General features: G+C 46.8%; 59 protein-coding genes (2 of these 59 cut by a window edge). 42 read left to right on the top strand and 17 right to left on the bottom strand.

The annotated features are described in order from the left end of the window. On the top strand, positions 1 to 645 hold the 3' end of the coding sequence (locus AC58VC_RS01475) for an ABC-F family ATP-binding cassette domain-containing protein (protein ID WP_497367109.1). Its footprint begins 1,314 nt before the window's first position; 645 of the gene's 1,959 nt are visible here — the last part of the coding sequence; the start codon falls outside the window, past its left edge; its stop codon occupies positions 643 to 645. 37 nt (positions 646 to 682) lie between these two features. Beyond that, the gene (locus AC58VC_RS01470; protein ID WP_497367108.1) at positions 683 to 2,296 is read left to right on the top strand and encodes an ABC-F family ATP-binding cassette domain-containing protein; all 1,614 of its coding nucleotides are present in this window, start codon (positions 683 to 685) and stop codon (positions 2,294 to 2,296) included. A gap of 57 nt (positions 2,297 to 2,353) precedes the next feature. Here AC58VC_RS01470 and AC58VC_RS01465 read toward each other — a convergent pair whose 3' ends face one another. After that, complete coding sequence (locus AC58VC_RS01465; protein ID WP_497367107.1) at positions 2,354 to 2,566, bottom strand: hypothetical protein; 213 nt, start codon at positions 2,564 to 2,566, stop codon at positions 2,354 to 2,356. A 73-nt stretch (positions 2,567 to 2,639) separates the two neighbouring features. On the opposite strand from AC58VC_RS01465, the gene AC58VC_RS01460 reads away from it, so the two are divergent. From AC58VC_RS01460 to kapB, 3 genes are read left to right on the top strand one after another with little or no spacing between them, the layout of a single operon-like run. Further along, positions 2,640 to 3,158: a hypothetical protein gene (locus tag AC58VC_RS01460; protein ID WP_477500704.1), complete on the top strand. Its 519-nt coding sequence runs from the start codon at positions 2,640 to 2,642 to the stop codon at positions 3,156 to 3,158. A gap of 1 nt (position 3,159) precedes the next feature. Further along, the gene (locus AC58VC_RS01455; RefSeq protein ID WP_497367106.1) at positions 3,160 to 3,477 is read left to right on the top strand and encodes a thioredoxin family protein; all 318 of its coding nucleotides are present in this window, start codon (positions 3,160 to 3,162) and stop codon (positions 3,475 to 3,477) included. Positions 3,478 to 3,496: 19 nt separating this feature from the next. Beyond that, positions 3,497 to 3,886 (top strand): kinase-associated lipoprotein KapB, encoded by a 390-nt coding sequence (kapB, locus tag AC58VC_RS01450; protein WP_497367105.1) that lies wholly within the window; start codon positions 3,497 to 3,499, stop codon positions 3,884 to 3,886. Here the strand turns inward: kapB and AC58VC_RS01445 are convergent. Further along, a complete protein-coding gene (locus tag AC58VC_RS01445) occupies positions 3,883 to 4,104 on the bottom strand; it encodes a hypothetical protein (protein ID WP_127451768.1) in 222 nt (73 codons plus the stop codon). The genes kapB and AC58VC_RS01445 overlap by 4 nt on opposite strands. 290 nt (positions 4,105 to 4,394) lie before the next feature. On the opposite strand from AC58VC_RS01445, the gene AC58VC_RS01440 reads away from it, so the two are divergent. The 12 genes from AC58VC_RS01440 (at position 4,395) to AC58VC_RS01385 (ending at position 14,090) form a co-directional block, all read left to right on the top strand. After that, entirely contained in the window at positions 4,395 to 5,471 is a 1,077-nt protein-coding gene (locus tag AC58VC_RS01440; RefSeq protein ID WP_497367104.1) for a Gfo/Idh/MocA family protein, read from the top strand. A 16-nt stretch (positions 5,472 to 5,487) separates the two neighbouring features. Then, positions 5,488 to 6,123, top strand: a complete 636-nt coding sequence (locus AC58VC_RS01435; protein WP_145655003.1) for a trimeric intracellular cation channel family protein — start codon at positions 5,488 to 5,490, stop codon at positions 6,121 to 6,123. Positions 6,124 to 6,184: 61 nt separating this feature from the next. Further along, a complete protein-coding gene (locus AC58VC_RS01430; protein ID WP_497367103.1) occupies positions 6,185 to 6,670 on the top strand; it encodes a hypothetical protein in 486 nt (161 codons plus the stop codon). 150 nt (positions 6,671 to 6,820) lie between these two features. Continuing rightward, complete coding sequence (locus AC58VC_RS01425) at positions 6,821 to 6,976, top strand: hypothetical protein (RefSeq protein WP_497367102.1); 156 nt, start codon at positions 6,821 to 6,823, stop codon at positions 6,974 to 6,976. A gap of 21 nt (positions 6,977 to 6,997) precedes the next feature. Then, positions 6,998 to 7,705, top strand: coding sequence for a hypothetical protein (locus AC58VC_RS01420; protein WP_497367101.1), 708 nt, complete (start codon positions 6,998 to 7,000; stop codon positions 7,703 to 7,705). Positions 7,706 to 7,859: 154 nt separating this feature from the next. Then, positions 7,860 to 8,072: a hypothetical protein gene (locus AC58VC_RS01415; RefSeq protein WP_497367100.1), complete on the top strand. Its 213-nt coding sequence runs from the start codon at positions 7,860 to 7,862 to the stop codon at positions 8,070 to 8,072. A 73-nt stretch (positions 8,073 to 8,145) separates the two neighbouring features. Continuing rightward, a complete protein-coding gene (locus AC58VC_RS01410; protein ID WP_497367099.1) occupies positions 8,146 to 9,027 on the top strand; it encodes an ATP-binding protein in 882 nt (293 codons plus the stop codon). A 4-nt stretch (positions 9,028 to 9,031) separates the two neighbouring features. Then, positions 9,032 to 10,948, top strand: a complete 1,917-nt coding sequence (locus AC58VC_RS01405; protein ID WP_497367098.1) for a nitric oxide reductase activation protein NorD — start codon at positions 9,032 to 9,034, stop codon at positions 10,946 to 10,948. A 154-nt stretch (positions 10,949 to 11,102) separates the two neighbouring features. Continuing rightward, on the top strand, positions 11,103 to 12,281 hold the full coding sequence (gene purT, locus AC58VC_RS01400) for a formate-dependent phosphoribosylglycinamide formyltransferase (protein ID WP_497367097.1): 1,179 nt from the start codon (positions 11,103 to 11,105) through the stop codon (positions 12,279 to 12,281). 46 nt (positions 12,282 to 12,327) lie between these two features. Next, positions 12,328 to 12,810 (top strand): acyl-CoA thioesterase, encoded by a 483-nt coding sequence (locus AC58VC_RS01395; RefSeq protein WP_477501249.1) that lies wholly within the window; start codon positions 12,328 to 12,330, stop codon positions 12,808 to 12,810. Positions 12,811 to 12,942: 132 nt separating this feature from the next. Then, positions 12,943 to 13,218 carry a hypothetical protein gene (locus AC58VC_RS01390; RefSeq protein ID WP_497367096.1) on the top strand — a complete coding sequence of 92 codons (276 nt, stop codon included), beginning with the start codon at positions 12,943 to 12,945 and terminating at the stop codon, positions 13,216 to 13,218. Positions 13,219 to 13,295: 77 nt separating this feature from the next. After that, the gene (locus tag AC58VC_RS01385) at positions 13,296 to 14,090 is read left to right on the top strand and encodes a TIGR00266 family protein (protein ID WP_497367095.1); all 795 of its coding nucleotides are present in this window, start codon (positions 13,296 to 13,298) and stop codon (positions 14,088 to 14,090) included. 72 nt (positions 14,091 to 14,162) lie between these two features. On the opposite strand, the gene AC58VC_RS01380 is transcribed toward AC58VC_RS01385, so the two are convergent. Genes AC58VC_RS01380 through cysT form a run of 4 tightly spaced genes read right to left on the bottom strand, consistent with a single transcriptional unit; the run spans position 14,163 to position 18,012 of the window. Continuing rightward, complete coding sequence (locus AC58VC_RS01380) at positions 14,163 to 15,269, bottom strand: sulfate ABC transporter substrate-binding protein (protein ID WP_497367094.1); 1,107 nt, start codon at positions 15,267 to 15,269, stop codon at positions 14,163 to 14,165. Positions 15,270 to 15,303: 34 nt separating this feature from the next. Continuing rightward, on the bottom strand, positions 15,304 to 16,389 hold the full coding sequence (locus AC58VC_RS01375) for a sulfate/molybdate ABC transporter ATP-binding protein (RefSeq protein ID WP_497367093.1): 1,086 nt from the start codon (positions 16,387 to 16,389) through the stop codon (positions 15,304 to 15,306). Positions 16,390 to 16,402: 13 nt separating this feature from the next. Next, positions 16,403 to 17,209 carry a sulfate ABC transporter permease subunit gene (locus tag AC58VC_RS01370; protein ID WP_497367092.1) on the bottom strand — a complete coding sequence of 269 codons (807 nt, stop codon included), beginning with the start codon at positions 17,207 to 17,209 and terminating at the stop codon, positions 16,403 to 16,405. Further along, a complete protein-coding gene (gene cysT / locus AC58VC_RS01365; protein WP_497367091.1) occupies positions 17,206 to 18,012 on the bottom strand; it encodes a sulfate ABC transporter permease subunit CysT in 807 nt (268 codons plus the stop codon). The genes AC58VC_RS01370 and cysT overlap by 4 nt, the downstream gene beginning before the upstream one ends. A gap of 485 nt (positions 18,013 to 18,497) precedes the next feature. Between cysT and AC58VC_RS01360 the strand changes: the two genes are divergently transcribed. The 4 genes from AC58VC_RS01360 to AC58VC_RS01345 all read left to right on the top strand — a co-directional run bounded on the left by AC58VC_RS01360 (position 18,498) and on the right by AC58VC_RS01345 (position 21,247). Then, a complete protein-coding gene (locus AC58VC_RS01360; protein WP_497367090.1) occupies positions 18,498 to 18,917 on the top strand; it encodes a DUF4395 domain-containing protein in 420 nt (139 codons plus the stop codon). A gap of 183 nt (positions 18,918 to 19,100) precedes the next feature. After that, the gene (locus tag AC58VC_RS01355) at positions 19,101 to 19,931 is read left to right on the top strand and encodes an alpha/beta hydrolase family protein (protein ID WP_497367089.1); all 831 of its coding nucleotides are present in this window, start codon (positions 19,101 to 19,103) and stop codon (positions 19,929 to 19,931) included. Between the two features lie 22 nt (positions 19,932 to 19,953). Next, positions 19,954 to 20,163, top strand: coding sequence for a YezD family protein (locus AC58VC_RS01350; protein ID WP_145654988.1), 210 nt, complete (start codon positions 19,954 to 19,956; stop codon positions 20,161 to 20,163). 118 nt (positions 20,164 to 20,281) lie between these two features. Continuing rightward, positions 20,282 to 21,247 (top strand): alpha/beta fold hydrolase, encoded by a 966-nt coding sequence (locus tag AC58VC_RS01345; RefSeq protein ID WP_497367088.1) that lies wholly within the window; start codon positions 20,282 to 20,284, stop codon positions 21,245 to 21,247. 97 nt (positions 21,248 to 21,344) lie between these two features. Here AC58VC_RS01345 and AC58VC_RS01340 read toward each other — a convergent pair whose 3' ends face one another. From AC58VC_RS01340 to fadR, 4 genes are all read right to left on the bottom strand, one after another. Further along, the gene (locus AC58VC_RS01340) at positions 21,345 to 21,761 is read right to left on the bottom strand and encodes an ester cyclase (protein ID WP_497367878.1); all 417 of its coding nucleotides are present in this window, start codon (positions 21,759 to 21,761) and stop codon (positions 21,345 to 21,347) included. A 195-nt stretch (positions 21,762 to 21,956) separates the two neighbouring features. Beyond that, positions 21,957 to 22,940, bottom strand: coding sequence for an electron transfer flavoprotein subunit alpha/FixB family protein (locus AC58VC_RS01335; RefSeq protein WP_497367087.1), 984 nt, complete (start codon positions 22,938 to 22,940; stop codon positions 21,957 to 21,959). A gap of 19 nt (positions 22,941 to 22,959) precedes the next feature. Next, positions 22,960 to 23,724, bottom strand: a complete 765-nt coding sequence (locus tag AC58VC_RS01330; RefSeq protein WP_497367086.1) for an electron transfer flavoprotein subunit beta/FixA family protein — start codon at positions 23,722 to 23,724, stop codon at positions 22,960 to 22,962. A gap of 39 nt (positions 23,725 to 23,763) precedes the next feature. Next, a complete protein-coding gene (gene fadR, locus AC58VC_RS01325; RefSeq protein ID WP_145654979.1) occupies positions 23,764 to 24,351 on the bottom strand; it encodes a fatty acid metabolism transcriptional regulator FadR in 588 nt (195 codons plus the stop codon). A 246-nt stretch (positions 24,352 to 24,597) separates the two neighbouring features. On the opposite strand from fadR, the gene AC58VC_RS01320 reads away from it, so the two are divergent. The 7 genes from AC58VC_RS01320 to AC58VC_RS01290 all read left to right on the top strand — a co-directional run bounded on the left by AC58VC_RS01320 (position 24,598) and on the right by AC58VC_RS01290 (position 36,440). Then, positions 24,598 to 26,631: a (Fe-S)-binding protein gene (locus tag AC58VC_RS01320; protein WP_497367085.1), complete on the top strand. Its 2,034-nt coding sequence runs from the start codon at positions 24,598 to 24,600 to the stop codon at positions 26,629 to 26,631. A gap of 37 nt (positions 26,632 to 26,668) precedes the next feature. Further along, positions 26,669 to 29,062, top strand: a complete 2,394-nt coding sequence (locus tag AC58VC_RS01315; protein WP_497367084.1) for a 3-hydroxyacyl-CoA dehydrogenase/enoyl-CoA hydratase family protein — start codon at positions 26,669 to 26,671, stop codon at positions 29,060 to 29,062. Between the two features lie 142 nt (positions 29,063 to 29,204). Then, on the top strand, positions 29,205 to 30,386 hold the full coding sequence (locus tag AC58VC_RS01310) for an acetyl-CoA C-acyltransferase (protein WP_497367083.1): 1,182 nt from the start codon (positions 29,205 to 29,207) through the stop codon (positions 30,384 to 30,386). A gap of 288 nt (positions 30,387 to 30,674) precedes the next feature. Next, complete coding sequence (locus AC58VC_RS01305; protein ID WP_497367082.1) at positions 30,675 to 32,447, top strand: acyl-CoA dehydrogenase FadE; 1,773 nt, start codon at positions 30,675 to 30,677, stop codon at positions 32,445 to 32,447. A gap of 36 nt (positions 32,448 to 32,483) precedes the next feature. Then, positions 32,484 to 34,154 carry a long-chain-fatty-acid--CoA ligase gene (locus tag AC58VC_RS01300; RefSeq protein ID WP_497367081.1) on the top strand — a complete coding sequence of 557 codons (1,671 nt, stop codon included), beginning with the start codon at positions 32,484 to 32,486 and terminating at the stop codon, positions 34,152 to 34,154. A 63-nt stretch (positions 34,155 to 34,217) separates the two neighbouring features. Then, entirely contained in the window at positions 34,218 to 34,634 is a 417-nt protein-coding gene (locus AC58VC_RS01295; protein ID WP_497367080.1) for a PaaI family thioesterase, read from the top strand. 207 nt (positions 34,635 to 34,841) lie between these two features. Continuing rightward, entirely contained in the window at positions 34,842 to 36,440 is a 1,599-nt protein-coding gene (locus AC58VC_RS01290) for a PucR family transcriptional regulator (RefSeq protein WP_497367079.1), read from the top strand. A gap of 30 nt (positions 36,441 to 36,470) precedes the next feature. On the opposite strand, the gene AC58VC_RS01285 is transcribed toward AC58VC_RS01290, so the two are convergent. Continuing rightward, positions 36,471 to 37,025 carry a metallophosphoesterase gene (locus AC58VC_RS01285; protein WP_497367877.1) on the bottom strand — a complete coding sequence of 185 codons (555 nt, stop codon included), beginning with the start codon at positions 37,023 to 37,025 and terminating at the stop codon, positions 36,471 to 36,473. Positions 37,026 to 37,054: 29 nt separating this feature from the next. Next, a complete protein-coding gene (locus AC58VC_RS01280) occupies positions 37,055 to 37,339 on the bottom strand; it encodes a twin-arginine translocation signal domain-containing protein (RefSeq protein ID WP_497367078.1) in 285 nt (94 codons plus the stop codon). 149 nt (positions 37,340 to 37,488) lie between these two features. On the opposite strand from AC58VC_RS01280, the gene ytxJ reads away from it, so the two are divergent. From ytxJ to AC58VC_RS01265, 3 genes are all read left to right on the top strand, one after another. Next, positions 37,489 to 37,830: a bacillithiol system redox-active protein YtxJ gene (gene ytxJ, locus AC58VC_RS01275; RefSeq protein ID WP_497367077.1), complete on the top strand. Its 342-nt coding sequence runs from the start codon at positions 37,489 to 37,491 to the stop codon at positions 37,828 to 37,830. Positions 37,831 to 38,023: 193 nt separating this feature from the next. Further along, entirely contained in the window at positions 38,024 to 38,905 is an 882-nt protein-coding gene (locus AC58VC_RS01270; RefSeq protein ID WP_497367076.1) for a DMT family transporter, read from the top strand. A gap of 73 nt (positions 38,906 to 38,978) precedes the next feature. Continuing rightward, positions 38,979 to 40,301, top strand: coding sequence for an MFS transporter (locus AC58VC_RS01265; RefSeq protein WP_497367075.1), 1,323 nt, complete (start codon positions 38,979 to 38,981; stop codon positions 40,299 to 40,301). Between the two features lie 295 nt (positions 40,302 to 40,596). Here the strand turns inward: AC58VC_RS01265 and AC58VC_RS01260 are convergent, their stop codons facing one another. After that, entirely contained in the window at positions 40,597 to 41,763 is a 1,167-nt protein-coding gene (locus AC58VC_RS01260) for a M20 family metallopeptidase (RefSeq protein ID WP_497367074.1), read from the bottom strand. Between the two features lie 156 nt (positions 41,764 to 41,919). Here AC58VC_RS01260 and AC58VC_RS01255 point away from each other — a divergent pair, with 156 nt between their 5' ends. Next, positions 41,920 to 42,204 carry a hypothetical protein gene (locus tag AC58VC_RS01255; protein WP_497367073.1) on the top strand — a complete coding sequence of 95 codons (285 nt, stop codon included), beginning with the start codon at positions 41,920 to 41,922 and terminating at the stop codon, positions 42,202 to 42,204. A 93-nt stretch (positions 42,205 to 42,297) separates the two neighbouring features. Further along, positions 42,298 to 42,951, top strand: coding sequence for a GDSL-type esterase/lipase family protein (locus AC58VC_RS01250; RefSeq protein ID WP_497367072.1), 654 nt, complete (start codon positions 42,298 to 42,300; stop codon positions 42,949 to 42,951). Here the strand turns inward: AC58VC_RS01250 and trhA are convergent, their stop codons facing one another. Beyond that, positions 42,952 to 43,584: a PAQR family membrane homeostasis protein TrhA gene (gene trhA, locus AC58VC_RS01245; protein ID WP_497367071.1), complete on the bottom strand. Its 633-nt coding sequence runs from the start codon at positions 43,582 to 43,584 to the stop codon at positions 42,952 to 42,954. Positions 43,585 to 43,644: 60 nt separating this feature from the next. On the opposite strand from trhA, the gene AC58VC_RS01240 reads away from it, so the two are divergent. The 3 genes from AC58VC_RS01240 to AC58VC_RS01230 all read left to right on the top strand — a co-directional run bounded on the left by AC58VC_RS01240 (position 43,645) and on the right by AC58VC_RS01230 (position 46,261). Then, on the top strand, positions 43,645 to 44,415 hold the full coding sequence (locus tag AC58VC_RS01240; protein WP_497367070.1) for an SDR family NAD(P)-dependent oxidoreductase: 771 nt from the start codon (positions 43,645 to 43,647) through the stop codon (positions 44,413 to 44,415). Between the two features lie 133 nt (positions 44,416 to 44,548). Continuing rightward, positions 44,549 to 45,397 carry a DegV family protein gene (locus AC58VC_RS01235; protein ID WP_497367069.1) on the top strand — a complete coding sequence of 283 codons (849 nt, stop codon included), beginning with the start codon at positions 44,549 to 44,551 and terminating at the stop codon, positions 45,395 to 45,397. Between the two features lie 18 nt (positions 45,398 to 45,415). Further along, on the top strand, positions 45,416 to 46,261 hold the full coding sequence (locus AC58VC_RS01230) for a DegV family protein (RefSeq protein ID WP_497367068.1): 846 nt from the start codon (positions 45,416 to 45,418) through the stop codon (positions 46,259 to 46,261). 65 nt (positions 46,262 to 46,326) lie between these two features. Here AC58VC_RS01230 and AC58VC_RS01225 read toward each other — a convergent pair whose 3' ends face one another. Beyond that, positions 46,327 to 48,489: a HelD family protein gene (locus AC58VC_RS01225; RefSeq protein WP_497367067.1), complete on the bottom strand. Its 2,163-nt coding sequence runs from the start codon at positions 48,487 to 48,489 to the stop codon at positions 46,327 to 46,329. Positions 48,490 to 48,668: 179 nt separating this feature from the next. On the opposite strand from AC58VC_RS01225, the gene AC58VC_RS01220 reads away from it, so the two are divergent. The 5 genes from AC58VC_RS01220 to AC58VC_RS01200 all read left to right on the top strand — a co-directional run bounded on the left by AC58VC_RS01220 (position 48,669) and on the right by AC58VC_RS01200 (position 51,428). Then, entirely contained in the window at positions 48,669 to 49,148 is a 480-nt protein-coding gene (locus AC58VC_RS01220) for a glutathione peroxidase (protein WP_497367066.1), read from the top strand. 263 nt (positions 49,149 to 49,411) lie between these two features. Continuing rightward, positions 49,412 to 49,780 (top strand): hypothetical protein, encoded by a 369-nt coding sequence (locus tag AC58VC_RS01215; protein WP_497367065.1) that lies wholly within the window; start codon positions 49,412 to 49,414, stop codon positions 49,778 to 49,780. Positions 49,781 to 49,803: 23 nt separating this feature from the next. Next, the gene (locus AC58VC_RS01210) at positions 49,804 to 50,481 is read left to right on the top strand and encodes a PIG-L deacetylase family protein (protein ID WP_497367064.1); all 678 of its coding nucleotides are present in this window, start codon (positions 49,804 to 49,806) and stop codon (positions 50,479 to 50,481) included. 93 nt (positions 50,482 to 50,574) lie between these two features. Continuing rightward, the gene (locus AC58VC_RS01205) at positions 50,575 to 51,111 is read left to right on the top strand and encodes an MOSC domain-containing protein (RefSeq protein ID WP_497367063.1); all 537 of its coding nucleotides are present in this window, start codon (positions 50,575 to 50,577) and stop codon (positions 51,109 to 51,111) included. Positions 51,112 to 51,218: 107 nt separating this feature from the next. Further along, complete coding sequence (locus AC58VC_RS01200) at positions 51,219 to 51,428, top strand: hypothetical protein (protein ID WP_497367062.1); 210 nt, start codon at positions 51,219 to 51,221, stop codon at positions 51,426 to 51,428. 1,550 nt (positions 51,429 to 52,978) lie between these two features. Here the strand turns inward: AC58VC_RS01200 and AC58VC_RS01195 are convergent. After that, entirely contained in the window at positions 52,979 to 54,688 is a 1,710-nt protein-coding gene (locus AC58VC_RS01195; RefSeq protein WP_497367061.1) for a vWA domain-containing protein, read from the bottom strand. Between the two features lie 11 nt (positions 54,689 to 54,699). Then, complete coding sequence (locus tag AC58VC_RS01190) at positions 54,700 to 56,001, bottom strand: AAA family ATPase (protein WP_497367060.1); 1,302 nt, start codon at positions 55,999 to 56,001, stop codon at positions 54,700 to 54,702. A gap of 184 nt (positions 56,002 to 56,185) precedes the next feature. On the opposite strand from AC58VC_RS01190, the gene AC58VC_RS01185 reads away from it, so the two are divergent. Continuing rightward, positions 56,186 to 56,404: the 5' portion of a metallophosphoesterase family protein gene (locus AC58VC_RS01185; RefSeq protein WP_497367059.1), read on the top strand. The gene runs 279 nt beyond the window's last position; only the first 219 of its 498 coding nucleotides appear in the window; the start codon lies at positions 56,186 to 56,188; its stop codon lies beyond the right edge, outside the window.

Below are 56,404 nucleotides of genomic sequence, written 5' to 3'. Positions count from 1 at the left end.
ATCGGGAAACTGTCAGGCGGAGAACGCCGCAGACTATATTTGCTGCGTACACTTATGGGAGAACCGAATGTGCTGCTGCTCGATGAGCCGACGAACGATTTAGACATCCAAACGTTGACCATACTGGAAGATTATCTGGATAGTTTCCCAGGAGCCGTTATTACCGTGTCCCATGATCGATACTTTTTGGATCGCACGGTTACGCATCTGTTTGCTTTTGATGGCCAAGGAGGAATCGAGCCTTACATTGGCAATTACTCTGATTATTTGGAGGAGAAGCAAGAGCAAGAAGAGGCAGAGCAAGCACGTAAAGAATTGGCCCGTCAAGTAAGCAGCAATGCTGGCAATAGCAAAGCAGCAGCCAATAATTCCGCAGCTTCAAGCGGCTCAACGAATTCAAACCGTCCTAAGAAGTTAACGTTCAAAGAACAGAAGGAATGGGATGAAATCGAGGGAACGATTGCTGCTTTGGAAGACAAGGCGGCAAGCTTGAAACAGCAGATTGAAACGGCTGGCAGCGATTTTGATCGCGTACGCGAATTGTATGAGCAGGAGCAGCAAACAACAGCCGATTTGGAAGCAGCAATGGAAAGATGGACTTATTTATCCGAGTTGGTAGAAGAAATAGAGCGAAATAAGTTATGATAGAAGAAACTACAATAAAGGCAGGTATGTATTCCACATGATTAATGTTAATAACGTAACGCTTCGTTACGGCAAAAGAGCGCTTTTTGAAGACGCTAATATTAAATTTACGCCAGGTAACTGTTATGGTCTGATCGGTGCGAACGGTGCAGGGAAATCTACATTTCTAAAAATTCTTTCCGGTGAAATTGAGCCGAACACAGGTGAAGTGTCTATCACTCCTGGTGAAAGAATGGCCGTACTCAAACAAAACCATTACGAGTTTGACGACATTGAAGTTTTGAAAACCGTTGTAATGGGTCATTCTCGTTTGTTCAAAATCATGGAAGAGAAGGATGCGCTGTACGCAAAAGCAGATTTCTCTGAAGAAGATGGCATGAGAGCTGCAGAACTCGAAGGCGAGTTCCAGGATCTTGATGGCTGGCAGGCAGAGTCCGATGCGGCAGAGCTATTGATTGGTCTAGGCATTCCAACTTCCCTGCATGATACGAAGATGAAAGACCTCGACGGCAACGAGAAAGTTCGTGTTCTCTTGGCGCAAGCGTTGTTCGGCAATCCGAACATTTTACTGCTCGATGAGCCTACCAACCATTTGAACTTGGAGTCGATTCGCTGGCTGGAGAACTTCCTTGCTCGTTTCGAAGGCACAGTTATCGTTGTATCCCATGATCGTCACTTCCTGAACCAAGTGTGTACACACATTGCGGATATTGATTTTGGTAAAATTCAAATGTACGTGGGTAACTATGATTGGTGGTATGAATCTAGCCAATTGGCTCTAAGACTTACAAGAGATGCTAACAAGAAAACAGAAGAAAAACGTAAAGAGTTGGAAGCCTTTATCGCTCGATTTAGTGCGAATGCGTCCAAATCCAAGCAAGCAACTTCCCGTAAAAAACAACTCGAGAAGCTTACTCTTGAAGATATTCGCCCTTCTAGCCGTAAATATCCGTTCATTCACTTCAAAGGTGAGCGTGAAGCTGGTAAACAGCTGCTAGCTGTTGAGAGTATCTCCAAAACGATTGATGGCGTTAAAGTATTGGATAATATTACTTTCACGCTTAACAAAGGGGATAAAGTCGCGTTCGTTGGTCCGGACGGTATTGCCAAAACGACGCTTTTCAAAATCCTTATGGGTGAGATGGAAGCAGACTCGGGCACGTTCACATGGGGGGTTACGACTTCGCAAGCGTATTTCCCAAAAGATAGTCAAGACTATTTCAATTCCGAGTTAAACTTGGTGGATTGGCTTCGCCAGTATTCCAAAGACCCAGATGAATCATTCCTTCGTGGTTTCTTAGGACGTATGTTGTTCTCTGGTGAAGAGGCTTTGAAAAAAGCTAACGTGCTATCCGGAGGAGAAAAAGTACGCTGCATGTTCTCCAAAATGATGCTAAGTGGTGCCAATGTTCTCATTCTTGATGAACCTACCAACCACTTGGATCTGGAATCCATCACCGCGCTTAATAACGGACTTGTTGATTTTGACGGTACGATGTTATTCGTTTCCCATGACCATCAGTTCATTCAAACGATTGCTAATCGCGTTATGGAAATTACACCAAAAGGGTTCATCGACAAAATGCTTACGTATGATGAATACCTGGAAAACGAAGATGTAAAAAAATTGCGCGAAGCTCAATACGCGTAAGACCAAATGAAAAGCGCCCTGATGTTTGACTCTCAGGGCGCTTTTGCCTACATAGCTCTAGCTTCCGCCAGTACGACGGCGTTGATTATTCACTTTTTTGGTCATTTGACTTTTGGCACTTTGGTTGGCATTGCCTGCTTGTTTAGGGTTTGCACGTGCTGCGGCTTGATCCGCTTTCTTCTGAGCTAACTTTTGTTTGATCGCATCCGCTAGGCTTACTTTCTTAGGACCTTGTTGTTCGTCCAGCTGATCTTGTGGCTTGTCTGACATAGAAACACCTTCTTTACCGTGATATGTTAATAGTATAATCGAATCAAACAAAAGATGAAAGAAGGTGTGAACGATGTTTGACCCAACGATCTACGACAACATTAAGGTAGTTCTAGAAGGAGCCGTCTACGATTTGGATTTGGATGGCAAAATCTTAATTACACGCAGGGAAGATCTTGTAGATCTTTCTTCGATGTCACGAACGTATGCGATTGAATTTGCAAGAAAAATCGATAAGCCGAGCAAAGCTGAAATTAATTTGCATGTTCATCTAAGCGATTTGGCTGCTGAAATTTTAGAAAACCCTACAGCTAAACCAGGCTGTACGCTTACGATTAAGCTTTTCACGAAAGTTAAGAATCCAGAAATAGAATGCAAGCATATCGAAGAGCAGTTAGGCCGTATTTGGGAGCATCGTCCGCAAATCACACAACTTCTTTCTTACAAATACGGAATTTTCCCGATGATGTATCATAATCAAATTACGCTTTCTTTTGGCAGAAAAGTCGATGAGAGTCATTTGGATGATTTCCCTCATCTTATCGGCTATGCGGCCGACAGTTTGACTTGGTTAGATGAACGAGGAGGTTAGCATGAAGGAGCTGTCTCAACAGGAATTGTTTGAGATCGTTAACAGGCAGGAGGAGTCCTTTGCTGTATTTCTGTACACGCCACTTTGTGGGACATGCAAAGTGACAGAACGTATGTTAGAGATTATTTTGACAATGCAGCCTGCTTTGCCGCTGTATAAGAGCAACATTAATTTTCTTCCGCAAATTAGCCGAGAATGGCAAGTTACCAGCGTGCCATGCATCGCTATATTTGAACAAGGTCATGACAAACAATTGATTTACCGCATGCAATCTGTGGATGAGCTATATCGCAAACTGCTGCCCCTGAGCAGCAAGTAACTAATAGGAGATGATACGAATGAGCAATTTTCAAATAGGAGATCACGTCATTGCTGAGTATAAAACTGGGGTTTATTATGGGGAAGTGGTGGAAATGTCGAGTACGATGAAAGCAGCAGTCCGTATTCTGGCTGTGAAAGAACATCCAACACAAGGGGATTTGCATAATCCGATGGATCCAAGTGTAGCCTTTTTTCATCAAAGACGGGCATTATCGTTTCAGGAGATCGCTTTAATGCCGATTTCAACGATACGTTCCTATGCAGGTGCTATTCCTGAATATCAGGTATCACTGGAGAGAGCGCTTATGGCTCAAATCTCTAAGTTGTCGGAAATGGAAGCATGGGCTAAACGCTCTCTTCAGGAGCTTAGTCAACTGCAGAAGGAATATTTCCCGAAGTCGACTTAAGAAACTTCCAAATACAATTTTGTGCCGTCGTTATATTTAAAAATAGCGACATCACCAATGATCTCGATGAGCGAGATCATTTTTAATTTGCGGCGGAATTCAAAATGAAGTTCAAACTCCTTAAGCTTACTGGACAACAATTCCATATGTGAACTGCGATGTGTGAAATTAAGCACGGGAATGGATTTGTTTTTGAATTTAATGGTAACTGCTTGCATGCTAAGTCCTCCTTCATGTCTTCCATCTGGCAAATGTACCAGCTGGTCTACCTATTTAGGATACAATTCAAATGTTAGTTATGTTTGAGACAAACTATTAAAAAAGTTTTAGTATCTTATTATATGTAAAGAATAGCGAGAGAGGGCTAGTTCCTCGAATAACTTTTTAAATTAATCGGGATACCCGTCTACAAATGGTGGGTCTGAGCGATAGATTGGCGGTTGCGGGGAAAGATAAGCACATTTATAATAAGAAAGATTGTAATCAAACATGTTTTGGGGGGATTCAAATGACAGAAAGAAAACCAATCCGCATCGGTATTATCGGTTCCGGAAACATCGGAAATGTCCATATGGAAGTGCTGAAAAAAGTGCCGGAAGCAGAAATTGCCGCGGTAACAGATGTGTACTTACCACTTGCAGAGGCTAGAGCCAAACAGTATAACATTGAGCGGGTATATGAGAGTACGGACAAGCTGCTTGCTGATCCAAGCATCGATGCGGTTGTTATTGCTGTATCCAATGAATGGCATGCGCCTATTGCCATCCAAGCGTTAGAAGCAGGTAAACATGTCATGCTGGAGAAACCTATGGCACTCAATCTCGAATCGGCTAGACAAATTGTAGAAGCAGAGCGTAAGGCTGGTAAAGTGTTGATGATTCCGCACCAACTGCGTTGGGAGGTCCTTTCACAGGCTGTCAAACAACAGGTTGACAAAGGTGCGTTAGGCCATATTTATCATGCCAAAGCAGGATGGATGAGACGCAAAGGAATTCCTGGTTGGGGAACTTGGTTTACACAGATGGGTAAATCCGGCGGCGGCCCCTTAATTGATTTAGGAGTACATATGTTAGATTTATCCCTCTATTTGATGGGGAATCCGAAACCGGTTTCGGTTTATGGGGCAACCTATGCAGAGTTTGGTCCGCGTAAAAAAGGGATCGGCTCCTGGGGGACACCGAACTGGGATGGGCAATACGATGTAGAAGATTTGGCTACAGCGTTAATTAAGCTTGATAATGGTGCAACCCTATCACTCGATGTAAGCTGGGCTGCACTCATTGAAACAGATAGTCAGCCTTATGTTCAGCTGCTTGGTTCCGAAGGAGGCGCCTCGATTCGTGGAAATAAAGGGAAGCTTCTGGCGGAAATGTTTGACCGCGAAGCTGATGTGGATCTGACGATACCTGAGCTGGATGAAGGGCCTCGTGTACGTATGATGAGACACTTCCTATCTTGTATCGAAAGCGGTCAACAACCAATTACCTCAGTCATGACAGGCTATACGAATAATTTAATTTTAGATGCGATTTACCAATCCTCACAAACCGGCAATGAAGTTAAATTGAACTGGGACATCGAGTAGACAGGGGCTGCAGCAAGTGAATTGGGAGTTGTTTAGTATCATCGGAACAATCGCCTTCGCAGTAAGTGGAGCGATTGTTGCGATGGAGGAAGATTATGATATTCTAGGAGTCTACGTTCTTGGACTCGTAACAGCATTCGGTGGTGGTGTCATTCGAAATTTGTTGATTGGCAAACCGGTCGTCTTGTTGTGGGAGCAAGGACTATATTTTCAAATCGCCTTATTTGCTATGACCTTGGTCTTCCTGATGCCGGTCAAATATATTCGGGTGTGGAAGACGTGGGAAGCTTTCTTTGATGCTATCGGCTTAGCAGCCTTCTCAATTCAAGGTGCTTTCTATGCAACAAATATGGGGCATCCGCTAAGTGCTGTAATTGTGGCTGCTGTTTTGACAGGGATTGGCGGCGGCATGGTCCGAGATGTGCTGGCTGGTCGTAAGCCACTTGTGCTGAAGGACGAAATTTATGCGGTATGGGGCATGTTGGCTGGTGCGTTGGTTGGTTTGGGCTGGTCGCAAGGAGCGTGGCAGATTTCCGTGCTTTTTGCACTTATCGTCATTTTGAGGATGTTATCCGTGTTTTATAAATGGAAGCTGCCTAAACGTTCTTTGCGTAATGCGATCATGGAATCAACTCGTAGATCAGACTCATAACCTAATGTTAGGCAGCTAAACAAATTGCAAGATAGTCGGGTAAGGAAAGAGGTGAGTTTAAATGGAACATGAAGCATCTTTCATTCATCATCAAAAGATTTCCGCTGAAACAATTGCCTCACGGATTGTTCCTGTCAAAGAATTGCTTCAAACGGAACTGGATCTGTACGAGGTTTCCAAAGATGCAGAGACAGGCGAGCATTATCTTCATTATGCTTATATGCACCGTGATTTTACAAATACCGGGGAACCGGAGTCGTTTCATTATTTGCTGCCGATTGACAGTGATGATGTGCTTGGCATGATATTTGGAGAACAAGGTTATGCGTATCCGGAGTTTTGGCGTAAAGCCTTCTTGCGCAACGGGCCGGAAGGTTTCTACATCTGGTTTGATCCCGCTCATGAAGCGGAGCAGTCAGAGGATGAAGCTATCGCAGCAGATTTGCTAAATAAGCTAAGAGCTTTTAAAGAAAACGGGTCAGCCGATCCGGATGCGGTTCGCAAATTGCTTGAAGAATTGGATAAAACGCGTAAGAAAGACGACTAGGAATTTGAAAAGCCTGCTTGCCAATGAATGAATTGGCGGCGGGCTTTTTTTATGCTGAAGTTATAACTTGCTCTTTTATTATTTAGTAAAAATGGGGATAAATGACCATATTAAAGCTAATCGTTATTTTTCAGGAAGGAGGATGAAATCATGAGCATAAATGCTTATCAATTCGCAAATTTAGGGGCGCACGAGGATCTGCTGGAAGATCTCCGCAAGCTAGAATCCCGTATGAGGGAACAATTAGGTTATGAAGTCTCCTTGATTGCTTACACACCAGAAGCGCAGGAAAATGGCAAGAAGTAAAGAAAAAGGGGGAGCTTTTTTATGAAAAAAACGTTGATCCAACTTACACTTTCAATTGTACTAGTAAGCACAGCAGTGGGCTGCTCAGCTGCAAGTCCGAATAATCATGCAGGAGCAAGTTCGTCTAATCCGAATGCTGGCGCATGGGATACGAGTCTCAGGAACAATGAAAATTCTTCACTTGGTGCTAAAAGTGTCAATCAATCACCGCTGCCATCCATGCAACCGACTACGCTTGATACCGTTAAAGCCCATACGAATACGCATCTGACGATGAACCGGGATTTAGCAGATGGCGTCATTCAGGAGGCTCACCTAGGGAACACGGCTGTCGCGATTACAGATAACAATATTTATGTGGCTGTAGATATGGGCGGGATGCAAGCAATGGGTGCCGGTGACGAAGGTATGAAAATGCTTAGTAAAACCAACGACCCGGAAAACGGGGCTGGATTATTTGGTTCAGGAGCGGGAGCTCAGATGGATTGGCTCTCCGCCAAACCCTTGCCTGCAGAAAGCGCGAACGCCATAAGGAATCTTCTGACTCGGATATATCCGGAAGCGAATATTTTCATTTCTACGAATCCGCATTTCGTGAATCGCATGATGTATTACGATGGTCAGCAGCAAAACAATAAACACATGGATACGTATCTCAACGAATTTAACACAATGATCCAGTATGCTTTCCCAAGCTATTCCACAGGCCAAAGAAACATGCTGCCTTAAGAGAAGACGCAAGCGGGCAAGGTACACATATCTCCCTCAGCCTCCTGCTGGGGGTTTTGTCTTAGTTTTTGGATGATCTTATTAGAAAAAAGGAGTATGACGATGTTTCAACTAAAGGCAGCGATCTACAGGCATGACACGTCAAAGCACAAAAATGAGCAATAAATTTAAAGTCCGAGCCTATTGCAGTTCACGCCAATGTGATTTCGTGCATCCGGATGATGTCATTCAAGCGATAAATAGCGAAACCTCCTATGCGCTAGCACAGTTGTACAACGAATCGTCTTCCAAGCCAAGCTGCCCCAAATGTGGAGAAGCGATGGCTTTCTATTCACATTCGGTTATTGAAGAACCTTGGCTGCCTTGAAAGGCTTGACAACGTTAGCTTTCCTGATAAATAGTTAAAGAACAAAGGAATCAGGAGAGGAACATCAAAAGATATGCTAACTGAAGCCGTACCGCAAGAGATTAGAAAGCAATTGGAACTAAAGAGAGCACAAACGAACTCGAACACAGAGGATGCTAAACTAATAGGGGCAGCTGCTTTTGAGGCACCTCGTGAAGATATTTTGGTCGATACCATTATTGCGTTATTTTTGGGTAAAAATGTCCTGCTCGAAGGCCCGACTGGTTCTGGAAAAACGAAGCTTGCCGAGCATGTTTCGGCGATTTTTAATCAACCGATGCATGCCGTGAATTGTTCAACCGATTTGGATGCCGAAGCATTGCTTGGGTTCAAAACTTTGTCCCACGACGAACAGGGGAAATCACAGATTGTTTTTATTCCTGGACCGATCATGAAAGCGATGACGAAGGGACATTTTCTATACATAGACGAAATTAATATGGCGAAACCAGAGACGTTGTCACTCATCAACGGTGTACTGGATTATCGAAGATCGATTACGAATCCATTTACCGGGGAAGTCATCACCGCTCATCCTGATTTCAGAGTCGTAGCTGCGATTAATGAAGGATATATGGGAACTGTGCCTTTGAACGAAGCATTGAAAAATAGGTTTGTGACCGTTGATATTCCTTATTTGCAAGGGGACGCTTTGTACAAGCTTTTGAAAAGCAAGTCTGTTTTGCGTGATGACAAGCAGTTGAGAACTTATGTGCAGCTGTCAGCTGATCTGTTAACCCTGATCGAGATGGGGCAACTGCCTGATGAAGCGGGGTCGATAAGAGCGCTGCTCGATGCTTGTGATCTTACAGCATATATTCCTCCGATGCGAGCCGTAGCCCGAGCGATTGCGGACAAACTGGAGGATGAAAGGGAACGTGCAGCCGTGATCAACGCGGCAGAAACGTTATTCTAAGCCAATGTTTGTAGGAAAAATCGGTATGCTTGAAGATAAAATCGACGCAATGCTGCAGATGCAGTTAGTGGATTTGGGTCGGATGTTCACGAAACGCAAGGAGCTCGAGGTCGAAGCCGCATTTCACGCTGATTATGAAGAAAGCACAGCGCGTATGACCGTTAGCCAGTTTTGGTGGGATTATCCGCCACTGGATAAAGCTTCAGGGATGAAAAGCGATGTCTACCTCCGAGGCATTGGAACAGCATGGTTTACCAGCGCAGACGCTGTGAAGTCCTACCTCAAAGGAAGTCAGCAATCGTCGCTTCCTAAGCTGGCGAACTCGCTGTTTGCCTTGTGTGAAGATATGCGGCTGGAACGTATTTGCCGTGCCCGCAGGCCTGGAACTGCGCGTGTTTTCTCGGAGCGGCACCGCATTTATGGGGCTTATTTCGGACATAAACTGCGAACGCATCTGAGCAAAGGTGAACTAGCTGATGCCTTAATTTTATTGATTTATGGCTGGTTTACCGGTGCGGAGTGGAGCGCGGCTGAAAGTGTGGGTTTGACAGCGCGGCTAACGCCGTTATACCCGATTCTAGAGGGTATCGAGGAAGCAGAGCATACGGCGCAGGTAGCCGCCAGCTGCGAGGAAATGGTGGACGCGCTGGCTTATTGGCTGGACAGAGATGCGAGTTCCGCTTATTTCTGGATGCAGCCAGGGGGCGGCGTAGCAGAGCCGCTGCCCGCGGGGTATAAAGGCGAGCTCAAGCGCGCTAAGCGGCTCGCCAATGACGATGTGCTCCCCGAGAAGGAAGGGAAGCGTCAATTGCCGGGCCAGGAGCGCCTGCCGACCTGGCACCGCGAAAGCAGCGACCGCAGCCCGGGGCTGCTGCGGTTCGAGCTGGAGCGCGGCTCGCGCACAGCCGCGCTCGGATCTGCGCCCCGCGAGGGCGACGCTGCCGATCAGGCGCTCGCCATCGTCCAGGGGCACTCGCTGCGCGCCCAGCGCACCGGCGCCGCCTCCGGCGAGCGGCGCCTCAAGGCCGCCGTGCCCGCTGCCGCGGGGCACGGGGAGGGCGATGTCGCCGCGTACGCGACGGCGACATGGCTTGCGCCTGGGCGGCCAACTGCTGCGCAGGAGGCCGCCTTCAGGCGCCTGAGCGAGCGCGCAGCGCCGCTCGCGAAGCCTTTGCAGCGTGCGATTAGGCGCACGCTGGAGCAGAAGCGGATCGCCCCGCGCGGCGATCGCCTGTTTGGGCGGCTCGATAAGCGGCTGACACGAGCCTTCACGCAAGAGATGCCGCGCCTCTTCTATAAGAAGCGCGCGCCGGTCCCGCAGCTCGACGCAGCATTCGCGCTGCTCGTCGACTGCTCCGCGTCCATGTACGACAAAATGGACGAAACCAAGCTGGGTCTCGTGTTATTTCACGAGACCCTCCAGTCCTTGCGAATCCCCCACGAAATCGTGGGATTCTGGGAGGACGCGGACCGCGTAACGGAGCGCGAAGCACCTAACCTGTTCCAGGTTGCTGTGGACTTCGGCTCCTCGCTCGCTTCTGGAAGCGGCGCGGCTCTGATGCAGCTGGAGCCGCAGCAGGATAACCGCGATGGCTTCGCGATTCGCTGCATGACAGACCGCTTGCTGCGGCGTGCTGAGCGGCAGCGCATCCTCTTGGTTTTCTCGGATGGGGAGCCGTCCGCAGCGAATTATAACGACGTAGGTATCCTGGATACCTACGAAGCCGTCATGAGAGCACGTAGGCTTGGCATCGAGGTCATTTCAATCTTTTTAGCTAGTGGAGGAACCGTACATGAAACAGAACGGGCAGCGATGCGCAATATGTATGGTCGAAGCAGCATTGTTGTGCCACGTGTGGAGGAATTAACCGAGCAGCTCGTGCCGATTTTACGCAAACTTTTGCTGAAATCTATCTTTTAATGTCGAAATCCTTTACAATAGATCAGGGTATTTGCGCAGGATTGCTGGCTAATTACCCTGTTTATGCCATTCTTGTTATGTTTATTTACATACATATCCATTTGCTGTTATAAGTTTACTTCCGTTTGGAAAACATTAAGGGGGAAATCATTTCATGTACGGAGCACCATTATCAAACAAAGCGAAGAAAATCATGCTGCTGGGATCAGGAGAACTTGGGAAAGAAGTCGTCATCGAAGCACAGCGTCTAGGGATTGAGACTATTGCCGTGGATCGTTACGCGAATGCTCCAGCTATGCAAGTAGCGCATCGCAGCCATGTGATCAATATGCTAGATGGGGAGCAGCTTAGAGCGTTGATCGAGCAAGAGCGGCCAGATCTAATCGTACCTGAAATTGAAGCCATTGCTACTCCAGTTCTTGTAGAACTTGAGAAAGAAGGCTACCGTGTAATTCCAACAGCAACAGCTTCTCGATTAACGATGGACCGGGAGGGTATTCGCCGCCTTGCCTCTGAAACACTTGAGCTGAGAACAGCCAAGTATGCTTTTGCAAACAGTCTTGAAGAGCTGCATGCGGCTGTTGCTGAAATCGGTACGCCTTGTGTTATTAAGCCAATCATGAGCTCCTCGGGCAAAGGTCAAAGTGTGTGCCGGACGCCTGAGAATGTGGAACAATCATGGAACATCGCAATGGAGGGCGGACGTGCCAAAAACGCTCGAGTCATTGTTGAAGAATTCATTCATTTTGAGTCTGAAATAACGCTGTTGACGGTTCGTTCCGTTTCCGGTACAACGTATTGTGAGCCAATCGGCCACATTCAAAAAGACGGGGATTACATCGAATCCTGGCAACCGCACGCAATGACGTCGCAGCAAATTCTTGATGCACAGCATATGGCCAAAACGATTACAGACGCGCTTGGCGGCTATGGCATCTATGGCGTTGAGCTATTTTTGACCAAAGATGGCGTATACTTCAGTGAAGTTTCGCCTCGTCCTCATGATACAGGCATGGTCACTATGGCGACGCAGGATTTGAGCGAATTTGCTCTGCACGCAAGAGCGATTCTTGGATTGCCGATCACGGGTATTCGCCTTTTAACACCCGGCGCAAGCTACACGCTCAAAGCAGACCGCGAACAAGTAGAATATACAATCAGCGGGCTTGAAGAAGCGTTATCCGTTCCGAATACGCAAGTTCGCGTGTTTGGCAAGCCGGAGACGAAAGTCGGCCGCCGTATGGCGGTTGCACTCAGCAGCGGAGAAACTGTTGAGGAAGCACGCAGTTTGGCAAAGCAAGCCGCAGGCAAACTTCAGCTAAACTACGAATAAGAAATAATTTACTTACAGCCTATCGTCATCATCAGGAGGAAACGACATGGAAGCTAAACCAGCAAGACTCTCCCGAACCGTGTTGACCGAAATTATTTTGCCTGCTGACACGAATTATCACAATACCGTGTTTGGCGGACGTGTCATGCAGTACATCGACAAGGTTGCAACGATTGCTTCCATGCGCCATTCGCGCAGGGGGGTTGTCACCGCTTCAAGCGACAGCTTGGACTTTTATGCGCCTGTTAAGCTTGGTGAAGCTATTCAACTGGAGGCGTTCGTCACCTGGACGCACCGAAGTTCAATGGAAGTATTCGTGAAAATTGAATCGGAGAACCTGTTGACCGGCGAGAAGAAACGCACAGCCAATTCCTATCTAACTTTCGTCGCTCTAGACGAATACGGCCAGCCTTGTGAGGTTCCGGGCATTATCCCTGAGACGGAAGAGGAGAAACGACTTTTCGAAACGGCTGAGATGCGATTTGCCGCACGCAAGCTTCGGAAAGAAGAACGAAATTTACATTTGTAATCAAGATCGAGCGGATCCCTTGTGGGTCTGCTTTTTTTGTTTCAATCCCCCATTATTTGCAAACTGGAGAATTCGCGTAAAAAGGGTTATTATGGAAAATATAAGTAAATTCAGACTCGGAAGGAGCTCTTAATGCGAAAAAGGATATTTCGATCTTTGATCTTCGCAATTACTTTGGTTATTGTGTACTATGCCTTTCAAATGTTCATGGGCTTCTATACCACCTTGAAATACGTGCCGGACATCCGTGACTCGTATGCTGCAATTAACTTCGGAAGCCATAAAGTTGCGTTCGGCATTAAGGCTGCACCTTTTGAAGTGGTGATTGAGATTTTGACCATAATGGTTATCGGTGTTCTTACATATTTGTCAGGTAGCTATGTTACGAAGAAAATAAGAAACCCTTGAAACCTAACAGAACAAACATCGTATTGAAATAAAATCGGATTTATTTTCAACTTAAACTATTCGGAGGTAATACCACAATGAATGCACATGAAATTGATTATCGTATTTTAGGCAATGAAATGCAGTATGTAGAAATTGAGTTGGACCCGGGAGAAAGCGTCGTGGCGGAAGCCGGAAGCATGATGATGATGGATCAGAACATCCAGATGGAGACGGTTTTCGGGGATGGCAGCAGTGATAACAAAGGGTTCATGGGTAAACTTCTAGGAGCGGGCAAACGTTTATTAACCGGCGAGAGCTTGTTTATGACGGTATTCACCAACCAAAGCGGCAGCGGGAAAGAGCAAGTTAATTTCGCAGCGCCTTATCCCGGTAAGATTATCCCGATGGACTTGTCGATGCTTGGAGGAAGACTGATTTGTCAAAAAGATTCCTTCCTTTGTGCAGCGAAAGGTGTTTCCGTTGGCATTGCGTTTCAGCGGAAATTAGGTGCTGGTTTCTTCGGCGGCGAAGGCTTTATTATGCAGAAAATTGAAGGTGATGGCCTGGCCTTCGTGCACGCAGGCGGTTCGATTTGCGAGCGTGTGCTTCGTCCAGGTGAAGTCATTCGTGTAGATACAGGCTGCTTGGTTGCAATGACGCAGGACGTGGATTATGACATCGAGATGGTGAAAGGTGTGAAAACAGCGCTGTTTGGCGGTGAAGGCTTATTCTTCGCAACGCTACGCGGTCCAGGGCGTGTGTGGATTCAATCCTTGCCATTCAGCAGGCTGGCAGATCGTATGGCATCGGCTTCAAGAGCAGGCGGCAGGAAAGAAGAGGGAAGCATCTTAGGCGGTTTAGGTAATTTACTCGATGGGGACGGAAGATAAGTTCATTCGTGAGCAAAAAAAGAAAGCCCGGCAGCGAATATCACATTCGCTCCGGGCTTTTTTTGGGCAGTCTTATTTGGATCCGCCTTCTGCGAGGATGGTCTCCCAGATTGCGCCTTTACCATACAGTTCTTTATTGACTTTATCCCAACCGCCAAGATATTCGATGTTGAATATGCCGGCAGGTGTTGTGTAGTTTTTCTCGTATTGCTTAGCAACTTCCGGAAGTACGGAGCGGAAGCCTTTGTCTGCGAATACTTTCTGAGCATCAGGGCTCCACAGGTATTCAAGGAATGCCTGAACCGCTTCGCGATTTCCATGTTTATCTACGTTTTTATCAATGAGTGCAACTGGGTTTTCGATAGTAGTCGTGTATTGCGGGATAACTTCCACATATTTTTTGCCTGATTGAATCCGGGAAATGAGCTCATTTTCATAAGTGACGATAGCATCGCCTACACCTTTATCGAAGGTCGCAAGGGAATCGGCGCCGCTTTTATCAAGTACTTTGATGTTTTTGTAGACTTTAGCCAAATAATCTTTGGCAAAGGCAGGATCTTTTTTGCCGGCAGCTTCAGAAGTTTTGAGTCCAGCGCCATAAATCGCGTTAATGTCCCATTTGGCTCCGCCGGAGGTGCTTGGGTTCGGGATCAACACTTCAACGCCTGGTTTTGTTAAGTCAGTCCAGTCTTTAATGCCTTTAGGATTGCCTTCACGAACACCGATTGCCGCAATGGAAGCGGTAATGTTGCCTTTATAAGGGTTGTTTTTCCAGTCGTGTGTGATCAAGCCTTTTTCTACGATTTTTTGGATATCTCCTTCTAGGGAAAGAGGGGCAATATCTGCTTCAAAGCCTTGGATAATCGCGGTAGCTTGGGAACCGGATGCTACATAGGATTCTTGGAATTCTACGGTTTGACCGGTTTTCTTTTTCCACTCTTCTTTAAATTTAGGCAAAATGACATCAAAAGAGTCTTTAAGAATGGAATATGCGCCAATCGTGATCGTTACTTTTTCAGCTTTAGGAGCAGAACTTGCCGCTGTGGTAGCTGCAGCTGTTGCCGCCGCGGATGGAGCAGGTGTGCTCGCTGATTTTGTACCTGTTCCGCAAGCCGTAAGTGTGATACTTGCCGTGAATAATGCAGCAGTGATAAGGCCTAGTGATTTAATTTTTTTCATGGTTTACAACTCCCCTTCATTCGTAAGCTTATTTTTATATAAAAACAGGCAGCGGATCTTGTTTAGCCTGATTTTCAATGACGATATTCTCGGTTTTCGTAAAGACGGAAATCTGATGGATTAAAATATTCACTTCATCACCGGGGCGATAAATTTTTTCTTTTACGGATTGATAAGCGAATAACTTTATTGAACCTGTATCGATTTCTAGATACCAGGAGTCCCCGCGGAAATGGACATGCGTCACTTTTCCTTTCTCACCAGCTGTCGCCAGATGGCTTACGTCATGCGGGCGAACCTCAATGGATTCTGGTCGAATCAACACGTTCACATCCAGCAGCCATTTGCCGTCCTGTTGAAGCTCATTTAAGTAAGGGAACCCAACTAGCGGCGTATATTGTGAGATCACATTAGACTCGCCAATGAAAGAAGCCACGAATGAAGATGCCGGCTTCGTATAAATTTCCCAAGGACTGCCTTGCTGTTCGATTTTCCCGCCTTGTACGAGAATGATTTCATCTGCAACTTCGATGGCTTCATCTTGGTCATGGGTGACGAAGAGGGTCGTGACCTTAAATTCATCGATCAGGTTGCGCAGCCAAAGGCGCAGTTCTTTACGAATCTTGGCATCGATTGCTGCAAATGGTTCATCGAGCAGCAACAATTGTGGCTCGGGAGCCAATGCTCTAGCGAAAGCAACCCGTTGACGCTGTCCACCCGAAAGCTGGTGCGGATATTTGCGTTCATTGCCCGCAAGTCCCATTAAGTTCAGCAGATAAGTGACTCGGTCATGGATGACTTCCTTCGGTTTTTTGAGAACTTTGAGTCCGTAAGCGACATTGTCAAAAACGGTCATATGTTTAAACAGGGCATAGCTTTGAAAAACGAAGCCAATTCCTCTTTCTTGAACAGGCAGGTGTGTAGCAAGCTTCCCATCGAAATAAATGTCACCTGTCGTCGGACTTTCGAGGCCAGACAACATGCGTAGAATGGACGTTTTACCGCCGCCGCTGGGACCGATTAAACCAACAAGATGCCCTTTCGTAATACTGAAATTAACATCTTTGATGGCATGAAAAGCTCCGAAATTTTTATTAAGATTTTTAACTTCGATATGCATACAGGGTTCCTCCTTAATGACTGCTTAATTTTTCGCTTCTTCTTTTCAACCACTCAAGTGTTAACAAAATCGTAATTGAGATGAGTCCGAGCACAAATGCGACACTGTTCGCTGCAACGAGCTGGAACTGCTCAGCATCTTGATACACGAGTGTTGTAGCCGTCTGCGTTTGGTTGATGATATTGCCTGAGACAACTAAGATAGAGCCGAATTCACCAAGCGATCTTGCGATGGTTAAAATGAGACCGTAAACGACGCCCCAACGAATACCTGGCCATGTGATTTGAAAGAAGGTGCGCCATGGACCAGCGCCAAGTGTAGCCGAAGCTTCTTCGGATTGGGTACCGATTTCTTCGAGCAATGGAACGACCTCACGAACCATAAGAGGAAATGTAATGAACATCGTAGCAAGAACCATACCAGGAATGGCGTAAACGATTTTCATATTATGATCTTCAAAGAATGCGCCAAGCGCTGTATTGGGTCCGAAGATCAAAATGACCATTAAACCGACGATGACCGGTGATACGGCAAAAGGCAAATCAATCAAAGCATTGATCACTGGTTTCAACCAGCGAGAGATCCAGGAACCTCTAACGATTTCAAGTGAAATGTAAACACCAACGATTGTATTAAGTAAAGTAACAATAAGGACGATAATAAATGAGATCTTCAAGGCATGCAGCGCTTCGGGTCTTACAAGAGCATCGATAAAGGCTTGCGGACCTTCTTCAAAAGCGCCAAAGGTAATGCCTAGGAACGGCAGCATAATTAATAGAAAAATGACGAGAAACGAAATGCTAATTAAAATTTTTCTCATGCGAGGCGCCCCTTTCCGCGTGTCAATACATTGATGATCCATAAAATAAGGAGTGACAATGTAAGGAGCACAAGAGAAATAGCGGCCGCGCCTTCGGGATTATAGTTCTGCGTCTCACCGTATATATAGACCGAAGCAACCATCGTTTTTCCTGGTAAATTACCGGAGATCAGTGAGATGGCGCCAAACTCGGCTAGCGATCGGGAAAAGGCAAGCATGCTGCCGGCAAGAATACCGGGGAAAATGGCGGGAAAAACAATTCGGCAGAACGTATAGAATCTGCTCGCGCCTAGTGTGAAGCTGGCTTGTTCTTCCGCGGGATCAATTTGTTCAAGCAGTGGTTGAACGGTTCGAATCACGAATGGGAAAGTAACGAATACCAAGCCGATGACAATTGCTGTTTGATTGTAGAGCAACTTAATACCAGCGTGATCGAGCCATGCGCCTAGTGGACTAGACGGTCCAAGCAAGGTTAGGAACATAAGTCCTGCCACAGAGGTTGGCAGTGAGAAGGGAAGGTCGACCATACTGTTCAGAATGCTCTTGCCTCGGAATGTATATCTTACAAGAACATAAGCGATGATGGTGCCTACAATGGCTTGAATAATTGTCGATACAATACTGAGTTTGACTGTAAGTAAAATGGACTTCCAGGCTAGTGGTCCTGTTACTTCTTGCCAAAAGGGCTCCCAGCCTAAGGAAAAACCTTTGAAATAGATGGAGCCAATCGGGATGAGTAGCAGCACAATCAGATAGCCGATAAGCACAGATCGAACCGTAGCTTTAAACACCTTGTTAATCACATTACACCACCCATTAAAATTAATCATAGTGCTTTACTCGGAATATTAAATTGACTATAACAGTGCGTGGTCGAATTTGTCAATATACCTATTTCCGATATTTATGAATTTATTCAAAAATTTTTATTAATGTGACGAAGGCACGATGATTTGAGTTTGACATTAGATGAAAGGATACAAGGAATAAGGTTCAACACATGGACTAGCTCGTGAAAAAAGCGTTGACGAAGCTAAAAGGCGATGGTAATATAGGCATCAATCAATACCCGAGTAAAACAGTGTGAATTATATGTTTGACAAAAGTCGACCGGATGACTGGAGACTCCCGTCCTTGCTTCGTATATTACAAGCAGGGGCTGGGAGTCTTTGCTCGAGCTGATGGACTTAAATTGATCGAAGAAACGAAGAAAATTTTTGGTCCAACAAGGTTTAGCTAAGAAAGGTTATGCGATTAAGGATTGGTTGACAAATTAGGAGTGACGCTGATGAGAGAAGTCCCGCTATCCCTTGTGAAGGCGAATCAAGCAGGAATTGTTGTCTTTGTTTTACTAGCAATAGGGTTTCAATGGCCTTGGTTAATTGCTATTCTGTGGGCTATACAGGTGCTCGGATTAGCTGGAGGGGCGAAGTGGAATTTGTTCGTAACGGTCTTAAAGAGGTTTTTTTCGAGAAATAGGACAGAAACACAAGCGCTTGAGTTGACCAGGTTTAACAATGCTTTGGCAGTCATATTTCTTTCCATATCGTTATTAGCCTTTGCCGTGGGATGGTCTTGGGTAGGTTATCTCTTTGAGGTAGGTTTGCTTTTGGCAGCTGGAGCAGCACTGTTTGGCTATTGTGTTGGCTGTACGATTTATTTCCAGTACAAACAATTTGTGAGCAGACAACGAATTAAGCGCGGTTAATGAAAGCCAAATATGGAAAGACTCTCACTGGGGGATAACTTTAACGAGGGTCTTTTCCAATCAACTTATTTTTACGAAAATATGTTAAAAACAGGATTGACACCCTCGTACGCGGATGCTAATATTGGTATATACTTAATTCATACTAATCTTATCGGAATTATACGAAAGGGAGTAAACATCATGGAGCATGCCATCACTATACAAAGCGACGACATCGAATTGTCCGCTACGCTGCATTACCCAACGAATCAAACAGGAGCTGCACAGGTTGATTGTCAGCGCTGGCCGCTGATTATCATCTGTCATGGTTTCATCGGCAGCCGGATCGGGGTAGATCGGTTGTTTGTGAAGGCAGCGCGTGAGTTTAGCTCGAAAGGCTATTTGGTCTTGCGATTTGATTATGGCGGTTGCGGCGATAGCACCGGGGATTATGGTGCAGGCGGGCTAGATACTCTCATTGAACAGACACGCAGAGTGATTGATTATGCGTTGACCATTGATTGCGTAGATTTGAGCCGAGTGATATTGGTCGGACATAGTTTGGGGGGAGCTACAGCGGTTCTGACAGCAGCCAAAGATTCCCGTGTTAAAACACTCGTGCTATGGTCAGCAGTAGCCCACCCACATAATGATATCGTTCGAATTGTTGGCAGAAATGAATACGAGAAATTGCCACTTGGTGGCGCCATCGACCATCATGGTTATTCACTAACCAGCCATTTTTTTGATACGTTGGCACAGCATCAGCCTTTTGAACAACTACGTAAATTTAATGGGGATGTTCTCGTCATTCACGGAACGGCGGACGAAATTATCCCAGTTGATTATGCCCCATTATATCAAAAGATGTTCTGGTTGCGAAATGAAGGACAGTGTGATTTGGATCTGATTTATCAAGCTGATCACACCTACTCATCTTCAGGAACGACCAAAGAATTATTAGAGAAAACAAGCAATTGGCTATCCTTCATTCAAAAACAGAAAAATGATTGGAATGATTGGACGATCTGATCAAGAAGCGGAGGAAAATGAGATGGCGAAACCATTAGAGTTAGATGACGTTTGGGTGGACCGAATTAAGCAGATGTTGAATGGGTTGGAATATGGATCGGTACAGATTGTGGTACACGATGGGAAAATTGCGCAAATTGATAAAACAGAGAGAAAACGATTTGACACGGCTTCGCAATCACAGTCTCAGCTGCAAGCAGTAAAATCAGTCAAACAAACGAGCAAAGTTTAGCTATTATACGTATATTGCCGATCAGCCGCTTTCTTCGGAAAGGGGCTGTTTTCATGTGGAAAGAGCAGTATACTGAAGAGAATACAAGCAGATACAGTATAAGGGGGCATAGAAACTTATGCTAAAAAAGCATTTTATTTGGCGTGACGATCAGACTGTCAATCATTATGTCTATGAATGGCTTCCTGAGGAAGCGATTACAATTAAAGGGCTTGTACAGATAGCACACGGTATGGCTGAAACTGCTGGAAGATATGAGAGACTAGCCGAGGTGTTGACGAGAAGAGGTTATGCCGTTTACGCGAACGATCATTTGGGTCATGGTCGAACAGCTGGATCGCCGGATGCCGTTGGCAAGTTTGGAAAGAATAGCTTCCAGCGTATGGTGGAAACTATGGGCCAAATTACAGGGCAAATTAAGAAGCGGTATCAGGAGAAGCTGCCCTTGTTCGTGATAGGACATAGCATGGGCTCCTTTTTGACGCAATCTTACATGGGTACCTACCTCAGTCAATTTCCTAACCAAGTACAGGGGATCATATTGTCTGGATCGAATGGGAGTGAGGGCGCTGCTCTCCATGCAGGAATCGCGCTAGCGGCTGCTGAAGCTGCCATTCGAGGAGACCATCACCGGAGTTCGCTGCTGACGTCGTTGTCCTTTGGTGCGTATAATAAAAAATTCACACCTAATCGAACGTCCTTCGACTGGTTAAGCACAGATCCAGCGGAAGTGGATAAATATGTGGCTGATCCTTACTGTGGCGTGGTGTTTACGTCAGGGTTTTTCAAGGATTTCTTCAAGGGGCTTAGGGATATTCATCGCCCAGACCATGTTCAGCGGATTCCGAAGGAGATACCACTCTATATTTTTTCTGGTGAAGAAGATCCTGTTGGCGGACACGGGAAAGGTGTGCGGAAGCTCATACAAATGTATGAGGAGCTTGGGCTTCAGAACGTTAGCAGCAAGCTTTACCCAGGCGGCCGGCATGAAATGTTGAACGAAGTGAACCGTGAAGAGGTCATGGCTGATTTGGCAGCATGGCTGGATGAGCAGGTTGGAAAAGGGCGTGGGCTTAAGGGGTGAGATTAGGAGATTAGGAGATTAGGAGTTCAGCAGTTAGCAGTCCCCCGGATTTACGCAAACACAGTGTGTGTTTTGCGTAAATAGGGTCTTGCTTGATCTAAGCGTTTCGCTGAAGCTGTAAACGGATGCCTTCGCGATCGATTTGAATCCAGTACTCGACGATTCGTTCGTTTTCGATGCGATAAACAGCGCTTGCAATCTCGACGATCGGCTTTCCTGTAGGAGCAAATCCGTCCACCTCGCCGATATGTGTTCCGGTTTGTTTCCAACGGACGTAGACACGATCGTTCTGCGCGATCATTTCTTGAATGACTAGTTGAAAATCACCATAGGCGGCAATCATTTCTCTAACGTGGTCAGCATAATTGGCAGGTGTGCGGTGAACGGTAGTTTCGTTCTCTCCCGTCATTTGATGGGCCAGCACGTGTTCAGCCATGTAATCATGAGCAGCATCAGGTTGTAAGCCAGTACGAGCTTTAGCGAAAAATTGTTGTACAACTTCAGTTGGTGTCATTGACATAAAGAGGACTCCTAACATGTGAAATGTAAATGTACGATGAGTTTACTGGAATAGCGTGAGGATTTCAAGAGCGAAATGCAAGATCTAGGGAACTGCGGCGCACAGTTCCCTAAGATCAACACATCGGCTGTTTCTGCCGCTATTAACGGCCCCTAGTTCCCACATGGGTGAGACGTTGTGATAAAGCGACTACTTCAGCAGCTGCCGGAACTCCTCGGTGAGCAATGGCACAACCTCGAACAGATCGCCGACAATCCCATAGTCGGCTACTTTAAAGATCGGCGCCTCCGCATCCTTGTTAATCGCGATGATGACGCGCGAGGAGCTCATCCCCGCAAGGTGCTGGATGGCGCCGCTAATGCCGCACGCGATGTAGATCTCCGGCGTCACCACCTTGCCGGTTTGGCCGATTTGCATCGCGTATTCGCAGTAGCCCGCGTCGCAGGCTCCGCGGGAGGCCCCAACAGCGCCGCCCAAGACGGCAGCCAGCTCTTCGAGCGGCTGGAAGCCTTCGGCGCTGCGCACCCCACGTCCGCCGGAGACAACGATCTTGGCTTCTGCCAAGTCGATGGTGCCGGACGTTTTCTTAACCACCTCCCGAATGATGCTGCGCAGGGAGGGGGCAGGGTAGGCAACATCGATGACCGAAGCCTGACGCGAGGCGTCTGGCGCTTGCGGGGCGATGTTGTTCGGTCTAATCGTAACGACCCATGTGCCATCCGGGTCGGTAAACGCTTTCTTCTCAACGGCTTTGCCAGCGTAAAGCGGCCGAGTGAATACCACACGATCGTCGCTGCGCGAGATCGCCGTCACGTCTGACAGCTGGCCGGCGCCAAGCTTCGCTGCGGCCAGCGGTGCCAGATCTCGGCCAGCAGCCGTGTGGCCGAGATACAATGCGCTCGGCTTCACATCGCCAGTTACTGCTAGTAATGCGCTCAAATAGGCTTCCGAATTGTAGTTATCAAGACCAGTATCCTCAACAACATAGATGGATTCTGCGCCGTAAGCAGCCAGTTCACTCGCAAGAGCTTTGATGCTGCTCCCGCCAATGAGTACAGCGTGAATGCTATCACCTTCCGCAGCAGATAACTGAGCAGCGCGTAGAGCTTCAAAGGATACTTGACGCAGCTTGCCACCGCGAGCTTCGGCGACAACGAGAAATGTTTTAGCCATGATCGTAGCCTCCCTTTCGTTAAATCACTTTGGATTCGTTGCGCAGTGCTTGGACAAGCTCAGATACCTGCTGAGCGATTTCGCCTTTGAGAATACGGCCAGCTTGGCGTTCAGGCGGCAGCGTTAGTTCAATACGAGTGGTTTTGGCAGAAACGGCGCTCAAGCCCTCAATATCATCAAGTGTTAGGTGCTGGAAGGGCTTTTTCTTCGCTTTCATAATACCTGGCAGGGAAGGATAACGAGGCTCATTCAAACCTTGCTGGGCGGTGAAGAGAGCAGGGAGTGGAACCTCGATGACTTCAATGTCGCCTTCCGCATCTCGGTGAGCAACCGCCCCGCCACTGGTGATTTCAAGTTTTGTAATGGATGCAGCATGTGGGATATCAAGAAGAGCGGCTAAGCGAATGGCTACTTGCCCAGCTCCATTGTCTACAGAGAAGTTACCGCCTAACACGAGATCGAAAGACTGACTACGCAGGAATTGGGCTAAGATTTCAGCAACCTCGCATTCATCGCCTTGAATCCGCTCATCGGTGATGAGAATAGCCTCATCTGCGCCCATAGCCAGAGCAGTGCGCAGTGCTTCGGCTGTCCTGTCTGGTCCTACGGAGAGCAAAGTGACTTTGCCCCCAAATTCATCTCGCAGCTGAATGGCTTGCTCCACGGCATATTCATCATAAGGATTTATGACGAATTTGGCGCCATCCTCTTGAACACTTCCCGCTTGCAGAACAATTTTCTCCTCTGTATCAAACGTTTGCTTCAATAATACAAAAATGTCCATAGCCAAGCTCCTTCCTGAATATACATGTTATACAGACCCTTAAGCCTCGATGCCTTTCATGAAAAAGTTAACCGTAGGGCCGACTTGAGCGGTTAAAGAATACTTTTGCCCGGAGATGAGCCAAGAGGTCACAACTTCATCCATCCCTCCAAAGATGAGAAGACGTACGAGTTTTACATCAAAGTCAGCGTGGAAGCTCCCGTCTTGTTTGCCTCTTTCTAATATATTTTCAATCAGGATAATATATCTCTTGAGGGCAAGGCCAATCTCTTTGCGAAGCTCCAAATCGCTTTGTCTTAGTTCAATTTGGGTGAGAAAAGCAAGATTGACATTCCCTTCAAGCTCGCTGAAATGAATTTCACATACTTTATATAACGCTTGCTTCGCTGTCATTTGTTCGTTGACACCCGTGTTGAACTTCTCCACAAGCTCGCCTAGTTTCTCTTGAAACAAACTGGTCAAAATATCCTCCTTCTTTTTGAAATATAAATAGATGGTTCCGTCCGCTACACCGGCTTCCTTGGCAATTCGGGATACTTGGGATTTGTGAAAGCCATTCTCTGCGAATACTTTCAGAGCGCCTTCGAGAATTGCGTAATACTTGTCTGGTTTTTTGCTACTTGTCAAGGAGATCACCTCGGTGTTAAGATACAATTATCGGTGAATGAATACTCATTCATTTTTGTAATCTCATCATAAAATACGTAGTACGCCTTGTCAACGACTTATTCAGCTTAAGAAGCAAGTAAGAAAGTTAGCCGGCTTACACAAGCAAACAAGCATTTTTCAACTCTGGAAATAGGGTCATATGGAACTTGCTTTTTTACGATCCTTCAATGTAAGCGCTATCTTTTTCATGTAAGGAGGTCCTCCATGATTGGTTCACTCATTCAGTTTGTACTGTTTCTAGCGGTTACCGGATATGCGTTGTTCTTATTTAGCCGAATTGTCTACCACCGGTATTTGTACATCCAGTTAGGAAAGTCAGTGAATTTGAAGAAAGAAGCTAAGGCTCGGTTAAAGGAGTTTGCCATTCAAGTATTTGGCCAGACGAAGCTGCTGAAGGATAAGAAAAGCGGCATTATGCACATCGTCATCTTCTATGGCTTTCTAATTTTACAGTTAGGAGCGCTGGATCTAATTTTAAAAGGATTAATTGGCCGTGGGTTACCGATTCCCGGTTACGATTATTTTACCTTCATTCAAGAAGTGACGGTTGCGCTTATTCTGCTGGCTATGGGTTATGCGACGTATCGCCGTTATATCGAAAAGCTTAGACGTCTCAAGCGGGGCTGGAAGCCAAGTATTGTTGTGTTCTTCATCTTTTTCCTCATGTTATCCGTCGTTGTCAGCGGAGGTTTTGAAAGGGTGCGAGAGGGACTTGGAGCTTCAGGTTATGCGCCTATTTCATCCGTCTTTGCTGGGATGTTTAGCGGTCTTTCGCATACAGGAGCGACAATAGGGTTTTATGCCAGCTGGTGGATGCATTTGCTGATCTTGCTGTCTTTCCTCATCTATGTACCACAATCGAAGCATTTTCATATTATTACTGCTCCTATCAATATCTTGCTCCGACGCACGGAGCCAACTGGCAAGCTGGCTTCGCTTGATTTGGAGGATGAGGAGGCGGAATCGTTCGGTGTCGGTAAAATTGAGGATTTTACACAAAAGCAGATGCTCGATTTCTACTCCTGTGTAGAGTGTGGGCGCTGTACGAATGTTTGCCCTGCGAATACGACAGGCAAGCTGCTCTCACCGATGCATCTCATTACGAAGCTGCGTGATCATTTGACTGAAAAGGGCGCTGCCATCACGTCCAAATCGCCGTGGGTTCCGGCGGCGGCATTCGCTACACATAGCGGGCATAACCCGCTAGAGGTTGAACTTATCGGCGGCGTCATCACGGAGGAGGAACTCTGGGCTTGCACCACCTGCCGAAATTGCGAGGATCAATGTCCAGTCGGTAATGAGCATGTAGACAAAATTATAGATCTGCGCAGACATTTGGTCTTGACGCAAGGCAGCATGCCGCATGATGGTCAGCGTGCGCTGCAGAACATTGAGCGTCAAGGAAATCCGTGGGGAATCAGTCGGAATGATCGTGTGAAGTGGGTGAAAGAAGTAGATCCGAGTAATGAGCTGAACGTTCGTACGGTGAAGGAAAATCCCGATTTTGAGTATTTATTCTTCCTAGGTTCAATGGGGGCTTATGATAACCGCAGCCGTAAAATTACGCATGCTTTTGTGAAGCTGATGAACGAAGCTGGTATCCCCTTTGCCATTTTGGGGAATGAGGAGAAAAATTCCGGTGATACCCCCCGCCGTATGGGGAATGAGTTTCTTTTCCAACAGCTGTGTGCCGACAATATTGCGACTTTTCAAAAGTATAAGGTTCGAAAAATCGTAACGACCTGCCCGCACACGTATCATATATTCAAAAATGAGTACCCCGAATTTGGCCTGGAGGCCGACGTTTTCCATCACACAGAACTGCTCAATCAATGGGTGAAAGAAGGGCGCTTGAAACCGCAATACGAGGTGCAAGAACGCATCACGTATCACGATTCCTGTTACCTAGGCCGGTACAACGAAGTGTATGAGGAACCACGCAGCATATTGCGTGCGATTCCAGGGGCTGTCTTGGTGGAGCAACCGCGTTCCCGTGAAAACAGTATGTGCTGCGGTGCCGGAGGCGGCATGATGTGGATGGAAGAAACCGCTGGTACACGCGTTAATGTAGCGCGCACGGAACAGTTATTGAGTGTGAATCCGACGGTGATCTCTTCGGCCTGTCCTTATTGTTTAACGATGGTGGAGGATGGAACCAAGCTAAAGGAGGTTGAGGAACGAGTCAAAGCACGAGATATCGCTGAAATTCTAGCTATGTCTGTATTTGGAACTGCTTAAGACAGACTGAAAATTTCATGTAGGAGGATATTTCCATATGACAAAGATTCGTACTGCTGCCGTCATCGGCTCCGGTGTGATGGGCTCCGGCATAGCTGCCCATTTAGCAAATGTAGGTATTCCTGTCTTATTGCTCGACATGGTGCCAGCCCAATTGCTGCCGCAAGAAGAAACCGCAGGATTAACGCTGGAGCATCCTAAAGTACGGAACCGTCTAGCGGTTAACGCGATGGATAAGCTCAAAAAGACGAACCCAGCACCCCTTTACAGTGAAGCTTTCATCGATCGAATTACCCCTGGTAACTTGGAAGATGATTTGGCAAAGCTCGGCCATGTGGATTGGATCATTGAAGTCATCGTGGAAAATTTACAGGTGAAGCAGCAGTTATTTAGCCGTATTGAAAAAGTTTGGAAGCCGGGAACGATCGTTTCTTCTAACACGTCCGGTATATCGATTCATGCGATGATCGAGAACACAAACGATGAATTCAAAAAACATTTCTTAGGCACTCATTTCTTTAATCCGCCTCGCTATATGAAGCTTCTCGAAGTCATTCCAAGCAAACACACAGACCCGGCGATTATTTCTTTGATGACCGAGTTTTGTGAGAAGAAACTTGGGAAGGGTGTCGTGCAAGCAAAGGATACGCCGAATTTTATTGCCAATCGGATTGGCACGTATGGGCTTCTTGTTACACTGCGCGAAATGCTCGCGAACGGGTATTCCGTTGAAGAAGTCGATGCAGTGACAGGTCCTGCTATGGGGCGCCCGAAAAGCGCGACGTTCCGAACGCTGGATTTGGTTGGTCTGGACACTTTTGTACATGTCGCGAATAACGTGTTTGGACTTGTGGATGATCCGAGTGAGAAGGCTGTTTTCGACACGCCAGCTATTTTACAGACCATGGTGGAAAAGGGCTGGATCGGGGAAAAGACAGGTCAAGGGTTTTATAAAAAAGTAAAAAGTGATGCTGGAAAAGAAATCCAGTCGTTAGATTTAAACAGCATGACGTATGCGGCAAGCCGGAAAATTAGCGCCGCCTCCCTGGAAGCTGCCAAGCAAGCCAAAGGCACAAGCGGAAAGCTTAAGGCGTTGCTAGGCACCAATGATCGATACTCCGAGCTCGCGTGGAATATTTTGAAACCAGTGCTGCTATACTCCGCGGCAAAGTTGGATGAAATTGCAGACTCCGTTGTCGAGATCGATAATGCGCTCAAATGGGGATTTAACTGGGATTTGGGACCTTTTGAGACGTGGGATGCCATTGGACTTAAGCGTTCTGTGGAGCGAATGGAGGCTGAAGGCAGCGAGGTGCCTGAGTGGGTTAAAGCTTGGATTGCTGCGGGTAACGATAGCTTCTATACAAGTAAGGAAGGTCACAGCTTTTATTATTTGAAAAATGAGTACCAAAGCGTTGAAACAAAACCCGAGCTTATCTCTCTGGCAGCATTAAAGCAGCAAAATAAAGTCATTCGTTCGAATAGCGGCGCAAAATTGATTGATATTGGCGACGGCGTTGCCTGTCTGGAGTTCCAATCTCCAAACAATGCGATAGGCGGAGATATTCTCACCATGATCCAGCAGAGTGTAGACGAAGTTCGCAGTAATTACCGCGGGCTTGTCGTTGCAAATGAGGGGAAAAACTTCTGCGTTGGCGCCAACTTAATGCTGCTGCTCATGGAGGCGCAAGACGGCGAGTGGGATGAAGTGGACGGTATTATTCGTTTATTTCAAAATTCCATGATGAAGCTCAAAAGCCTGGATAAACCTGTGGTTGCTGCACCTCATAAAATGACGCTCGGCGGCGGTGTTGAAGCTTGTATGCCGGCTGATCAAATTATTTTCTCATCGGAGACGTATTATGGACTCGTTGAGGTTGGCGTGGGCTTAATTCCTGCCGGAGGCGGCTGTAAGGAACTGGCGCTTAGGGCGAGCTCGCTGGTGCGTGATCCTGAAGTAGACCTACAGCCTTGGATTAATGCAAGCTTTGAGACAGTAGCGATGGCCAAGGTGTCAACGAGTGGGCATGATACGAAACGGCTCGGCTATATGCGGCCTCAGGATACGGTCGTCATTCATCCGGATCATCGGATTTATGAGGCCAAACAAGCTGTGCTGCGCATGGATGCGGCAGGTTATACCCCAACTGTACAAGAGAAGATCCGCGTTGTCGGTGAAAATGGCAAAGCCGTTATGCAGGTTGGCGCATATTCCATGAAGCAAGGCGGCTATATCAGCGACCATGATGTGCTTATCGCTAACAAGTTAGCGCATGTGCTTGCAGGCGGGAATGTCCCCGCTGGTACTCTGGTTACTGAGCAATATTTGCTCGATTTGGAAAGAGAAGCTTTCCTTAGCCTGTGTGGGGAATTGAAAACGCAGCAGCGTATGCAATATATGCTTTCTAAAGGGAAAGCGCTGCGGAACTAACTGTGGACGAGAATGGAAATGAGAATAAGAATGAAATTATGAATGAAAATGCGAATTGAAATATGAACGAAAGCTTGAAGGCAAGTACGAACGGAAAAGCGTGAAAATGCACTCCTTACTACTCTAATCGAGGTGAGAAATGATGAAGGAAGCAGTTATTGTATCGATTACGCGCACCGCAGTCGGGCGCGCGAAGAAAGGCAGCTTCGCTCAAACGAGAGCGGAGGATCTAGGCAAAACCGTCTTGGAGGAGGCTGTGAGGAGGGCTCCAGGCCTGGGCAAAGGCGACGTTGACGATATCATCATCGGCTGCGCCATGCCAGAAGGCGAGCAAGGGCTCAACTTCGCCCGCACGATGGCGCTTTATGCGGGCTTCCCGGTGACCGTGCCGGCGATCACAGTCAATCGCTTTTGTTCCTCCGGGCTGCAGGCCATCGCTTATGCGGCGGATCGCATTATGTTGGGCCACGCGGAGGTAATCATCGCTGGAGGCGTAGAGAGCATGAGCCACGTCCCGATGACGGGCTTCAAGCTCTCGCCGCATCCGCGGCTTGTTGAGACCATGCCTGAGGTGTACATGGGCATGGGGCATACGGCCGAAGCTGTGGCGCAGCGCTTCGGCATTTCGCGCGAAGCGCAGGATGGCTTCGCGACGCGGAGCCATCGCCTGGCGGCTGCGGCGATTGCAGCCGGCAAGTTCGTGGATGAGATCGTGCCGGTCAGCACGAGCGTGAAGGGCATTGACGAACGCGGCAAAGCGTTTGAGCGTTCGTTTGTGTTTGCAGCGGATGAGGGCGTTCGCCCCGATACATCCGTGGAAGGGCTTGCCAAGCTGAAGCCTGCGTTCAGCTTGAACGGCACGGTGACGGCGGGCAACGCGTCACAGACGTCGGACGGCGCAGCGGCGGCCGTGCTGATGAGCCGCGAGCGCGCGGAGGCGCTCGGGTTGAAGCCGCTGGCGACGTTTAAGTCTTTTGCGCTGTCCGGTGTGGAGCCGGAAATTATGGGGGTTGGCCCGGTGAAGGCGATACCGAAGGCGCTGCAGATGGCGGGGATCACCCAGGACCAGGTGGATCTGTTTGAAATCAACGAAGCATTCGCTTCGCAATGCGTGCATATTATTCGCGAGCTCGGATTGAACGAGGAGCTGGTGAATGTGAACGGTGGCGCGATTGCCTTGGGGCATCCGCTGGGATGTACTGGCGCGAAATTGACGACCTCATTAATTCATGAGCTGCAGCGGCGCGGTGGCGGATATGGCGTAGTTTCGATGTGTATCGGCGGCGGGATGGGTGCTGCTGGTGTTTTCCAGGTGCATGCTTGACTGCGATGTAATTAGCGGGAAAAACTCCTGTTAATCATTCATCATTGTTGTCTGCTTATCCAATTAAAGGGAATTTCTCCCGCTATTAGTCATCAAATCGCTATTATCGATCCGATTGGGTTGAATTAGCGGGGGTTTTTCCATATATATACTTTTTACAGCAGTATTTTGCAAAAATAACGGTAGAATATCCAGTTAAACGCTGATGGTAACCAATTTCTGCAGCTGCTCCAGCTTCCACACCCAATTATTAACCCTTGTCCAATTCATTCTGAGGAGAGATGAACCATGTCAGATAAAGTCGTAGGCGGCAGTTTTGTCATTTCAGATATCGATTTCCACAATATCGTGACTCCGGAGGATTTTACTGAGGAGCATCGCATGATCGCAGAGACGACGCGCGATTTTGTAGCGGGCGAAGTGATGCCGAATGATGAGCATATCGAGAAGCTCAATTACGATTTGACGGTTAAACTGATGAGAAGTGCGGGTGAGCTTGGTTTGCTCGGAGCTGATGTACCGGAGATTTATGGCGGTCTAGGACTTGATAAGGTAAGCTCCACAATCATAAGTGAAAATCTGGCGCAAGCGTCTGCTTTCGCTTTATCAATTGGCGCACATGTGGGGATTGGGACGCTGCCGATTGTGTTCTTCGGGACTCCCGAGCAGAAGAAAAAATATTTGCCAGACCTCGCTACGGGCGCAAAAATTGCGGCATATTGCTTAACCGAGCCAACGTCTGGCTCAGATGCTTTGGGTGCGAGAACGACCGCACGGCTTTCAAGTGATGGCAAATATTACCTGTTAAATGGTTCCAAACTATATATTACAAATGCGGGCTTTGCCGACATTTTCATTGTGTATGCCAAAATTAATGGAACGGATTTCACGGCGTTTATCGTGGAAAAAGGGGACCCAGGCTTTACGATGGGACCGGAAGAGAAGAAAATGGGGATTAAAGGCTCGTCAACCCGTCCGCTATTTTTTGAAGATGTCAAAGTACCGGTTGAGAATTTGCTGGGCGAAGTCGGGAAGGGCCATCTGATTGCTTTTAATATTTTGAATATCGGTCGTTACAAATTGGCTACAGGCTGTCTGGGCGCATCGAAGGAAACAATCGAATTGTCGGCCAAGTATGCGAATACCCGTCAACAGTTCAACACACCAATATCCAAATTTCCGTTGATCGGGAAGAAGCTGGCTGAAATGAATATTCAAACGTATATGCTAGAGAGCATGGTTTATAGAACGACAGGATTGATGGATCAAATTCTTAAAGATATTGACCATACAAGTCTGGATGCAGGCAAGCATTCGGCCAAAGGTATTTCTGAATACGCGCTAGAATGCTCAATTAATAAGGTGTTTGCATCGGAAGTTTTGGACTTTGTTGCAGATGAAGGCGTGCAAATTCATGGCGGATACGGCTACATTCAGGAATATAAAGTAGAGCGCATTTATCGCGATTCGCGGATTAATCGTATTTTCGAAGGGACGAATGAGATTAACCGCCTGCTAATTCCGGGTACTTTAGTGAAGAAAGCAATGAAAGGCGAGCTGCCTTTGATGCAGAAAGCGCAAGCGCTGCAAGGGGAATTGCTGTCGATTGTCCCAGGCCAAACTTTTGACGGTACACTGGCTGAAGAGACGCATCTGATTTCAATGGCGAAGAAGATCTTCCTAATGGTTGGCGGACTTGCCGTGCAAAAATATGGAATGGCCTTGGAGAAAAATCAGGAAGTCTTAAGCAACTTAGCTGACATCATGATACAAATTTTTGCTGGAGAAAGCGGTCTGCTTCGTACGCAAAAGCTGATTGCCAAGAGTGGCGAAGAGAAGGCGAAAAATGCGATTCAAGTAACAATGGTTTTCGTGCATGAAGCTTTTGACAAAATTGAGGCATACGCGAAGGAAGCGCTCAGTACGATGGAAGAAGGAGATGTTCTTCGGACTCAGTTATCTATTTTGAAAAAGCTGACAAGGCGCAGCACTGTTAATACGACCCAGCTGAAGCGCGACATCGCCGCACGTGTTATTCAGGGTGAGAAATTCATCGTCTAGTCATCCGTGTGAAGAACCTGAAGGGGATGGTTTTGTATGAGTGAGGCAAAGCCTTGGCTGCGTCATTATCCAGAGGAAGTGGCTCCGACGTATGAGTACCCTAAGCATAATCTTGCACGTTTGTTGGTAGATTCCGCGCATAAGTATCCAGATCGACCTGCCTTGTATTTCCTTGGTAAAACGCTGCGTTATCAGGAGGTGCTTGATGCGTCTTATCGCTTTGCGCATGTTCTCAAGGAACTTGGTGTGTGCCAGGGAGATCGCGTATCGATCATGCTGCCTAATTGTCCATCTGCCATTATTGCCTACTTCGGCACACTCATGATGGGTGGGATTGTCGTCATGACGAATCCGTTGTATATGGAAAGAGAGCTGGTTCACCAGCTCTCCGATTCCGGGGCAGAGGTCATAGTTACGCTGGATTTATTAGTTAATCGTGTGCAAAAGGCGAAAGCGCAGACGCCAATTCGACATGTCATTGTGACATCGATTAAAGATTACTTGCCTTTTCCAAAAAATGTCTTATATCCGATTAAAATGAAAAAGGACGGCGCAAAGCTCGACGTTGTTTATGGTGAAGGCGTGTACGCTTTCAAAAAGCTGCTTCGGGACGCTTCATCGAAACCTATATGCGTGGAAGCAGACGCAGATACGGATATTGCTTTGCTTCAGTACACGGGAGGTACTACGGGAGTTTCGAAGGGAGTTATGCTGACTCACACCAATTTGATCGCTAACACGTTCCAAACGACGAAATGGTGTTATCGGATTCAAATGGGGGCTGAGCGGTTCCTCGGAGCGATTCCCATCTTCCATGTGTTTGGCTTGACGGTTCTGTTGAATCAATCCATGCTTCAGGCAGGTATGCTGATTCTGATTCCCAAATTTGATATCGACCTGATCTTAGATACGATTAACAAGATGAAGCCAACGATTTTTCCGGGCGCACCTACGATGTACATTGCAATCATCAATCATAAACGGGTGAAAGAAGTTGATATTTCTTCCATTAATGTTTGTGTAAGTGGTTCAGCACCTCTTCCTTTAGAGGTTCAAGAGCGTTTTGAAGCTTTGACTGGAGGTAAGCTAATTGAAGGTTACGGGTTAACGGAAACCTCTCCGGTTACGCATGCCAATCCTATTTGGGGCTATCGTAAAATTGGTTCGATTGGTGTGCCTTTACCCGATACAGCTGCCAAAGTTGTTGATGTGAACTCCGGTGAAGAATTACCGATCGGGGAAATCGGTGAATTGCTGATCAAAGGCCCGCAGGTAATGAAAGGGTATTGGCAGCGAGAGCACGAAACGGCCATGACGATTCGTGATGGCTGGCTCTACACAGGGGACATGGGACGCATGGATGAGGATGGCTTTTTCTCGATTGTGGATCGTAAAAAGGATTTAATCATAGCCGGAGGCTTCAATATTTATCCGCGAGAAATTGAGGAAGTGCTCTTTGAGCATCCTGCTATTTTGGAGGCGACAATTGTTGGGGTGCCAGATGAATACCGGGGGGAAACCGTGAAAGCATTCGTCGTGTTGAAACCCGGAATGACGTTAACGGACAAAGAGCTTGAGTTATGGTGCCGGGAGCGTTTAGCCGCTTTTAAAGTTCCACGGAAAGTAGAATTCCGCCAGTCTCTGCCAAAGACGATGATTGGGAAAGTACTGCGCAGGCAATTATTAGAAGAAGAGAAAAAAACATGAGTGTCTCTTCTTGTTAGTTCGGATAAGGGTTAGCCCTTTACAAGGAGAGTGGAGGGGGATCCTATGGATAATGCTCACGAGCGAGTAAATAGACGACTGCAGCAGTTAGCGGCAGCGGCGGAACCTACGTTTTGGGGGTTTCTAGGTTGTGAATTCGTTGATTTGAAAGACGGCATCATTACGATTGCTCTGGAGGCAAAGCCTCATCATTTGAATCCGATCGGAATTGTCCATGGCGGTGTTCTATCCTCTTTGCTGGATAATGCCATGGGGATTGTCGTCATGACGGCAAGGCCGGAGGATAAGGTTGTAACTACGAATTTGAACGTTCATTTCGTCGCTCCGCTTTATGAGGGGCGGCTGATTGTAACGGCTGAGCTTGTTCATCAATCCCGTAAAATGATTACGACTCAGGGACGTGTGATGGATCGCGAAGGAAATTTGGGGACGATGGGGACAGGGACGTTTCGTGTGATTTAGTGGATAAAGTGTTTGGAACGAGGGGCATGTGCGAGCATGTCTCTCGTTTTTTGCTTATTTATGTTACATTAAATAACATCGTTGTGCGACTTAGACATAAATTGTTCAAAAAAATTTAACCAATGTTATATAATCTAACACAAATGCATTGACTGTTTGGTCCTTGTCATCCTATAATCTGTTAAAAGGCATAAGGGGGGAAGCACGATGCATCTTACCATTCGTGAAGCATTATCCATTTATCCATTAACGGAAGCGAAGCTTGTAGCTGGCAAGCAAGGGGAATCCCGCATCGTTAAATCTGTCAATGTTATGGACGCGCCAGATATTGCGGATTGGACGAAGTCCGGCGAGATGCTCTTCACCACCGCTTTCGCCATGAAGGATAGTCCGCAGGAGACGGTCAATTTACTTCGCAAATTAAATGATCGGGGAGCTGCTGGACTAGGGATCAAGCTTGGTCGTTTTTGGACAGAGCTGCCACAGGCTGTTGTTGAGGAAGCGGATCGACTGCATTTTCCGATTATCGAGATGCCCTTCCAGTTTACTTTTTCTGATCAAATGAATGCCTTGTTCAATGCAGAATACCGCCGCAATACGAAGCTGCTGCAATCCGTGCTGGAGAAACAAACGAGGTTGATGCAGTTCGGTTTGAAACAGGACAATATGGCTTCAATGTTCCAATTACTCAGTAATATTCTTGGATATCCCATGGCTGTAGTTGGGGCCAGAGGGCAAATTTTATATAATACAAGCGCGTGGAAGCAAGATCAATTAGCTCAGAACTGGCCTAAGAGAAAGTGTGGCTGGGTATATTCGAACAAAGACCGCGCGTACCGGGTAGGGCTCTACCAGCAGGACGATGAGCTTCTTGGACATTTGCTGATCATGCCAGATGCTGTTCTGCTAGCCAATGTCGAGGAAGGTTTGTTCCAGCAAGCAGCTGACATCTTAACTTTTCATATGAACTATACGTTCCGGTCGCATGTGGAGGCATCAGCTGAGCGTGATTTGCACAACTCGCTGTATCGCTATTTGGAAAAGGGGACATCGCTTGAGGAGTTCCTGGAGCAGGCAGAGGGTAGAGGCTTGACGCTCTTTACGGGTGCTTACCAATGCGTGATTAGCAAAAGCAAGCCTGAAGCTCAGTTAGACGAGCAACGGCAAGGTAGAATGATGCGGCTGAAGGAGTATATGGAGCTGCATCCCAAATCCAGCCAATTGCGTGCGAATCACTTCATACTCAAAGATATGATGTTCTCCATCTATTCTGCGAATCAAGCAGAAGGCTTTCCTGAGGATGAGCTGGCACAGCTTCTGATCAAATATGCAGGGGATTCAGGCTGTCGAGAGGAAGCCGGAGAGATGGTGTTCTATACTAGTGCCATGAAAGCTAAGCCGACAGCTCTAAGAGAAGCTTACATGGAATGTATGGAGACACAGCGAATGGCGAATAAGCTCGAGTTGTCGGATCGTGTGGTTCACTATGAAACGATAGAGTTCGCTCATCTGTTCCAACATGTGTCGGTCAATATGATGGAAGATTACTGTGCCAAAGTATTGCGTCCGCTCTTGGAAAAAGATGCTGAATATTCGCAAGAAATGATTCGAACATTAGAGGTTTTTATTCGGAATGACGGTCAAGTTAGCGAAGCGGCCAAGCAATTATTCATTCATAGAAATACAGTCACCTATCGTTTAGAGAAGATCAGTGATCTTTTACAGGTGGATTTCAAGAAAGTTAATGATCTTTTGAAGCTGAAGGCTGTCTTCTTATTCCGTCAGTTTTTGCATGTCAGACAATAATTACTGAACCCTGAGTCGCTGTTTAGGCGCTCAGGGTTTTCGTTTTTCCATCGTGATAACGGTAATTTCAGGTCTGCAAAGGAAGCGGAATGGGAGAAACGTTGTGCCTATCCCCCGATTGGTATAGACAAGCAGGTTGGAGTCAGGCACTTCGTAGAGCCCTATCACATATTTTTTACCTTGAAGCGGCGTAAAGAGAGCACCCAGGAAAGGTAAACGAATTTGCCCCCCATGAGAGTGGCCGGATAGCTGCAGATCAACGGGTTGCCCGACGACTTGATTAGCGAAATCAGGACAATGCGAGAGCAGGAGCGTAAACATTTGAGCATTGGTGCCTTGGAGGGTTTTGAGGATATCGGGAGAGCCAGTAAGTCTATCTTCTACTCCTGCAATTTGAATGGATTGACCTTTATAGGTAATCTTTTTGCAGGCATTAATCAGCGTTTGAAACCCGCCATTCTGAAGGATCGGCAGCGTATAGTTTTTATCGATCCATTTATCATGATTGCCAAGTACCGCCCATTTACCCAGTGGCGCCTCTATGCTAGCGAGCAGGTTGCTCGTTAACGTTTCGTCTTCCGTAATCCGGGCATCGAATAAATCTCCTGTGAAAGTTAGAAGATCAGCTTTTCCTTATTAATAAGGGTAACGATACGTTCTAAATCTTTTAAATTAAAATGATGACCAATGTGTAAATCGCTGAACTGTAAAAGTTTAAGACCATGGAAGGCATTGGGGAGCCTTTCAAATGACAATGTGATTCTAGTAATATCGTACCATTTTGTTTCTATGAAGCTGGAATAACTGCCAACAAGACCTCCGGAAGCCAGTAGTGAACCTGCAAGCAGAGCGCCTTTTTTTAGAAAAGTACGTCGTGTCACTGGGGGTGTTGATTGCATCATGTTCCTCCTAGTTCCAAAGCTCATTTTATATATTGATTATAGCAATAAGCATACAGTGTTTGCGAATCTTGCGAGGTCTGGCGAGTTGCATAAGCAGCTTGGTTAATTTATAATAATTATAAAGTAAAAGGAAGGGAGAGATTGAAATGTCAGCATGGAAAGAGCTCACAACGGTTGATCAGTGGCAGGAAGTTTGGGATCGTTCCTCCGATAAACCAGCAGTCGTTCTGAAACACAGCACAACTTGCCCAGTAAGCGCAAGCGCGCTTGATGAATATGAACAATATTTGTCAGGGAAGCCCAACGAGGATGTAGATTATTACTTAGTTAAGGTAATCGAGTCTCGCCCGGTCTCTAATCAAATTGCGGAGGATCTGGGTATCAAGCACGCATCACCGCAAATTCTTTATTTCAAAAATAAAGAATCCGTCTGGAATACATCGCATTGGTCTGTTACAAACAAGCATATTACGGCTGTTTTAGACTAAATCATGCACAGGATTTAAACGCAAAGCCCATGGTGGCTGCCTATTAGTACTTAGGCGGCCGCTGTGGGCTTTTTTCTGTGGCTTACAATAATTGAACAATGTCTAAAAAAGATTGGCAATACAAGCATCCTCCTATATAATGATTTGGTGTTTGGCATCAACAGGGTAACTACGCAGTAAGGAGTTTTGTAAGATGAATGCAATGAATAAAACCAAAGTTCCAATTCCTGTCTTTTTGTTAATCGGTATTATCGCGATCTCGTTTTCGGCTATTTTTGTTAGATGGTCTGATGCACCTGCCGCAGTCACAGCTATGTATCGTTTGTTGATGACGAATGCATTAATGCTGCCTTTTCTATGGAGTTATCGGTCAGAGATTACTAGCATTCGCCTAAGAGACTGGCTGCGAACGGCGGCGTCTGGTATCGCGCTTGGCTTGCATTTTTTATTCTGGATGGATTCCCTTCGATTTACGACGGTGGCAAGCTCGACAGCGATTCTCACGTTAGAGCCCATCTTTGTCTTGGTTGGAGCGTTTCTGTTTTATGGGCAAAAAACAAGCCGCGCGGCTGTTATGGCGATGTGTGTGGCTATTGTAGGCGCTATTTGTATTGGGTGGGGCGATTTTCAATTCTCAGGCGCGGCATTGAAAGGCGACTTTTTATCCCTCATCGGAACTGTGGCGGTTGCGCTGCACATGCTTTGGGGCAAAGGCTTGAGAGAGCGGATCTCGGCTTTCGTATACAGCTTCTTTGTTTTCCTATTCGCGGGGCTCGTACTTGCTATCACGAACGTTATTACGGGCACCTCATTCACAGCTTATCCAGCGAAAGAGTGGGGCGTTTTCTTACTGCTAGCAATCATCCCAACGGTCTTCGGTCATTATGTATTTAACTGGCTGCTCAAGTATATGAAGGCTTCGTCTGTATCGATGACGGTTCTGGGTGAACCGCTGGGCGCTTCTATATTGGCTTATTTTTTGCTCGGTGAGAAAATTACTACAATTCAGCTTTTGGCCGGATGTCTGTTGTTAGTTGGAGTTGGCTTGTTTTTGCGGAGCAACGAGAAACAGTAATTTATTAGGCACTAATTGAACGAAGGTGAAATACGAGGTTTGGCAGATTTGTTTTTCCACTTGGAGGGTTAACGTGAGATTTCGCGATTTTCATCGTAATGTTAAATTAAGAATCGGCCTTTCTTTCCTTTCCGGTACCGCGAACAATATGGTGCTTCCCTTCATGTCCATTTACTTTTCTGGAAAATTAGGTGATACGAGCGCTGGGCTTGTGGTCATTCTGGGTATTCTAGCGGGTGTCGTCGCGGGCATTGTAGGCGGCTATTATGCGGATCGAATTGGTCGTAAAAAGCTGATGCTTACCGCAGAAATTGGTTGGATGTTCTGCTTTATGGGGATGGCTTGGTGTAATTCGCCATGGTTGTCGTCACCGTGGATGACGTTTGTTCTGATGATTGGCGTGAGCATGTTCTGGGGCGTTCATGGACCTGCCAATGATGCGATGCTGCTCGACGTTACAGCCCCTGATATTCGGAAATACATGTATGCCATTATGTACTGGATGAACAACTTATCCTTTGCGATTGCTGGTATAGCAGGGGCGTTCTTATTCAAGTCTTACCTGTTTGAGTTGTTCATTGGCTTATCGGTCATTGGTTTGATATCGCTAATTATCACCTATTTCTTTATCCATGAGGTTTACCAGCCAAAGCCATTATCTGTTGATACGGATGGAGAGGGGCGCAGCCTTCAAGGAAAGACGTCCATATGGTCTAATTACAAGCTGGTGCTGTCCGATAAAACATTCATGATCTTCACACTTGCTTCTTTATTGTTAGTCTCAGTGGAATTTCATCTAGGTAATTATGTCGGTGTCCGATTGGAAAAAGAGATGGTTTCTGCCCCGTTCATCCCTTGGATGGCGTCATCCTGGACTGTAGATGGTCTCAAAATGTTAGGTTTTATCCGCACAGAGAATACAGTGCTCGTTGTTGTTCTCTCCGTGCTTATGGGTGTATTCATGCGGCGGTTCTCGGATAGCAAAGTGCTGTTTGTAGGCTACACTTGTTACATTTTGGGCTATAGCTATTTAGCTTATAGCAACCAACCTTGGCTGCTGCTGCTCTCGATGTTCATTGCAACTGTTGGCGAACTGATGTATGTGCCGATCAAGCAAGCGTACTTGGGGAATATTGCCCCTGACCATGCAAGAAGCTCATATATGGCTCTCTTCGGGATGGTGTACAAAGGAGCAACGCTGCTCGGCGGTTTGGGCGTGATCCTTGGTGGCTGGATGCCATCTTGGTTGATGGCAACGCTTATTGCGATTAGCGGGGTCATTGGAATGGCCATGTTCTACGCCATTCTGACTCAGCTCGAAGAGCGTAAAGAAAAGGCGGAGAAGAGCCATAGGGAGGCAACTGCTGGTGCTTCGGCTGCTGGTGTCACGGCTTAAATCTGTAATTAGCGCCGATTACTCCTGCTTTTTCTCATCATAAACCCAGTTTATACCAAATAACTGGAATTTCTGTCGCTAATTTCACCAATTCTAGCGGATTTCGTCCAGCTACTGGCGATTTAGCTGGAGTTTCTACCGCTATTTCATTCCCTGCCACTGAGCAGCTTAAATTAACGGTAGTTCTTCCATCTATTTCAGCTGGGTGGGCTAACTGGAACGTACCGCTGGAGCGGGAAAAAAGGGGCTGTCCCTCAGGACTTTCATGTCCTGTTGTGACAACCCCTTTTCTGTCTTATTTCGTTGCTGCGGCAAACTCATCTTTGATTCTCTGTAGCAGCTCTGGGCTGCAAATGACTTCGTAAGCTGTGCAAGCAAGCGCTTTGGCTGTGAAAATCATAGCGTCCAGAGCAGGCTCTTGCAGCGCCAAATCGCGGAACTCCTTGGTGTGCAGCATGTGCTTCTCGCCAACGACCTTAACGAAGGGATGAATCGTTGGGCATTGAATCGATACATTACCCAAATCAAGTGAGCCGTGGTCCTTGCCGATCTCAATGTCCTTCGGATCGATTCCCATCTCGTTAAGTTGATCCGAGAATACCTGAGACAACGTTTCGTTAGTGCGCAGTTCATCATACGAATATTCGTAGAAGGACGTCTTGAGCGTGCAGCCTGTTTGTAAAGCAGCGCCCTCCGCGCAGTGGAGCACTTTCTGGACAAGCTCATCCGTGTAGGCGCGAGTCGCTGATCGGACATAGAACTGAGCGACGGCATAGTCCGGGATAATGTTAGGCGCTTTGCCGCCTTCACTAATAATGCCATGAATACGCGCATCCGATTTCATTTGTTGACGCAGCGCGTTGATGGAATTGAATAGCTGGAGTACGGCGTCCAGCGCGTTAATGCCTTCATAAGGCTGCGCAGCGGCATGCGCAGAACGGCCGAAAAATTCATACTGAATCGCATCCATGGCCAGGGATTCACCAGATTTTTCGTAGGTGTAATACGGATGCGCCATCAAGGCGATATCCACGTCGCGGAATAGTCCAGCTTCAGCCATGGGCACTTTTGCCCCCTTGGTTTCCTCAGCTGGAGTCCCGTAGACGCGGATACTGCCGCCTGTTTCTGCAAGAACAGACTTAAGCCCGATAGCTGCGCCTAAACTCATCATGCAGATCAAGTGATGTCCGCAGGCATGTCCCAGATCTGGCAAAGCGTCATACTCCGCTAAGAAGCCAACAACCGGTCCTGCTTTCCCGGAGTCATAGGTGGCGATAAAAGCTGTAGGAATATCTAATACGCCGCGTTCAACCCCAAAGCCATGATGTTCCAGCTCTTCCGTTAAGCGTGCGAAAGCCTTAAATTCTTCATGTCCGAGCTCTGGATTCGCGCCGATAAAGCTGGATATTGCTTTGAATCTGTCTGCATTATTGTCAATGGTTTGCGTGATGGTGGATTTCATATGTGAGAAGGCTCCTTTATCTAATTACTTGCTTTTATTGTAGTATAAAGGAGAGCAAACTACCACTTTAAGGAGCTCTGAGTTACAATAAGTGAACGAAGTTCAAATTGAAAAGATGAGCTTGCTAAGAAAATCATGTTGTGGGGGAACAGTCAGATGATGAAATATGGCGCAGAGCACGTTGAACACAAATTTACATTATCTTTTATTGAATCCGAGGTACGCGGACAATGGCGCGACATTTATCTAAGGATGCATCTTGCGGCTGGTGAAACGTTTCCGGAGGATCTCATCGATCCAACTATTCTTGTGATTTGCAATTTGGATGGGGATATTGTGCAGGTTGTGCTTCATGACGAGGGCTGTGACTGCGAGTTTCAATTCACGTATGCAGAAAAAGCGCAAATCGAAAATTTTGTTCAGGGGCATGTAAACGTATAAAAAATCTTGCCGAACAACTGGTGAGAGTGTCCCTTCCCAAACTGGGCGCTGACGCATATACTATCCTACGTCAGGCTTTAGGGAGAGGATAGCATGGAAAAGACGATTAACTATTTGGCATTTGGCGATTCACTAACCGTTGGATTTGGTGCACCGGATGGTCGCGGATTCGTGTACAGCTTTAAGATGAAGGTCGAGCAGTGGCTTAACGTTCCTGTTCAATTAATCCAAGCGGGCACGAACGGTGCTACGACTAGCGAATTGCTCCAAACGCTTGAGTCCGATCCGATAATTCAGAAGGATATCCAACAAGCGGATATCATAACGATTACAGCTGGCGGCAATGATTTAATCCAAGCGGCAATTCCTTTCTTTTATCAAAATGATCCTGCGTTTCTAAAGTCAGCTCTTCAAACCTACGAATCGAATTATAAACAAATCATGGTGCAAATAGAAACGCTGCGGCAAGGTATCGACACCCCGTATTTAATTGCCTTGATTGGATTGTATAATCCTTTACCGCAGGTCCCTGAATCGGCTTATTGGGTGCAGCGTTTTAACATATTTTTACGGAAATTAGAGCAGCCGCATATTCATATCGTTCAGGTGTATGATGCTTTTGTGGGGCAGGATACCCGTTACCTTTCCGATGATGCCATTCATCCGAATGAAGATGGTTATGATGAGCTGGCGCGTCAGGTTGAGAGCGTCGTCTCCTTGCAGCAGCTGCAGCGGCTAATTCCTTAGTTATGACATGATGACATATCCAAAGATGGAAACGAAATGACAGGCGCTACCGGCGAGCACGAAAATATGCCAAATGGCATGGTGATAAGGGATGCGCCTCCATACATAGAAAATGGAACCGAACGTGTACAGCAGTCCGCCAACAACAAGCCAAACGATGCCTCCGAAGGGCAGGTTCACGTATAGAGGCTTGAAGGCAATAACAATGAGCCACCCCATGAGAATATAACATAGCGTTGAGATGAGGATAAATCGTTTCACATAAAATATTTTGAGCACGATTCCTGCTAAAGCAAGCCCCCAAATCACGCTCAAGAATGTCCACCCCAAAGGCCCACGCAGCGTCACAAGCATATAAGGGGTATAGGTGCCAGCAATTAAGACGTAAATAGCGGAATGATCAAACACCTCGAAAATATCTTTCAAACGGGGATGACTGACGCTATGCAGCAAGGTGGAGCAGGTGTATAGCGTAACGAGCGCCACACCAAATACGCTAAAGCTCACAATATGCCACGCATCGCCGTGCAGACATGCCTGAACAACGAGCAGGATAAGCGCTGCGATGCTCAAAAGGACGCCAATCCCGTGGCTGATGGCATTGGCTTTCTCTTCTTTAACGGAATATTCCATGTGATTCCCTACTTTCTTTGTTAGCTACAACTACTTCCTAATAGATTGGACGATGAGAATATGTTTTTACCTTCATTTCGACTAGATAATAAAATTGCTTTGGTGACAGGAGCAGGAAGAGGAATAGGCAGAGCGCTCGCGATCGGGCTTGCTGAGGCCGGTGCTGATGTTGCCCTTTTTGCGCGTACATCAAGTGATATCGAAGAAGTTGCCGCCGAGATTCGTGCATTGGGCAGAAAAGCTTATCCGTTCCAAGTGGACGTCACGAATAGAGAACAAATTGAACAGGCTGTAGGACAAATCATTGAAAAAACAGGTAGATTGGATGTTCTAATCAACAATGCCGGGATGAATATTCGCAGCCAAGCACTGGCCGTAACGGATGAAGAATGGGATACCATTATGCAGACGAATCTCAAATCCGCCTTTTTGTGCGCGCAAATTGTTGGTCGTCAAATGAAAGAGCAGGGATATGGTCGGATCATCAATATTGCCTCTGTTGCCGGACATGTTGCCCTGCGTACCGGCGTTGTATACGCAGCTACTAAAGCTGCCATGATTCAAATGACGAAGGTGCTTGCACTGGAGTGGGCAAAATTCGGAATTAACGTGAATAGCATAGGTCCTTGGTATTTTAAAACGCCGCTTACGGAGAAAATATTGGCTAATCCTGATTATTTAGCTGATATTATTGCGCGCACGCCCATGCAGCGTGTTGGGGAGCTTGAAGAGTTGGTGGGACCTGCTGTGTTCTTGGCTTCTGATGCAGCGAATTATGTGACGGGTCAGACACTGTTCGTTGACGGCGGTATGACGATCTATGGTTTCTAATGTATAGTTACTTCATTTTGTATGATTGAGCTTTCCTTCCATATCCTTTATACTGAACACACAACAATCCATAGATTTAATGTGGTTTTCAGTTTGTAGACGGATAGATAGAAAGATAGGGTGGTTGACCGTAATGTCCCAGGTGCGTATTTTTACAGACAGCACATGTGATTTAAGTGATGAACTCATTCGAAAATATCACATCGAAGTTGTGCCTCTTTATGTTATTTTTGATGATCAATCGTTAAAAGATGGTGTTTCAATCAAGCCAGACCGGCTGTTTGAGCTTGTTGATGAAAGCGGGAAACTGCCCAAAACAGCAGCGCCTTCTCCAATTGATTTTGAGCGGGCGTTCGAAGGGGCTGTACAGGCTGGAGATGATGTCGTCTATATCGGACTTTCGTCGGAATTATCAGCGACGATTCAAAATGCATCCATAGCGGCTGCAAATTTTCCAGATGATAGAGTTACTGTAATAGATTCTAGAACTCTATCAACAGGGATTGGTTTGCTAGTGTTGAGAGCAGCTCACTCGGCTCAGGAAGGTAAGAGCAGCTCGGAAATCAAAACGATAATTGAGTCGTATCGATCCCATATTGAAGTAGAGTTCATCATTGATACTTTGGAGTATTTGCATAAAGGTGGAAGATGTTCGAGCGTCCAGCATTTCCTCGGAAGTCTATTGAAAATTAGACCTGTTGTGAAAGTGATTAACGGGGCTATGACATTGACGGACAAAGTAAGAGGGAAGCGGGAGAAAGCGCTTCAACAGCTATTAGATAATGCGCTTGCTCTAAAAGACGATATGGATACAGAGTTCCTGTTCGTCACTCATGCCATGGCAGCTGAGGAAGCTGCGTATGTCAAAGAGCAGATTGAACAACAAACTAATATTAAGCAAGTCTATATAACCGAAACCGGCTGTGTGGTATCTAGTCACTGCGGACCTCGTACGGTTGGAATCGTTTTCGCCAAAAAATAAGAAATGAGTGTTCACAACATGACGACAATCAAGATTATCACTGACAGCAGCTGCGACCTCCCCCAATTGATTGTGGACGAGCTAGGGATTACAATTGTGCCTTTGTCCGTACATTTTGGAGAGGAGTGCATGCCCCCTCACATGGAGCTTTGTGAATTTTATGCGAGAATGAAAACGGAGAGTGTACTGCCTAAGACGTCTAGTCCTTCACCGCTACATTTTCTCACAGATTATCAGAAAAAAGCTGAGGTAAATCAGGATATTCTTGTGATTTGTCTTTCTTCTGCTCTAAGCAGTACGTACAATCATGCACTTATGGCCAAAGCGATGCTCCAGGAGGAAGGTTATCAAGGACGCATTGAAGTCATTGATTCGAGAACGGCTTCATTAGGGTTAGGTGTACTAGCCTTTAAAGCTGCCAAAATGGCTGTGGAACATGTTCCTTTTGAGCAAATCGTAGAGTCGATACGTCGTTCGGTTGCTTCTTCGGGGACACTGTTTTTCTTGGATACGTTAGAAAATGTTATTAAAGGTGGACGGCTTGATCGGGTCCGAGGGGCTGTAGCTTCTGTTTTGAATATTAAGCTCGTCATGAAAGCCAGTGAAGAAGGCTCGATTGAAGTCATGGACAAAATCCGCGGCACGCAACAAGCGTTGAAGCGGATGATCGCCAAAGTGGGCGAGGCGGTTCACGACTACGAAAAAGATGTGATTGCCGTCGCACACAGCAACTGCGAGGAAAGAGCACGTGAGGTTTTGAGCCAACTCCTCCAAAAGCATCCGTTCCGCAACGTGTTATTCGCGAACATGGGGACTGTCATAGGCACGTATGCTGGAGAAGGCGGCGTACTGATCGCTTATTAAATGAAAAGAAAGACACCTGATCGATTTCTATGGCACTTAGGCCTTAGAGGAATCAGGTGTCTTTTTTATGAAGGAGCAACCGTTGTTACAATCTCAGGATCATCTGTCGAGACAAGAGGTGATAATTCGCCAGGCGCCATTAGCCACAACTCATGAAGTGCACGTGTACAGCCTACATAAAGTAGTTTGGCATCTATGAGCGTTGCTTCGTAATGTCCAGCAGTGACATCCATCAGCAGAACGGCGTCAAACTCCAGTCCTTTGGTCAAATAGACCGGCACGACCGAAATTCCCCCGCGATACACACGTTGTTTGGATGTGATGAGATTTGTTTCAATGCCGGCTTTCGTCAGGACGTCATGCAACTCCTCAGCCTGTTTCTCCGTACGAGCAACAACGGCAATCGTGCTGGATGTTCCTTGCTGTAAAGTCGCGATAGCTTGTTGCAGCAAGGGAATTCGTCCTTTGAGGTCCGTCTGCAACACCCGGACTTTGTTCCCGCTGCGGAACACGGGGACTGCAAGAAGCGGGTTCTCGACGCCTCGTTGCAGCACCAGATTAGCGAACTGGATGATCTCCATTGTTGACCGGTAGCTGCGCTCCAGCTCGAAGTAGCCGCCTTGGTCTTCTTGAAATAGACTTGAGAATTCCTTCCAGTCTTGGATGCCTTGATACGCATGAATACCTTGTGACAAATCACCCAGAATTGTAAAGGAACTGTTGCGTGTATAGCTATCTAGAACGGCCACCTGGAAAGGTGAAAAGTCTTGGGCTTCGTCAATGACGACATGGTCGAACAATTGGTCTGATGGAATGCCATAGAGACGCGTATGGATATAAAGGAGTGGAGCAAGATCTTCGAGCTGCACTTCTTTTTTCTTGAAAAGCTTAAGCGATGCGCTGACAATGGGCTCGGGCAGCTTACGGAGAAGCTCTGTAGGCAAGCTGTCTGGGCGGTTGGTTTCAGCGAACAGCATTTTGTAGAGACTGAATGCCGTATGCTCTGGCCAACCTGTCAAATAGGTCCGCAAGCGCTGTGCGGATTTCTTTTTCAGATCTTTCTTCCGGGTTTGCTCCCAGATCTTGTCGAGCTGCATTTCCATCCAACGCTTGATGCGGGCTACGACGCGTTCGCGACGTTTGACGAGTGGATAATGCTTATTCTCGACGAAAAACCATTCGCGTATATTTGCTAGCGGCAGCTTAACGCCCTCCCAAGGAATGAAATCCGCTGTAGGGACGTAGGAGGACTCGAACTTCGTTAAGCAATCATCTAAATATTGTTTGAAGTTAATCGATCCTTTAAATCTGCCTGGTGCATGATCGTCCACCGGAGGTCTCTTGCTTCCAAGAGAGAACCAAGTTTGCAGAGTCAGCGCTTGATCCGCTAACTTCACTTCTTGATCGAGTACATGGAGTGCCCAATCTGTAAAAGTGCTTTGCTGAATATTGCCTACACCCAGTTCAGGCAACACACCTGATATGTAATCAAGGAACATCGAGTTCGGTGCGAAAATAATCATTCGCTCTGCACGAACCTGTTCACGGTATTGATAAAGTAAAAAGGCGAGACGATGCAGGGCAACCGTTGTTTTACCACTTCCTGCAACCCCTTGGATAATGAGCGCCGTATTCTTGGCTGCACGGATGATCCGGTCTTGCTCCGCTTGGATCGTGGAGACGATATCACGAAGCTTGTTGTCTTTATTTTCCCCTAACCGATAGAGCAGAAATTCGTCGCCAACGGCTAATGAGTCTTCGTTGCGGTCATACGTATCCACGACGCGTTGAAGGATTTGCTTGCGAACAACGAGATTTCGTTTCAAATAGACGAGACCTTCAATGAGTCCGTCCGGTGAGTCGTAGGAAGCAGCATCAAGTCCGCCAGTGAATGAGTAGAATAAGCTGGCAACTGGTGCGCGCCAGTCGATAACAAGCAATTGACCGGTACGTTCGTCTTCTACGCCTGATTTGCCAATATATAAGGGCTGGGATGAAGCCGTGCCTGACTCTTGGAAGTCTAGACGGCCAAAATAGGGCTCATCAACGGCTTTGGCCAAGTTGTGGCGGCCATTTTCACGTGCGACTTCTAGCGCTTGTTCCGTTAAATCAGGGCCGTAATAGACAGGAGTTGATCTAAGCCTAGCCAGCTGCTTGTCAATTTCGATATTGGTTTCTTCGAGTCGTTGCAGTTCTTCTTGATAGGCACTTTGAGTCTTTGTGTCCAAGATCAGTTACCTCCTAAGATCAGATGTTGTGTCTATTTTGCGAATAAACAGGTAAACAATATAACACACCTGTCAGGATATGGGAAGCTAAACCGTGTAACGTTATGATATTTGGGGGTGATGGGAAACAATGCTATAATGGACAAGTAGTTATTTTAACTTTAAAGGAGTAGATTGCGATGTCCATTTATGATATTGAGGTTCAGACCATCACGGGAGAAACGAAGTCACTTGCTGATTACAAAGGCAAAGCATTACTCATTGTCAATACAGCAAGCGCATGCGGCCTTACGCCTCATTACAAAGGTTTGCAGAGTCTATATGAGCAATACCAAGAGAAGGGTCTTGTTGTTTTAGGATTCCCTTGTAATCAATTTGCCGGTCAAGAGCCTGGGACTAATGAAGAGATTCAAAGCTTCTGCGAGCTTAATTACAATGTTACTTTCCCGATGTTTGCAAAAGTGGATGTGAAAGGTGAAAACGCTCACCCTTTATTCACCTATTTGCTAAGCCACACACCAGAACCTTATCGCACTGGCGATATTGAATGGAACTTCGTGAAATTCCTTGTAGATGCAAACGGTAATGTAGTCAAACAGTACAGCGCGAGAACGGAACCTTCCGATATTGCAGCTGATATTGAAGCAATTATAGCGTAACCGACTTAAGAAAAAAGTTGTTGCATTGCTGACAACCCCTCGCTATAATCAGAAATAATCATTGAAAATGAAGGAGTCGAATCCATATGAATAAGACAACTTGGTTCGTACAATTTCATTATTTTTATAGGCGTTAGCACATACCTGAACTTATCAGGGTGGGCTAACGCATTTCGCGTTGGCCTCCCTGCGGGATAGTAATTCGCGCAGGACCATAGGTCCGGCGCGTTTTTTTATCTCGGGAGAAGGGACTAGGTGAAGGTATGGGAAACAGCAATCAAAGGTATGAGAGTCCGGAAGATGAGAGTCGGTTCATGAATCACCTCGAACAAGCTAGAGTAATCCTGTTAGCGCCTAAAGCTTCAATGAAAGTGAATGCACGGATACGTGAACTAACGAATGAACTGCAATTAGTTGGCATTGGGGTAAGAATGGAATGTCTGACTTTCGATTCTGGGAAACATATAGCAGATGGGCTTGGCATGCGTTTTGTCATTTCGATAAGTGATAACGGCAAGGCGGAGAATGAAGTCAGCTTGATGGATTTAGAGGAACACGTTGAGAGGACGATGCCTTGGGATCAAGCGATTTATATGATTGAGAAAGTGTATCCGCCCGCAAATTTTACATAAAAGAAAACGGAGTGAAGATCAAGATGGGAACTCAATATGGTTTTGTTTATGCGCATCCGGATGATGAGACATTTCTGAGCGGATGTTTAATTCGCAAGTACGCGGATGAAGGCAGCAGACCTGCTTTGCTGTTAGCAACTCGAGGAGACGCTGGCCGACATGGGTTAGAGCGAGCCGCGGATAAGTCGGAGCTCGCTAGGCTGAGGGAAGAAGAAATGAACGCTGCCGCTGAAGTACTAGGAATTTCAATTGTGGAGCATTTGGGCTTCCCAGACGGTCAATTGGCGAATATTAATTTCAATGATCTAGTCGCTGGCGTTATTTCATTTATTCAACGGTATGAAGTGGAGAATGTGTTTAGCTTTGCAGAAGACGGTGGGAATGGACATCCGGATCATGTAACCATTTCCAAAGCATCGACAGCTGCTGTTTTAAGTGGGAAATGTCCTAGCGTTCGCAGGCTTTACTATGCGGCGTCCGGAATTACTCGGGAACGGGGACTTGAGCCTTCGATCGTAGTAGATACGAAATCGGGCTGGGCAGTCAAAGCAGCTGCCTTGAAAGCTCATGCGACCCAGCACATCGCCATTGCCAAATATTTTGGGGATGTTAATGTTTTTCCGGAGGAACGCAGATGGGAAGCTTTTGTACTGGGATGGGAAGACGGTGTCATGTGGCCGGAGCTTGCGGCGAAACATTAGGCTGCAAAGAGTGGAAATGTAATTAACAACAAATGCCGAAAGTGCATAATGATAAGTAAGTTGCGAAATTTTGGACAAGGCGGGTAGGCATAAATGACGATGATTGTAAAAGTTGAAGCTGTGCTTATAGCTGATAATCCAGCTACATTTGTGACGAGGGAAATTGACGGTGTAGAGCTGAAATTTGGCGGTATTGAAGGCGACAGACATTTTGGCGTATTGGCCAAAGCTGACTCGAGGCAGCCGATGTATAAGAGAGGCACCGAGATCATGAATCGCCGTCAGCTTAGTCTTGTATCTGTCGAGGAACTTCAAGGCATCGCAGACAGGCTAGGTGTAGAAACCATTCGACCTGAGTGGTTGGGAGCGAACATACTGGTGAGTGGTGCGCCTGAATTAACCAAGCTTCCCATGGGTATTCGGATGATGCTTTCAAGCGGCGGCGGGTTAGTATGCGAGGGAGAAAATGTACCATGTGCGGGACCTGGCAGAGTGATCGCGGAACAGTATGACGACAAAAGTTTAACGAAACATTTTATCATACAAGCGCAGAAAAGTAGGGGGATCGTCGCCTATGTTGAATGTCCCGGTGAAATAAAGCCAGGAGATCATATTGAAATTGACATTTAATTTTACACTTTGTTATTGAGCTACCCCCTCAAAAAAACACGTTGTTACGAAAGCTATTTCTAATAAGAAATAGCCTGGAAATTGTTGGCTTTGGAAGGTGCAGAGAAATGTCACTTAGCAACTGTGAAGCATGCGGAAAACTTTTCATAACGAAATTTGAAAAACGTTGTAAACCATGTGCGCAGCTGCTGCTGATCGAGTCGCATAAGGTCAAAGATTTTGTTCGGAGCCATCCCGGTGCCACGCTGATTGAAGTTTATCATGAGACCGGCGTATCGCTCCAGACGATCAAAGAACTGATGCAGGCCAATCAGTGAGAGCGGAAGATTGCTTACGATAGCAGCCTCGCGGCGAAGTATCCATGTTCAGCTGACAAGAATTCAGCGGAGGGCTATACTCTAACGGAGCTGGAGTCCGTTATTTGGAGGAATACGAGCTGTTTCTTCTCTGTGAGGAACTACAGGGCCTTATTCGAACTCCGTGGCATGTTTTTCTGGTGAATTTAGCGAGATAGCGGACTGTACTTCCCACTGCAGGTGGAACATGTCCCTTTTCAGTGAAATAACGGATTGTAGTTCCCCAATAGACAACTTGGAGATCAATAAACGGTGTGTTTGGAGCGGCGGAGAGATAACAACCGTTGCGGCATAATACTTTTTACTTTTACATACATAAAACAGAAGTGAGCGGACATACTATCTTTGACGGTGAAAGCAGAGAGGTGTCGTGTCAAAGACAATTTACATTTACACCAAGGGAAGTTGTTGTTGAATCCGTATGGAAGCGAGGAGATGTGCCGCAGAAATCATTAATGTAGTCAGGTACTGCAATAGTGTTGATGAGGTAGAAACCGAGCTGAGTAAGGTTCAAAGCATAGTACCATAAATCTATTCACCGTCATGAGGACTCCGAAAGGGGTCTTCATTTAATTTATATAGGACTTTGATGAAATAACTGGAGCTTGTGCAGTTATTTCAGTCGATTTACCTCATTTCTTAGGAAACTTGAGGAATTAGCAGATAAATTTCCATCTAATGGCTCGAGAGCAAACATCGATGCAGCGGAAAAAATAGTGTACCTAGAGTCCATCGTGTATAACGAAAGGTTTGCAAACCGAGTCATTCGCGGTTTTGGTGAATTTCAAGTGAATTTAGGTTGACCCAATTATTTGAAGAGCGATTCAACCACAGCGCAAGAAAAGGAATAAAAAACCAACTCCCGTGCCTTCCCCTGCCTTCGCGTGGGCTCGCCCACACGAAGGAAAAAGACTGAAAAATCAATATTCAATCTTCGCAATCGTGTATTAATGTATATTCCTACTAGCTTACACAAACTTCTTGACGCTACCCGAGAGCAGCCAGAAATGAACAAATTAGCAGTACTTTTTCCCTTTAAAATTTAAGGGGATAGTGCTGAGTAAAGTGAGGGGCATAAGGATGAGGCGATGTCGAGACGGCTGAGTAGCAAATTCGAAGGCATGACGTTGCATTTTATACAACGTAATGGCATGGTCTGACCGCAAATGTGGTCTTTCATTGCACAATATACAGCCATTTGTTGGTAAAAGGTGAGATGTAAGCGGTTTAGTGCATGAATTGTTGTACAAAGTACAATATAGAGGGGTGCTAAGGCCCAATACAGCCAAATAGTTGCACAAAGTACAACATAGAATGCTGTTGCAGTCGCAACTTGGAGATGAGTGATAAATGGTGTGACGGGATGAGATGACGATGTGGGCGTCTGAGCAGCAAAGTCGAGGTCGAAGGCTTGTGTTACATTTTATACAATAATGGTCGTTGTTTGCGGTTACATGATAAATTATCCCCCGAAAACCCATGAAGGGATTCGGGGGATTGTTTGATTGGGGTCATCGCTTCGCAAACACATCAAGCAGCAGCTCATCCTTAGCAGGGTCTTGCATATCCCAAGCCGTTGCAAAACGCACCTGATGCGAGACACCGACAATCTCGTATTTGTGCGCGAGATGCTGGCGGGCGGAGCCGATGATCAGGGAATGCAGCCGCAGCTGCTTTTTTTGGCCCAGCAGCGCGAGCTGCTGCTGGGTTGCTTTGGAGATTTGGCCAACGCCATCGGTGACCATCACGAAGTCAGCATCGTGAAACTGCGGCTGATGCTGAACGATGTCCATGCCTCTGCCCAGCGGGGCGTCGAAGTTCGTGCCGCCGCCGAAAGCAAGCTGCGCAAGGCCGTAGAAGCGATCCCAGTCAGGACGCTTATAGGACAAGACGTGCTCGACAAGCTCGCCTTTGGCGCCGAACAGCAGCAAGACGAAGTCCCGCCGCTCGAGAAGCGCGAAGGAGGCGAAGGTCGCAGTAAACAGCTGGGCAAGCCGAAGCTTGTTGCCGAGCATCGAATGCGACGTGTCGAGCATGCAGATCACGGGACCTTTTTGCGGTTCTGGAGAAGAGCCGCTGTAGTTGTAGGTCATGAGCTTATTTTCCATCCATTTGACGAGAAAATAAGGCTCAAAATCTTCGTCCGCAAGCAGGCTAGCTTCGCTGGGAAGCAAATGTGCGATGTCTCCGGAATGACGCAAATCATCGTAGGACTCAGGTACATACGGCGAGCGCTGCTTCTTCCGCTGAACCCGCAGGTGATGGATGTTGCGGCCCACCTCCTGCAAGAAAGCCACCAAATCCTTGCTGCGCTTCAGCTTTTCAATCCACTGTACGTAGTACTCGAACGTCTGCCTCCGCAGCTTACCCAGCTCGCTGCCCCAGCGCCGGTTCGCGAGCCGCTGACTCGCCTGCACGAGCTCGTGCACATTAAAGCTGTCCACCTCTTCGAGGGACAGCGTCTCCTTCAAAGATCGCCCGAGCCAATCGCCTAGCTCGGACTCGAGCTCTTGCATCGCGGCGAGGTCGCGGGCGCTCATGCGGTCCAGCTGGCGCTTGCGGCGCTCGAGTTCCTCTTCCGCCTTACGCAGCTTAGCTTTCAGCTTGTCGCGTTTCATGAACTCCGTGCGCAACTCGCCTTGCAGTTCCAGAATACGCTGCTTCAACGCGCGTATCTCTTCTACAACAAGTGGCCGCGAATCGGAGGCCTCTTGCTTGTCTTCAACGGCTCGTTTTCCTTGCTGCAGGGTATAACCAACAAGCCGCAGCTTCTCAATTTGCTTGTCAGTGAGCCGCTCGCTGACGCTTTTGTCCTCTTGGCCACTCATCTGCTGTTTTTTCTCTAAACCGATACCAACTTGCTGCTGTTCTTTTTGCCGCTTTTTCACTTCTTTCTCATATGATTCTGTCAGCCACATCAATGCTTTGAGCGCTGTCTTGAAGGAAGCGTTCACTTGTCCAATTGTGCGTGGATGAATGGAGACATAGAAGTATTGCTTGGTCAAGGTTAGTACCATCCAGCGGTGGAAAGGTGTTTCCTCAGAGGCAGCATCGATCTCAGGTTTCGTTAAATAAAAGCACATGAAGAAATCGGCAAACAGTTCAAGCGAAAACCAGGGAGCTTGCCGCATCGCTTCGCGCATCCACTCCTGAGCGACGCGGGAAGAATGAACGTAGCCCTCAAACACATACCGATCGACCCGTGTGCAGCGTATGATCATAGAGTAACCTCTTAAAGAGTATAGTCGTACACGATTCCCGGAATTTCACGGTCAAACAATGTGCGATATAAGCCCTGAATGGATTGTAAAATGCGTTCACCCTGGATACGAAGGTGAGTAAATTTAACGGCATACTGCTCGGGATGCTGCAGAAAAATGGATTGTGAGGCGATCCATTCGGGCAGTTTCTTTTCTTTTTCCTGCCAGGAGACGAGTCTACCTCGCAAACTGCGTGCCGTATCCTCAAGTTCAGTGCGGCATTCTTCCAAGCTGCCCTTAAGACGTTCAGCGGCCTCTTTGGATAAGGACCCGCCGATCTCTTTTTTAAATTGGAAGGCGTGGAGCTCATCTTCCTTGTCGAGCCACTTTTTGACCGTCATACTGTACTGCTGCAGAGGAAGCTCCTGTTCCATCTCGCGTTTGAGCATATCCTGAAATAACGTATCAAAAACGGCTTTTACTTCAGGCAAATCTTCTGGGAAATCCCAAAGCATGTGAGGAGTGAGGACGGTATCCCAAACGCCAACTGAACTGCGCCCATGAATGGCGGCTGAAATTTTCCAAGTGTGTCCAATTTTATTCCAGCGCCGATCGGAGAGCACATATTCTTTCTCTTGCAGGGCTGTTTTCAATTGGAAGAGCATGTAGATCAAAGCATCTGGCAAGTGTATATCCATAGCTTGTGATTTCAATTGGTTAATGAGCTCTGTTGAAAGCAAAGTGGGAAGAGGTGACCTTGGCGCCTGAAACATCAGCTCGAAGCTGGAGATTTGCTTGACATACTCGACCTCAAACCGGAACAAAAAGCGATCGTAAAGTGCAGCTAGCTGCTCGTTATCTTCAGGCAATTCATTGGAGGCTGCCATTAAAAATAAGAGAGGTGACGGCTGCTTCAGACGTCCATTGAAGAAAACGCGCTCATTTAATATGGATAAGAGTGAGTTAAGAATCGCGCTGTTTGCTTTGAATATTTCATCAAGGAAGGCGAAACGCGCGCTAGGCAGATAACCTTCCGTGAGGCGACTGTACTCATCTTGTTTCAATTTTTGCAAGGAGACTGGGCCGAATAGCTCGTCTGGTGTAGTGAAGCGAGTCAATAAATAGTCGTAATAGGGCTCATTGCCGAATAATTCTGCTGTAGCTCGAGCCAACTGTGATTTTGCCGAGCCGGGAGGTCCGACTAAAAGGACATGTTCACCGCTCATGCTCGCAAGAAGCAAAATTCGGATAAGTTCTTCCCGCTCCATGAACCTTTTCTCGAGATGCCCCATAGCTTCTCTTAACTTGTTCTGTATGACGATGGGATCTTTCATCATGGTTGTCCCCCTTGGCGTATACTTCAGCATTATTGTATCAAACTGCGCTGCAAACATCGAATTTTCAGGACATCCGTTTCATGAGTCAAACACCTTAGTTTGCTCATAATTCTGCTTTGTATTTGCAGTTCCTTCTAGCGAATGAGAAAATAGGAGCATATGTGGAAAAAGGGGTGATTTTATGCGAATTGGTGTCATTTCCGATACGCATCTATCCGCGAGGGTACATAAGCTGCCTGATACGCTTGTAACGGGTTTAAAGGGTGTTGATCTAATCCTGCACGCAGGAGATTGGGTGAGCGAGCATGTGGTCGATCTTGTTGAACAAATTGCTCCATGCGAAGCTGTGGCCGGGAACAATGACGGTCATGAGATTGTAGAGCGCTTTGGACTGAAGAAA

The sequence above is a fragment of the Paenibacillus sp. J22R67 genome, from assembly GCF_059692175.1.
Note: the sequence above shows the minus strand (reverse complement) of the source record. Positions and strands in the feature narration are given on the sequence as shown.

Bases quoted from the DNA above. Each gene is read 5' to 3' on its own strand.
- AC58VC_RS01195 (WP_497367061.1), bottom strand. From the start codon at position 54,688: ATGATCATACGCTGCACACGGGTCGATCGGTATGTGTTTGAGGGCTAC.
- AC58VC_RS01230 (WP_497367068.1), top strand. From the start codon at position 45,416: ATGACGACAATCAAGATTATCACTGACAGCAGCTGCGACCTCCCCCAA.
- AC58VC_RS01455 (WP_497367106.1), top strand. From the start codon at position 3,160: ATGAAGGAGCTGTCTCAACAGGAATTGTTTGAGATCGTTAACAGGCAG.
- AC58VC_RS01295 (WP_497367080.1), top strand. From the start codon at position 34,218: ATGGATAATGCTCACGAGCGAGTAAATAGACGACTGCAGCAGTTAGCG.
- AC58VC_RS01415 (WP_497367100.1), top strand. From the start codon at position 7,860: ATGAGCAATAAATTTAAAGTCCGAGCCTATTGCAGTTCACGCCAATGT.
- AC58VC_RS01410 (WP_497367099.1), top strand. From the start codon at position 8,146: ATGCTAACTGAAGCCGTACCGCAAGAGATTAGAAAGCAATTGGAACTA.
- AC58VC_RS01425 (WP_497367102.1), top strand. From the start codon at position 6,821: ATGAGCATAAATGCTTATCAATTCGCAAATTTAGGGGCGCACGAGGAT.
- AC58VC_RS01260 (WP_497367074.1), bottom strand. From the start codon at position 41,763: ATGAAATCCACCATCACGCAAACCATTGACAATAATGCAGACAGATTC.
- AC58VC_RS01310 (WP_497367083.1), top strand. From the start codon at position 29,205: ATGAAGGAAGCAGTTATTGTATCGATTACGCGCACCGCAGTCGGGCGC.
- AC58VC_RS01445 (WP_127451768.1), bottom strand. From the start codon at position 4,104: ATGCAAGCAGTTACCATTAAATTCAAAAACAAATCCATTCCCGTGCTT.
- AC58VC_RS01380 (WP_497367094.1), bottom strand. From the start codon at position 15,269: ATGAAAAAAATTAAATCACTAGGCCTTATCACTGCTGCATTATTCACG.
- AC58VC_RS01405 (WP_497367098.1), top strand. From the start codon at position 9,032: ATGTTTGTAGGAAAAATCGGTATGCTTGAAGATAAAATCGACGCAATG.
- AC58VC_RS01350 (WP_145654988.1), top strand. From the start codon at position 19,954: ATGGCGAAACCATTAGAGTTAGATGACGTTTGGGTGGACCGAATTAAG.
- AC58VC_RS01320 (WP_497367085.1), top strand. From the start codon at position 24,598: ATGATTGGTTCACTCATTCAGTTTGTACTGTTTCTAGCGGTTACCGGA.
- AC58VC_RS01305 (WP_497367082.1), top strand. From the start codon at position 30,675: ATGTCAGATAAAGTCGTAGGCGGCAGTTTTGTCATTTCAGATATCGAT.
- AC58VC_RS01395 (WP_477501249.1), top strand. From the start codon at position 12,328: ATGGAAGCTAAACCAGCAAGACTCTCCCGAACCGTGTTGACCGAAATT.
- AC58VC_RS01200 (WP_497367062.1), top strand. From the start codon at position 51,219: ATGTCACTTAGCAACTGTGAAGCATGCGGAAAACTTTTCATAACGAAA.
- AC58VC_RS01375 (WP_497367093.1), bottom strand. From the start codon at position 16,389: ATGCATATCGAAGTTAAAAATCTTAATAAAAATTTCGGAGCTTTTCAT.
- AC58VC_RS01315 (WP_497367084.1), top strand. From the start codon at position 26,669: ATGACAAAGATTCGTACTGCTGCCGTCATCGGCTCCGGTGTGATGGGC.
- AC58VC_RS01220 (WP_497367066.1), top strand. From the start codon at position 48,669: ATGTCCATTTATGATATTGAGGTTCAGACCATCACGGGAGAAACGAAG.
- AC58VC_RS01330 (WP_497367086.1), bottom strand. From the start codon at position 23,724: ATGGACATTTTTGTATTATTGAAGCAAACGTTTGATACAGAGGAGAAA.
- trhA (WP_497367071.1), bottom strand. From the start codon at position 43,584: ATGGAATATTCCGTTAAAGAAGAGAAAGCCAATGCCATCAGCCACGGG.
- AC58VC_RS01440 (WP_497367104.1), top strand. From the start codon at position 4,395: ATGACAGAAAGAAAACCAATCCGCATCGGTATTATCGGTTCCGGAAAC.
- AC58VC_RS01430 (WP_497367103.1), top strand. From the start codon at position 6,185: ATGGAACATGAAGCATCTTTCATTCATCATCAAAAGATTTCCGCTGAA.
- AC58VC_RS01290 (WP_497367079.1), top strand. From the start codon at position 34,842: ATGCATCTTACCATTCGTGAAGCATTATCCATTTATCCATTAACGGAA.
- AC58VC_RS01270 (WP_497367076.1), top strand. From the start codon at position 38,024: ATGAATGCAATGAATAAAACCAAAGTTCCAATTCCTGTCTTTTTGTTA.
- AC58VC_RS01345 (WP_497367088.1), top strand. From the start codon at position 20,282: ATGCTAAAAAAGCATTTTATTTGGCGTGACGATCAGACTGTCAATCAT.
- AC58VC_RS01335 (WP_497367087.1), bottom strand. From the start codon at position 22,940: ATGGCTAAAACATTTCTCGTTGTCGCCGAAGCTCGCGGTGGCAAGCTG.
- AC58VC_RS01370 (WP_497367092.1), bottom strand. From the start codon at position 17,209: ATGAGAAAAATTTTAATTAGCATTTCGTTTCTCGTCATTTTTCTATTA.
- AC58VC_RS01300 (WP_497367081.1), top strand. From the start codon at position 32,484: ATGAGTGAGGCAAAGCCTTGGCTGCGTCATTATCCAGAGGAAGTGGCT.
- ytxJ (WP_497367077.1), top strand. From the start codon at position 37,489: ATGTCAGCATGGAAAGAGCTCACAACGGTTGATCAGTGGCAGGAAGTT.
- AC58VC_RS01240 (WP_497367070.1), top strand. From the start codon at position 43,645: ATGTTTTTACCTTCATTTCGACTAGATAATAAAATTGCTTTGGTGACA.
- kapB (WP_497367105.1), top strand. From the start codon at position 3,497: ATGAGCAATTTTCAAATAGGAGATCACGTCATTGCTGAGTATAAAACT.
- AC58VC_RS01465 (WP_497367107.1), bottom strand. From the start codon at position 2,566: ATGTCAGACAAGCCACAAGATCAGCTGGACGAACAACAAGGTCCTAAG.
- AC58VC_RS01385 (WP_497367095.1), top strand. From the start codon at position 13,296: ATGAATGCACATGAAATTGATTATCGTATTTTAGGCAATGAAATGCAG.
- AC58VC_RS01255 (WP_497367073.1), top strand. From the start codon at position 41,920: ATGATGAAATATGGCGCAGAGCACGTTGAACACAAATTTACATTATCT.
- AC58VC_RS01190 (WP_497367060.1), bottom strand. From the start codon at position 56,001: ATGAAAGATCCCATCGTCATACAGAACAAGTTAAGAGAAGCTATGGGG.
- AC58VC_RS01355 (WP_497367089.1), top strand. From the start codon at position 19,101: ATGGAGCATGCCATCACTATACAAAGCGACGACATCGAATTGTCCGCT.
- AC58VC_RS01470 (WP_497367108.1), top strand. From the start codon at position 683: ATGATTAATGTTAATAACGTAACGCTTCGTTACGGCAAAAGAGCGCTT.
- AC58VC_RS01280 (WP_497367078.1), bottom strand. From the start codon at position 37,339: ATGCAATCAACACCCCCAGTGACACGACGTACTTTTCTAAAAAAAGGC.
- AC58VC_RS01390 (WP_497367096.1), top strand. From the start codon at position 12,943: ATGCGAAAAAGGATATTTCGATCTTTGATCTTCGCAATTACTTTGGTT.
- AC58VC_RS01420 (WP_497367101.1), top strand. From the start codon at position 6,998: ATGAAAAAAACGTTGATCCAACTTACACTTTCAATTGTACTAGTAAGC.
- AC58VC_RS01205 (WP_497367063.1), top strand. From the start codon at position 50,575: ATGACGATGATTGTAAAAGTTGAAGCTGTGCTTATAGCTGATAATCCA.
- AC58VC_RS01340 (WP_497367878.1), bottom strand. From the start codon at position 21,761: ATGACACCAACTGAAGTTGTACAACAATTTTTCGCTAAAGCTCGTACT.
- AC58VC_RS01460 (WP_477500704.1), top strand. From the start codon at position 2,640: ATGTTTGACCCAACGATCTACGACAACATTAAGGTAGTTCTAGAAGGA.
- AC58VC_RS01360 (WP_497367090.1), top strand. From the start codon at position 18,498: ATGAGAGAAGTCCCGCTATCCCTTGTGAAGGCGAATCAAGCAGGAATT.
- AC58VC_RS01250 (WP_497367072.1), top strand. From the start codon at position 42,298: ATGGAAAAGACGATTAACTATTTGGCATTTGGCGATTCACTAACCGTT.
- AC58VC_RS01235 (WP_497367069.1), top strand. From the start codon at position 44,549: ATGTCCCAGGTGCGTATTTTTACAGACAGCACATGTGATTTAAGTGAT.
- purT (WP_497367097.1), top strand. From the start codon at position 11,103: ATGTACGGAGCACCATTATCAAACAAAGCGAAGAAAATCATGCTGCTG.
- AC58VC_RS01215 (WP_497367065.1), top strand. From the start codon at position 49,412: ATGGGAAACAGCAATCAAAGGTATGAGAGTCCGGAAGATGAGAGTCGG.
- AC58VC_RS01210 (WP_497367064.1), top strand. From the start codon at position 49,804: ATGGGAACTCAATATGGTTTTGTTTATGCGCATCCGGATGATGAGACA.